This is a genomic window from Streptomyces sp. NPDC002935 (assembly GCF_040611295.1).
Classification (GTDB): Bacteria; Actinomycetota; Actinomycetes; order Streptomycetales; family Streptomycetaceae; genus Streptomyces.
In genome coordinates this window covers 342752-400422 of sequence record NZ_JBEXNW010000004.1, presented here as the reverse complement: position 1 = coordinate 400422, position 57671 = coordinate 342752, and the positions used below count along the sequence as shown (strand labels likewise).

At 69.5% G+C, this 57671-nt stretch carries 50 protein-coding genes, 1 other RNA gene and 2 pseudogenes (2 of these 53 running past the window's edge); 41 read left to right on the top strand and 12 right to left on the bottom strand.

Translation table 11 applies throughout. The features are described from left to right. From ftsE to ssrA, 5 genes are all read left to right on the top strand, one after another. Positions 1-311, top strand: partial view of a cell division ATP-binding protein FtsE gene (gene ftsE / locus ABZX90_RS07690; RefSeq protein ID WP_351130846.1) — the 3' end only. Its footprint begins 379 nt before the window's first position; only the last 311 of its 690 coding nucleotides appear in the window; its start codon lies beyond the left edge, outside the window; its stop codon occupies positions 309-311. 33 nt (positions 312-344) lie between these two features. Beyond that, on the top strand, positions 345-1265 hold the full coding sequence (gene ftsX / locus ABZX90_RS07685; protein ID WP_351130847.1) for a permease-like cell division protein FtsX: 921 nt from the start codon (positions 345-347) through the stop codon (positions 1263-1265). Between the two features lie 67 nt (positions 1266-1332). Then, complete coding sequence (locus ABZX90_RS07680) at positions 1333-2499, top strand: S41 family peptidase (RefSeq protein ID WP_355202330.1); 1167 nt, start codon at positions 1333-1335, stop codon at positions 2497-2499. 81 nt (positions 2500-2580) lie between these two features. Then, entirely contained in the window at positions 2581-3114 is a 534-nt protein-coding gene (gene smpB / locus ABZX90_RS07675; RefSeq protein WP_355202379.1) for an SsrA-binding protein SmpB, read from the top strand. A 141-nt stretch (positions 3115-3255) separates the two neighbouring features. Further along, positions 3256-3644: a transfer-messenger RNA gene (gene ssrA / locus ABZX90_RS07670) on the top strand. An 85-nt stretch (positions 3645-3729) separates the two neighbouring features. On the opposite strand, the gene ABZX90_RS07665 is transcribed toward ssrA, so the two are convergent. The 7 genes from ABZX90_RS07665 to ABZX90_RS07635 form a co-directional block, all read right to left on the bottom strand. Then, entirely contained in the window at positions 3730-6660 is a 2931-nt protein-coding gene (locus tag ABZX90_RS07665; RefSeq protein WP_355202327.1) for a glycoside hydrolase family 3 C-terminal domain-containing protein, read from the bottom strand. Positions 6661-6671: 11 nt separating this feature from the next. Beyond that, on the bottom strand, positions 6672-7685 hold the full coding sequence (locus tag ABZX90_RS07660) for a LacI family DNA-binding transcriptional regulator (protein ID WP_355202324.1): 1014 nt from the start codon (positions 7683-7685) through the stop codon (positions 6672-6674). Further along, the gene (gene yicI, locus ABZX90_RS07655; RefSeq protein ID WP_355202321.1) at positions 7685-9940 is read right to left on the bottom strand and encodes an alpha-xylosidase; all 2256 of its coding nucleotides are present in this window, start codon (positions 9938-9940) and stop codon (positions 7685-7687) included. The genes ABZX90_RS07660 and yicI overlap by 1 nt, the downstream gene beginning before the upstream one ends. 12 nt (positions 9941-9952) lie before the next feature. Then, complete coding sequence (locus ABZX90_RS07650) at positions 9953-10774, bottom strand: carbohydrate ABC transporter permease (protein WP_351130855.1); 822 nt, start codon at positions 10772-10774, stop codon at positions 9953-9955. Continuing rightward, a complete protein-coding gene (locus tag ABZX90_RS07645) occupies positions 10771-11739 on the bottom strand; it encodes a sugar ABC transporter permease (protein ID WP_355202318.1) in 969 nt (322 codons plus the stop codon). The genes ABZX90_RS07650 and ABZX90_RS07645 overlap by 4 nt, the downstream gene beginning before the upstream one ends. Beyond that, positions 11736-13031: an extracellular solute-binding protein gene (locus ABZX90_RS07640; protein ID WP_355202315.1), complete on the bottom strand. Its 1296-nt coding sequence runs from the start codon at positions 13029-13031 to the stop codon at positions 11736-11738. The genes ABZX90_RS07645 and ABZX90_RS07640 overlap by 4 nt, the downstream gene beginning before the upstream one ends. A 189-nt stretch (positions 13032-13220) precedes the next feature. Next, positions 13221-14474 carry an MFS transporter gene (locus tag ABZX90_RS07635; RefSeq protein ID WP_355202312.1) on the bottom strand — a complete coding sequence of 418 codons (1254 nt, stop codon included), beginning with the start codon at positions 14472-14474 and terminating at the stop codon, positions 13221-13223. An 83-nt stretch (positions 14475-14557) separates the two neighbouring features. Here ABZX90_RS07635 and ABZX90_RS07630 point away from each other — a divergent pair, with 83 nt between their 5' ends. The 16 genes from ABZX90_RS07630 (at position 14558) to ABZX90_RS07555 (ending at position 30564) form a co-directional block, all read left to right on the top strand. Continuing rightward, complete coding sequence (locus ABZX90_RS07630) at positions 14558-15550, top strand: LysR family transcriptional regulator (RefSeq protein WP_351130862.1); 993 nt, start codon at positions 14558-14560, stop codon at positions 15548-15550. A gap of 406 nt (positions 15551-15956) precedes the next feature. Further along, on the top strand, positions 15957-16970 hold the full coding sequence (locus ABZX90_RS07625; protein ID WP_355202308.1) for a hypothetical protein: 1014 nt from the start codon (positions 15957-15959) through the stop codon (positions 16968-16970). 101 nt (positions 16971-17071) lie between these two features. Further along, positions 17072-19201, top strand: coding sequence for a glycosyltransferase (locus ABZX90_RS07620; RefSeq protein WP_355202376.1), 2130 nt, complete (start codon positions 17072-17074; stop codon positions 19199-19201). Positions 19202-19326: 125 nt separating this feature from the next. Beyond that, positions 19327-20556, top strand: coding sequence for an acyltransferase (locus ABZX90_RS07615; protein WP_355202373.1), 1230 nt, complete (start codon positions 19327-19329; stop codon positions 20554-20556). A gap of 288 nt (positions 20557-20844) precedes the next feature. Next, on the top strand, positions 20845-21501 hold the full coding sequence (locus ABZX90_RS07610; RefSeq protein ID WP_355202305.1) for a hypothetical protein: 657 nt from the start codon (positions 20845-20847) through the stop codon (positions 21499-21501). After that, positions 21489-22535 (top strand): hypothetical protein, encoded by a 1047-nt coding sequence (locus tag ABZX90_RS07605; RefSeq protein ID WP_355202302.1) that lies wholly within the window; start codon positions 21489-21491, stop codon positions 22533-22535. Before ABZX90_RS07610 ends, ABZX90_RS07605 begins: the two co-directional genes overlap by 13 nt. A gap of 43 nt (positions 22536-22578) precedes the next feature. Continuing rightward, positions 22579-22920, top strand: a complete 342-nt coding sequence (locus tag ABZX90_RS07600; protein WP_355202299.1) for a hypothetical protein — start codon at positions 22579-22581, stop codon at positions 22918-22920. Next, on the top strand, positions 22917-24257 hold the full coding sequence (locus tag ABZX90_RS07595; protein WP_355202296.1) for a hypothetical protein: 1341 nt from the start codon (positions 22917-22919) through the stop codon (positions 24255-24257). Before ABZX90_RS07600 ends, ABZX90_RS07595 begins: the two co-directional genes overlap by 4 nt. 24 nt (positions 24258-24281) lie before the next feature. Then, the gene (locus ABZX90_RS07590; RefSeq protein ID WP_355202293.1) at positions 24282-24971 is read left to right on the top strand and encodes a hypothetical protein; all 690 of its coding nucleotides are present in this window, start codon (positions 24282-24284) and stop codon (positions 24969-24971) included. A 20-nt stretch (positions 24972-24991) separates the two neighbouring features. Then, positions 24992-25681 (top strand): hypothetical protein, encoded by a 690-nt coding sequence (locus tag ABZX90_RS07585; RefSeq protein ID WP_355202290.1) that lies wholly within the window; start codon positions 24992-24994, stop codon positions 25679-25681. Between the two features lie 242 nt (positions 25682-25923). Further along, positions 25924-26580 carry a hypothetical protein gene (locus ABZX90_RS07580; protein WP_355202287.1) on the top strand — a complete coding sequence of 219 codons (657 nt, stop codon included), beginning with the start codon at positions 25924-25926 and terminating at the stop codon, positions 26578-26580. Continuing rightward, positions 26568-27608: a hypothetical protein gene (locus ABZX90_RS07575; protein WP_355202284.1), complete on the top strand. Its 1041-nt coding sequence runs from the start codon at positions 26568-26570 to the stop codon at positions 27606-27608. Before ABZX90_RS07580 ends, ABZX90_RS07575 begins: the two co-directional genes overlap by 13 nt. Positions 27609-27655: 47 nt before the next feature. Further along, positions 27656-28273, top strand: a complete 618-nt coding sequence (locus tag ABZX90_RS07570; protein WP_355202281.1) for a hypothetical protein — start codon at positions 27656-27658, stop codon at positions 28271-28273. After that, a complete protein-coding gene (locus ABZX90_RS07565) occupies positions 28266-28568 on the top strand; it encodes a hypothetical protein (protein WP_351122805.1) in 303 nt (100 codons plus the stop codon). Before ABZX90_RS07570 ends, ABZX90_RS07565 begins: the two co-directional genes overlap by 8 nt. Positions 28569-28594: 26 nt before the next feature. Beyond that, positions 28595-29956: a hypothetical protein gene (locus ABZX90_RS07560; protein ID WP_351122802.1), complete on the top strand. Its 1362-nt coding sequence runs from the start codon at positions 28595-28597 to the stop codon at positions 29954-29956. A 5-nt stretch (positions 29957-29961) separates the two neighbouring features. After that, complete coding sequence (locus tag ABZX90_RS07555; RefSeq protein ID WP_355202276.1) at positions 29962-30564, top strand: hypothetical protein; 603 nt, start codon at positions 29962-29964, stop codon at positions 30562-30564. Here the strand turns inward: ABZX90_RS07555 and ABZX90_RS07550 are convergent. Further along, complete coding sequence (locus tag ABZX90_RS07550; RefSeq protein WP_355202273.1) at positions 30547-30990, bottom strand: hypothetical protein; 444 nt, start codon at positions 30988-30990, stop codon at positions 30547-30549. The genes ABZX90_RS07555 and ABZX90_RS07550 overlap by 18 nt on opposite strands. A gap of 337 nt (positions 30991-31327) precedes the next feature. On the opposite strand from ABZX90_RS07550, the gene ABZX90_RS07545 reads away from it, so the two are divergent. After that, entirely contained in the window at positions 31328-32476 is a 1149-nt protein-coding gene (locus ABZX90_RS07545; protein WP_355202270.1) for a hypothetical protein, read from the top strand. Between the two features lie 63 nt (positions 32477-32539). Here the strand turns inward: ABZX90_RS07545 and ABZX90_RS07540 are convergent, their stop codons facing one another. Then, positions 32540-33667: a sigma-70 family RNA polymerase sigma factor gene (locus ABZX90_RS07540; RefSeq protein ID WP_355202267.1), complete on the bottom strand. Its 1128-nt coding sequence runs from the start codon at positions 33665-33667 to the stop codon at positions 32540-32542. 238 nt (positions 33668-33905) lie between these two features. Between ABZX90_RS07540 and ABZX90_RS07535 the strand changes: the two genes are divergently transcribed. The 3 genes from ABZX90_RS07535 (at position 33906) to ABZX90_RS07525 (ending at position 37149) form a co-directional block, all read left to right on the top strand. Beyond that, positions 33906-34301, top strand: coding sequence for an SgcJ/EcaC family oxidoreductase (locus ABZX90_RS07535; protein ID WP_355202264.1), 396 nt, complete (start codon positions 33906-33908; stop codon positions 34299-34301). Positions 34302-34491: 190 nt separating this feature from the next. Next, entirely contained in the window at positions 34492-35874 is a 1383-nt protein-coding gene (locus ABZX90_RS07530; protein ID WP_351122786.1) for a nitrate/nitrite transporter, read from the top strand. Between the two features lie 123 nt (positions 35875-35997). Further along, positions 35998-37149 carry a uroporphyrinogen-III synthase gene (locus tag ABZX90_RS07525; RefSeq protein WP_351122835.1) on the top strand — a complete coding sequence of 384 codons (1152 nt, stop codon included), beginning with the start codon at positions 35998-36000 and terminating at the stop codon, positions 37147-37149. Here the strand turns inward: ABZX90_RS07525 and ABZX90_RS07520 are convergent. After that, entirely contained in the window at positions 37098-37652 is a 555-nt protein-coding gene (locus tag ABZX90_RS07520) for an anthrone oxygenase family protein (protein ID WP_351122784.1), read from the bottom strand. The genes ABZX90_RS07525 and ABZX90_RS07520 overlap by 52 nt on opposite strands. 242 nt (positions 37653-37894) lie before the next feature. On the opposite strand from ABZX90_RS07520, the gene ABZX90_RS07515 reads away from it, so the two are divergent. From ABZX90_RS07515 to ABZX90_RS07490, 6 genes are all read left to right on the top strand, one after another. Then, positions 37895-38482 carry an ABATE domain-containing protein gene (locus ABZX90_RS07515; protein ID WP_355202260.1) on the top strand — a complete coding sequence of 196 codons (588 nt, stop codon included), beginning with the start codon at positions 37895-37897 and terminating at the stop codon, positions 38480-38482. 225 nt (positions 38483-38707) lie between these two features. Then, complete coding sequence (locus ABZX90_RS07510) at positions 38708-39238, top strand: sigma-70 family RNA polymerase sigma factor (protein ID WP_037619265.1); 531 nt, start codon at positions 38708-38710, stop codon at positions 39236-39238. 38 nt (positions 39239-39276) lie between these two features. After that, a complete protein-coding gene (locus ABZX90_RS07505; protein ID WP_351122778.1) occupies positions 39277-40059 on the top strand; it encodes a zf-HC2 domain-containing protein in 783 nt (260 codons plus the stop codon). Between the two features lie 83 nt (positions 40060-40142). After that, positions 40143-42533 carry a UvrD-helicase domain-containing protein gene (locus ABZX90_RS07500; protein WP_351122776.1) on the top strand — a complete coding sequence of 797 codons (2391 nt, stop codon included), beginning with the start codon at positions 40143-40145 and terminating at the stop codon, positions 42531-42533. A 445-nt stretch (positions 42534-42978) separates the two neighbouring features. Continuing rightward, positions 42979-44412, top strand: a complete 1434-nt coding sequence (locus ABZX90_RS07495) for an NAD-dependent malic enzyme (RefSeq protein WP_351122773.1) — start codon at positions 42979-42981, stop codon at positions 44410-44412. A 373-nt stretch (positions 44413-44785) separates the two neighbouring features. Further along, a complete protein-coding gene (locus ABZX90_RS07490; protein WP_007382399.1) occupies positions 44786-45067 on the top strand; it encodes an HU family DNA-binding protein in 282 nt (93 codons plus the stop codon). A 114-nt stretch (positions 45068-45181) separates the two neighbouring features. Here ABZX90_RS07490 and murA read toward each other — a convergent pair whose 3' ends face one another. Next, positions 45182-46528: a UDP-N-acetylglucosamine 1-carboxyvinyltransferase gene (murA, locus tag ABZX90_RS07485; RefSeq protein ID WP_351122770.1), complete on the bottom strand. Its 1347-nt coding sequence runs from the start codon at positions 46526-46528 to the stop codon at positions 45182-45184. Between the two features lie 281 nt (positions 46529-46809). Here murA and ABZX90_RS07480 point away from each other — a divergent pair, with 281 nt between their 5' ends. The 10 genes and pseudogenes from ABZX90_RS07480 (at position 46810) to ABZX90_RS07435 (ending at position 57117) form a co-directional block, all read left to right on the top strand. Next, positions 46810-47382, top strand: a complete 573-nt coding sequence (locus tag ABZX90_RS07480) for a YqgE/AlgH family protein (protein WP_351122768.1) — start codon at positions 46810-46812, stop codon at positions 47380-47382. An 86-nt stretch (positions 47383-47468) separates the two neighbouring features. After that, positions 47469-47765, top strand: coding sequence for a DUF3039 domain-containing protein (locus ABZX90_RS07475; RefSeq protein WP_103554931.1), 297 nt, complete (start codon positions 47469-47471; stop codon positions 47763-47765). A 305-nt stretch (positions 47766-48070) separates the two neighbouring features. Then, positions 48071-48384, top strand: a pseudogene (locus ABZX90_RS07470) (ABC transporter substrate-binding protein); the annotation flags it as partial. Between the two features lie 31 nt (positions 48385-48415). Continuing rightward, positions 48416-48904 (top strand): annotated as a pseudogene (locus ABZX90_RS07465) (ABC transporter permease subunit); the annotation flags it as partial. 13 nt (positions 48905-48917) lie between these two features. Further along, positions 48918-50570 carry a beta-N-acetylhexosaminidase gene (locus tag ABZX90_RS07460; RefSeq protein WP_355202368.1) on the top strand — a complete coding sequence of 551 codons (1653 nt, stop codon included), beginning with the start codon at positions 48918-48920 and terminating at the stop codon, positions 50568-50570. A gap of 281 nt (positions 50571-50851) precedes the next feature. Next, a complete protein-coding gene (locus tag ABZX90_RS07455; protein WP_351122765.1) occupies positions 50852-51745 on the top strand; it encodes an FAD binding domain-containing protein in 894 nt (297 codons plus the stop codon). Continuing rightward, the gene (locus ABZX90_RS07450; RefSeq protein ID WP_355202251.1) at positions 51742-53181 is read left to right on the top strand and encodes a 2Fe-2S iron-sulfur cluster-binding protein; all 1440 of its coding nucleotides are present in this window, start codon (positions 51742-51744) and stop codon (positions 53179-53181) included. Before ABZX90_RS07455 ends, ABZX90_RS07450 begins: the two co-directional genes overlap by 4 nt. Continuing rightward, entirely contained in the window at positions 53178-55481 is a 2304-nt protein-coding gene (locus ABZX90_RS07445) for a molybdopterin cofactor-binding domain-containing protein (RefSeq protein WP_351122760.1), read from the top strand. Before ABZX90_RS07450 ends, ABZX90_RS07445 begins: the two co-directional genes overlap by 4 nt. Beyond that, complete coding sequence (locus ABZX90_RS07440; protein WP_351122757.1) at positions 55481-55666, top strand: hypothetical protein; 186 nt, start codon at positions 55481-55483, stop codon at positions 55664-55666. The genes ABZX90_RS07445 and ABZX90_RS07440 overlap by 1 nt, the downstream gene beginning before the upstream one ends. Before the next feature lie 284 nt (positions 55667-55950). After that, entirely contained in the window at positions 55951-57117 is a 1167-nt protein-coding gene (locus ABZX90_RS07435; RefSeq protein ID WP_355202246.1) for an SUKH-4 family immunity protein, read from the top strand. A gap of 115 nt (positions 57118-57232) precedes the next feature. Here ABZX90_RS07435 and ABZX90_RS07430 read toward each other — a convergent pair whose 3' ends face one another. Then, on the bottom strand, positions 57233-57671 hold the end of the coding sequence (locus ABZX90_RS07430) for a pentapeptide repeat-containing protein (RefSeq protein WP_355202243.1). Its footprint extends 701 nt past the window's final position; 439 of the gene's 1140 nt are visible here — the last part of the coding sequence; its start codon lies beyond the right edge, outside the window; its stop codon occupies positions 57233-57235.

Sequence of the window (57671 nt, the reverse complement as noted above, 5' to 3'; positions counted from 1 at the left end):
GCCTGGGCGGCAAGGAGGACCGGATGCCCGGCGAGCTGTCCGGTGGTGAGCAGCAGCGTGTGGCCATCGCGAGAGCCTTCGTGAACCGGCCCAAGCTCCTCATCGCCGACGAGCCGACGGGAAACCTCGACCCGCAGACCTCTGTCGGCATCATGAAACTGCTCGACCGGATCAACCGGACGGGCACGACGGTCCTGATGGCCACGCACGACCAGAACATCGTGGACCAGATGCGCAAGCGCGTCATCGAGCTGGAGCAGGGCCGTCTCGTCCGCGACCAGGCGCGCGGCGTCTACGGCTACCAGCACTGATCATCGTCCACGGAAAGGTCTGAGGAAGACGCCATGCGCGCGCAGTTCGTTCTGTCGGAGATCGGTGTCGGTCTCCGCCGCAACCTGACCATGACCTTCGCGGTCGTCGTCTCGGTCGCCCTCTCACTCGCCCTGTTCGGCGGCTCGCTCCTGATGAGCGACCAGGTGAGCACCATGAAGGGCTACTGGTACGACAAGGTCAACGTCTCGATCTTCCTCTGCAACAAGAGCGATGCCGAGTCCGACCCCAACTGCGCCAAGGGCGCGGTGACCAGCGACCAGAAGAAGCAGATCCTCGCCGACCTGGACAAGATGTCCACGGTGGTGCAGAAGGTCGCCTACGAGTCCTCGGACCAGGCGTACAAGCACTACAAGGAGCAGTTCGGCGACTCCCCGCTGGCCAGTTCCCTCACGCCGGACCAGATGCAGGAGTCGTACCGGATCAAGCTGAAGGACCCGGAGAAGTACCAGGTCATCGCGACCGCCTTCGACGGCCGTGCCGGCGTGCAGTCCGTGCAGGACCAGAAGGGCATCCTGGACAACCTCTTCGGGCTCCTCAACGGCATGAACTGGGCCGCGCGCGCGGTGATGGCGATGATGCTCGTCGTCGCGCTGATGCTGATCGTCAACACGGTGCGCGTCTCGGCGTTCAGCCGGCGGCGCGAGACGGGCATCATGCGCCTCGTCGGCGCCTCCGGCTTCTACATCCAGGCGCCGTTCATCGCGGAGGCCGCGGTCGCCGGACTCATCGGCGGCGGTGTCGCCTGCGGCTTCCTGCTGGTCGCCCGGTATTTCATCATCGACCACGGGCTGGCCCTGTCCGAGAAGCTGAACCTGATCAACTTCATCGGCTGGGACGCCGTGTTGACCAAGCTCCCGCTCATCCTCGCGACGAGCCTGCTGATGCCCGCGCTTGCGGCTTTCTTCGCGTTGCGCAAGTACCTGAAGGTGTGACGCATGCCAAGAGGGCCGTGCCGCCAACCGGCGGTGCGGCCCTTCGCGTTGTCCTAGACTCACCGGCATGTCAGGCCGTGACCTGTTCTGCGAGCCCCGCCGCATCCGCCGCGGGGCGGCCCTGACGTTGGTGTTCGCGAGTGTCCTCGTCGCCGGCGCGGCGACCGGATCGTTCTCGGACCCCGGCCGGAAGACCCCGGCCGGCACGCCCCGTTCGGCGTCGGCACGCCACCACGACGAGGTCACCGACGCCGCCGCCGAGGCGATGGCCGACGGCAAGTCCCCCATGGAGGCCGCCGAGCGCGCCGTCAGCCGCAGCGGCGACCGCTGGGGCGCCGTCTACTCCCAGGGCGAGTACGAGGAGTTCGAGGAAGCCCTCGACGGCCAGTACACCGGCGTCGGCCTGTGGGCACGCCGCGAGCGCGACGGCCGGATCGAGGTCACCCGCGTCCGGTCGGGCTCGCCCGCCGCCGCGGCGGGCATCCGCAAGGGCGACCGCCTGATCACCGTCGACGGCGCGAAGGTGGACGGCCGGCCGGTCACCGAGGTCGTCTCCTTACTGCGCGGGGACGCCGACGACGCGGACGCCGGCACGAAGGTCTCCCTCGGCCTGGAGCGCGGCACGCAGTCGTGGAGCCGGACCCTGCGCCGCGCCAGGCTCTCCACGGACTCCGTGACCGTCAGCAGGCTTCCCGGCGAGGTCACCATGATCAAGGTCGACGCCTTCACCAAGGGCGTGGGCGACGCCGTACGGTCCGCCGTCGGCCGGGCACCGGGCCGGGCCGGGATCGTTCTCGACCTGCGCGGCAACTCGGGCGGTCTGGTCACCGAGGCCGTCACCGCCGCCTCCGCCTTCCTCGACGGCGGCCTCGTCGCCACGTACGACGTGAACGGAGCCCAGCGCGCCCTGCACGCCGACTCCGGCGGCGACACCACCAGACCCCTGGTCGCGCTCGTCGACGGCGGCACGATGAGTGCGGCCGAGCTGCTCACCGGGGCCCTCCAGGACCGCGGGCGCGCGGTCGTCGTGGGTTCCAGGACCTTCGGCAAGGGCTCGGTCCAGATGCCGAGCCGACTGCCCGACGGCTCCGTCGCCGAGCTGACCGTCGGCCACTACCGCACCCCCGCGGGGCGCTCCGTCGACGGCCGGGGCATCACCCCCGACCTCGAGGCGGACAAGAAATCGCTGGAGCGGGCCGAGACCGTGCTGAGCGGGCTCGGGGACCCTTCGTGACCTCCGGACCGCGGGCCCGGTAATCGGCTTTCCCCCAGACCCCCCTGTAGTGCGAAAATGGCCAGCACTATGAGCAAGGGAATGTACGTACCGAAGGAGTCCCAGCCCAAGCAGGGCGGCCAGGGCTCCGGCAAGGCCAAGGACGGCAAGCGCAAGATCGTCGCGCAGAACAAGAAGGCGCGGCACGACTACGCGATCATCGACACCTTCGAGGCCGGGCTCGTCCTGACCGGCACGGAGGTGAAGTCGCTGCGCCAGGGGCGCGCCTCGCTGGCCGACGGCTTCGTCCAGATCGACGGGAACGAGGCGTGGCTGCACAACGCCCACATCCCGGAGTACAGCCAGGGCACCTGGACGAACCACACCGTGCGCCGCAAGCGCAAGCTCCTCCTGCACCGCGAGGAGATCGACAAGCTGGAGGCGAAGACCCAGGAGACGGGTCACACGATCGTGCCGCTCGCCCTGTACTTCAAGGACGGCCGGGCGAAGGCGGAGATCGCGCTCGCCCGAGGCAAGAAGGAGTACGACAAGCGGCAGACCCTGCGGGAGAAGCAGGACCGGCGGGAGTCGGACCGCGCGATCGCGGCCGCCAAGCGGAAGCAGCGCGGCGAGTAGCGCGGCGAGTGGCGTGGCCGGTCCGGCGGGCCCGAGGGAATAGGCTGGCACCGTCGTGCGCTGGTCACGTAGGATGGCAGCGCACCTCACAGCGGGTGCGAGGTTCCTCCTCGGAGGAGCCGAGCTTTGAAAAATCAACATGGGGATGATCGGTTTCGACAGCGGCTGTTGAAGCAGGGGAAGCGTGTCGAGGAAGCGGCAATGATCTCGTTAACCATATGTCGCAAAAAATAATCGCCAATTCCAAGAGCGATTCCCAGTCCTTCGCCCTCGCTGCCTAATAAGCAGTGAGTGAGGGACCCTTAATGGGTGTCAGCCCGGGAGTGTTCCCGACCCGGATCCTGGCATAATCTAGGGGACTAAACCACTGAGCCCGGTCACGGGGTTCGGTGGGAAATCAAACAGTGACTGAGCCCGTCGGCGACTTGTTCGCGTGATCGCCGGGGCTGAGAAAATCGCAGCGAACTGCACACGGAGAAGCCCTGATTTTGCACCGTTGGACGCGGGTTCGATTCCCGCCATCTCCACTCATCCCATGTTCCAATTGAATATCGTGACGAAGGCCCCGCTGCTCAGGCAGCGGGGCCTTCGTGCGTCCCGTGTCACGGGCCAGGGTCAGCGCAGGGTGAACGTCGACAGACGCAGGTCCCCGCTCAGCACCAGGTAGACGTCCTGGCGTCCCTTCGGCGCGTCCGTCAGGGCGGCGGACACCGTCTCGTAGGCGTACGGCGACGAGGTGCCGTCCGGGTGTGCCGTGCCGAGGAGGGTCCCGGTGGGGGAGCCGAGGCGGACCTCGACGGTGCCGGCCCCGCCGGCCACACTTGCGCTGAACTCCGTTGCCCTGTCGACCGGTTCGGTGTCCGCGAACTTCAGCCACGCGCCGTCGGCCGTCGAACCCACCGCCGTGCCGCGTGCCTTCGACTCGTCGACGAGACGGATGCCGGCGTAGTCGTCGAAGTTCTCGGCACGGGTGGTGCGGCCGAGGTCTCTGGGCGGGATCGTCTCGCCCCGCACCTGAACGGCCGTACGGGAGCGGATGTCGGCCGCCGACGCGCCGGCCAGCACGTCGTACGTCCCGCTCTCCACCACCCACCGCGAGCGCGTGACATCCCAGTGGGCCAGGTCCTTCGTGCGCAGCGGCAATCTCACGGTCTTCGTCTCGCCCGGCTTCAGCGCCACCCGCGCGTACGCCTTCAGCTGCTTCAGCGGCTGTTTGTCGCGTGACACCCGCTGGTGCGTGTAGAGCTGGACGACCTCGTCGCCGGCCCGCCTGCCGGTATTGGTCACCGCGACCTCGTAACCGCCGTCGACGCGTTTCGGCGCGCCGTAGCGGAACGAGGTGTACGACAGGCCGTGGCCGAAGGGATAGAGCGGGCGGCCCGTGAAGTACTGGTAGGTGCGCGCCGACTTGATGATGTCGTAGTCGAGGATCGACGGCAGGTCCGACTCCGAGCGGTACCAGGTCTGGGTGAGGCGGCCGGACGGGTTCGCGTCGCCGTAGAGCAGATCGGCGAGGGCGTTGCCGGTCTCCTGGCCCGCGTGCGTGGTCCACAGGAGCGCGGGGACCTCGTCCTGGAGGGAGCCGAGGGTGGTCGGATAGCTGTTCTCGACGACCACGACCGTCTTCGGGTTGGCCGCGTGCACCGCCCTGACCAGGGCTTCCTGGGAAGGGGCCAGGCCCATGTCGGTGCGGTCGTGGTCCTCACGGCCGTTGATCGAGGGCATCGAGCCGACCACCACCACCGCCGTGTCCCTGCCCTTCACCGCGGCCACGGCATCGTCGACGCCGCTACGGACGACCTCCTTGGCGTAGTGCGCCGCCTGCTCCTTGGTGACCAGACCGAGAGTGCCGTCGTCACCGGCCGGCCCGAGGTAGACGGGATTCGACCACCAGGACTCGCCGGTCTCGTAGCCGGCGTACCGGAGCAGGTACGTCCCGTCGTCCTGTCGCTCCAGCTTGAACTGCTGCTGCACGAACCAGCCGTTGGGCTGGACCTGGTCGTTGACGAAGCCCGACCAGTTGTAGCCCACGTACTTCCCGTTCGCGGCCGAGCGCAGCGTCACGATGCCGGAGCCCCAGTCGAAGACGTCGAACTGGGAGGCCGTGCCGCTCTCCGCGCTCTCCCTCAGGGCGGCTCCCGCCTCGGAGGCCCCCGCCGTGACGTACCTCCCCGTCGCCGTGTCCCGCAGCGCGACGCGGTCGGCGCCCTCGCTGCTCGTCACCGGGGTGCCGAGTTTCGCCTCGATGCCCGCCCTGGGCGTGACCGCGTAGGGCAGGGTGCCCGAGTACCAGTCGGTGTAGAGGGTGTCGGCCAGCGGGCCGACGACGGCGACGTCCTTGGCCGAGGACGCCTTCAGGGGGAGCGCGTTGTCGTTCTTCAGCAGCACCGCCGCTTCGGTGGCCGCCTCACGGGCCAGCTTCCGGTGGGCCGGGCTGTCGATGACCGACGCGTCGATCGCTCCGTACTTCCCGCCGTTCGGGTCGAACTCGCCGAGCCGGACGCGGACGGCGAGGATGTGGGAGACGGCGGTGTCCACGTCCGACTCCTTCAACAGGCCCGTGGACAGCGCCGACTTGACGGCCGTGGTGGTCGGCTCCGGGTCCGCGCTGTTGTCCGTGAAGCTGTCGATGCCCGCCTTCAGCGCGGCCGCGTCGCCCTCGGCGAGCGTGGGGTAGTAGTTCTGGGTGGCGGGCAGCAGATTGCCGGGGGCGAAGGCGTCGGTGACGTTGAGGAGATCCCGGTCCGTCCAGCCGCGGACGACATCGTCCAGATCCGGACTGACCGTGTTGGGACGGCCGTTGACCAGGTTGTACGAGGACATGACGCCGGTCGCCGCGTCCGCCCGGACCGCCGGTGCGAAGGCCGCCTCGTCGTACTCGTGCAGGACGCGCGGCCGCAGGTCGGAGGACGTGGTCGCCCGGTGCGCCTCGTTGTTGTTGGCGAGGTAGTGCTTGAGCGTGGGCGCCGTCTTCAGATGGTCGGGGTCGCCGCCCGTCAGACCCTGGCCGTACGCCGTGGAGATCGAGCCGGTGAGATACGGGTCCTCGGAGTAACCCTCCTCGTTGCGGCCCCAGCGCGGGTCGCGCAGCAGGTTCACCACCGGCGCCCACAGGTTGAGGCCCCAGCCGTCCGGGCGCTCCCGCTGGAAGCCGCGCGCCTCGTCGCCGACCGCCGAACCGACCCGCTCGATCAGCGCCGGGTCCCAGGTCGAGGCGAGCCCGACCGCCTGCGGGAACACGGTGGCCTTCCCCAGCCAGGCGACCCCGTGCAGGGCCTCGGTCCCGGTCCGGAACGCCTGGATGCCGAGGCGGGGGACCGCGGGCTCGTACTGGTGGAGCAGGGAGATCCTCTCGTCGAGGGTGAGCCTGCCCAGCAGGTCGTCGACGCGGTCGGCGACGGGCAGCCGCGGATCGCGGAAGGGATAGGGGTACGGGGACGCGGCGGCGGGGCCCGCGGTGGTGGCCAGGCCCGCGATCAGCGCGAGGGCCACGGTCACCAGGGCCGCCGTTCCGGGTCTGCTTCTCTTCTTGTTGCCTTTCCGCATGACGCGTCTCCTCAGGAAGTCAGCGTGCGGGGTGCGGTGCTGGCGCGCTCGGTCATCCGGGGGGTGAGCAGGGTCGCCTCCGCGGCGGGCGTGCCGTTCAGCTTGCTCATCAGCAACTCGACCGCCCGTGAGCCCACTTCGGCGGACGGGATGGCGATGGAGGTGACCGGGACGCGCAGGCTCTCGGCGAGCTCGTCCGGGCAGATGGCGGTGACGGACAGGTCGGCCGGAACCCGCAGGCCGAGCTGCTCGAAGGCGTCGATCAGCGGCTCCAGGACCGGCTCGTTGTGCACGACGACGCCGGTCAACGCGGGCTGTTCGCGCAGAAGTCGCTCGGCGATCCGGCGGGCGGCGGCGGGCGAGGCCTCGCAGGGGTGGACGGAGGAGGCGAGGCCGCCCCGGTCGGCGGCGGCCGTGAACCCCTGCACCACCCGCTGGGCGAACGCCGTGCCGCGCACATACACCTCCGGCGGCGACCCGACCAGCGCGACGACCCGGTGCCCGAGTCCCGCGAGCCGCTCCACGCACAGCGCACCGGCCGCCTTGAAGTCCAGGTCGATGCAGGTGAGCCCGTCGGCGGCGGCCGGGAACCCGATCAGTACCGACGGGCGGTCCAGTGCGCGCAGCAACGGCAGCCGGGGATCGTGGAGCTGGACGTCCATCACGATCAGCGCGTCCACCAGCGCGGTGTCCGCGACCCGGCGCAGCCCGTCCTCGCCCTCCTCCTGGGTGAGCAGCAGGACGTCGTGGTCGTGCAGCCGGGCCGCCGTCACCACCGACACCGCGAACTGCATCACCACCGGCACATGGATGCCCGCCCGCAGCGGGACGACCAGCGCGAGGACGTTCGACCGGCTGCTGGCCAGCGCCCTGGCCCCCGCGTGCGGACGGTAGCCCAGCCGGCGGATGCTCTCCTCGACGCGTCGCCGGGTCGCCTCGGAGATCGGCCGTTTGCCGCTGAGGGCGTAGGAGACGGTGCTGGGGGAGACCCCGGCGTGCCGCGCCACATCGGTGATCTTGACCATCACTCGGACTCCAGCTCCAGGGAGAGGAAGCCCGTCCCGGCCCGGGCCCGGACCTCGCGCCCGCCCGCGGCCAGCCCCCAGGGGGCCGAGGGATCGGTGCAGGACGCGCGCAGGGTGTCCCCCTCGCGTACGACGATGAAGGTCACCCCGCCGACCGGCACCGTCACCCGGGCGCCCCGTTCCAGGCCGTACGCGCGCAGGGTGACCCCGTCGGCGTGGTCGTAGTCGGGGCGGTCGTCCACCGCGCCCACCGGGATCACCGCGCCCGGCCGCACGAGCAGCGGCACGCTTCTGAAGCCGTGCCGCTCGCGCACCCAGCGCGGTCCGGTCACCGGGGGCCCGCCGAGGTAGGGGGTCCAGGTGCCCTCGGGCACGTAGTACGAGACGTCCCCGTCGTCGCTGAAGACGGGCGCGACCAGCAGATCCGGACCGAGCATGTACTGCCGCTCCAGATGCGCGCACCCCGGATCGTCCGGGAACTCCAGGACCATCGCCCGCATCATCGGCACCCCCTCCGCGTGGGCGGTGCGGGCGGCCTCGTACAGATACGGCATGAGGCCGAGCTTCAGCCGGGTGAACAGCCGCAGGACCTCCACGGCCTCCTCGTCGAACAGCCAGGGCACCCGGTACGAGGACGAGCCGTGCAGCCGGCTGTGCGAGGACAGCAGTCCGAAGGCGATCCACCGCTTGAACAGCGCGGGGCTCGGTGTCCCCTCGAAGCCGCCGATGTCGTGGCTCCAGAACCCGAACCCCGACATGCCGAGGCTGAGCCCGCCGCGCAGCGACTCGGCCATCGACGCGTACGTCGCCTCGCAGTCGCCGCCCCAGTGCACCGGGAACTGCTGGCTCCCCGTGGTCGCCGAGCGGGCGAAGACGACGGCCTCGTGCTCCCCCCGGTGTTTGCGGAGCACATCGAACACGGTCTGGTTGTAGAGGTACGTGTAGTAGTTGTGCATCCGCTCCGGGTCGGCGCCGTCGGCGTACGCCACGTCCACCGGGACCCGCTCGCCGAAGTCGGTCTTGAAGCAGTCGACGCCCTGTTCGAGCAGTGCCTCCAGCTTCGAGGCGTACCACTGCCGGGCGTCCGGGCTGGTGAAGTCGACCAGCGCCATGCCCGGCTGCCACAGATCCCACTGCCAGACACTTCCGTCGGGCCGCCTGAGCAGATGCCCGAGGGCCCGCCCCTCGGCGAACAGCGGTGAGCGCTGTGCGATGTAGGGGTTGATCCAGACGCAGATCCGCAGACCCTTGTCCTTCAGCCGCGTCAGCATGCCCTCCGGATCGGGGAACACCCGCGGATCCCACCGGAAGTCGCACCAGTTGAACTCGCGCATCCAGAAGCAGTCGAAGTGGAAGACGGACAGCGGGAGTTCGCGCTCCCGCATGCCGTCGATGAAGGAGGTGACGGTGTCCTCGTCGTAGGAGGTGGTGAAGGACGTCGACAGCCACAGGCCGAAGGACCACGCGGGCGGCAGGGCCGGACGCCCGGTGAGGGCCGTGTACGTGCGCAGGATGTCCTTCGGGGTCGGGCCGTGGATGACGTAGTACGTCAACTGCTGGGTCTCGGCGCTGAACTGGACCCGCGAGACCGCCTCGGAGCCGACCTCGAAGGAGACCCGCCCCGGGTGGTCGACGAAGACGCCGTAGCCCGCGTCCGTCAGATAGAACGGCACGTTCTTGTAGGCCTGTTCGGTCGCCGTTCCGCCGTCCGCGTTCCACATGTCCACGACCTGGCCGTTCTTGACGAGCGGCCCGAACCGCTCGCCGAGGCCGAAGACCTGCGTGCCGACACCGAGGTTGAGCTGTTCGCGCAGATAGTGGGCGCCGGACGCGTCCCGCATGATGCCCATGGCCTTGGGGCCGCTGCTGGTGAGGACGCGGCCGTGCGCGAGGAAGTCGACGTGCCAGGGGGTGGTGCGAGAGACCCGGACGGACAGGGCGCCCGAGGTGAGGGTGGCGAAGCTGTCGTCGTACTCCGCGAGCGGTGTGAACTCGGCTGCGCGCAGCTCGAACCGGGGCCCCCGTGGTTCCTCGCCCTGGAAGTGGGTGAACGTGACGCCGATGACGTCGGGCATCGGCGCATGGGCGCTGATCGTCACGACCGGTCCCTTCAGCAGGTCGCCGCGGTGCCGGATGGGCTGGGTCGGCGCGTGGATCTCCAGGCCGCCGGGGCCCGAGGTCACGTCGAGGACCTCGACCGGGTGGGCCGCGGTGACACCCTCGCGCAGCAGCCAGTAGCCGTCCGTGAACTTCACTGTCGTCCCCCTCTACTTGACTGCGCCGACGGCGATACCGCGGGTCAGGGTCCGCTGGAAGAGCAGGAAGAAGACGATGGCGGGCAGGACGCCCAGCAGGGCGGCCGCGTTCGTCATCGTGGCGTCCATCAGACGCTGGCCCTGGAGGACACCGAGGGCCACCGACACCGTCTGGTTGTCGTTGGAGATCAGCATGACCAGCGGCAGCAGGAACTCGTTCCACGTCCAGATGAAGAAGAAGACGAGGAGCACGCCGATCGTGGGGCGGCTGACCGGGACGACGATCCGCCACAGCACCTGCCACTGGTTCGCCCCGTCGATCCGTGCGGCCTCGATGATCTCGCGCGGGAACCGCCCGAGGACGGAGGAGAGGAGGTAGGTGCCGAAGGCCGCCTGGATCACCGTGAACACGATGATCACGCTGAGCCTGGTGTCGTAGAGGCCGGCCTGCTTGCTCAGGTAGTAGACCGGGTAGACCAGCGCCTCCTGCGGCAGCGTGTTGGCGAGGACGAAGAAGGCGAGCACCCAGGTGCGGCCCCTGATCCGGCCGATGCCGATCGCGTACGCGTTGAGCACGGACAGGACGGCGGCCCCGACCGCCACCGAGCCGGAGATCAGGACCGAGTTGAGGAGCTTCCGCCCGAAGTCGACGCGCTGCCAGAAGTCCTTGAGGCCGTCGAGGTAGAGGCCGTGCGGGAGGCTGAGCGGGCCGTGCTCGGAGTACTCGGCGGGCGACTTGACCGCGTTGACCGCGACGACGGCGAAGGGCAGCACCATGAACAGCGCGCCGATGACGAGGGCCACGAGAACCGGGTAGCGACGGAGGGCTGTCATACGCGGATCCCTTCCTCGGCGTCCTCGGCGCGCGTCTGGAACCTCAGCCCGATCAGCGCCAGGGCCAGGATGATCACGGTCAGGACGGTGGAGATCGCGGCGCCGTAGCCGACCTGCGTCTTCTCGAAGAAGGTCGTGAAGGAGAAGTACGACGGCACGTCGGTGGCGCCGCCCGGGCCGCCCTTCGTCAGGACGTACACCGCTCCGAACACCTTCAGCGCGGCGATCGTGCACCACAGGAGGACGACGGAGATCTCCGGGCGGATCTGCGGCAGCGTGATGTGCCAGAACCGCCGCCACCAGCCCGCGCCGTCCAGTTCGGCGGCCTCGTGGAGCTGCGGGTCCACGCGTTGCAGCCCCGCCATGAAGACGACGAGCGGGAAGCCGATCTGCACCCACACCATCACGCCCATGACGCTGTACAGCGCGAGGTCGGGGTCGCCCAGCCAGTCCTGCTGCCAGGAACCGAGGCCGACGGCCTTGAGCAGTTCATTGAGCGATCCGTCGTCGGGCGCGAGGATCCAGCTCCACACGATGCCCGCGACGGCGATCGGCAGGACCTGGGGGAGGTAGAAGCAGGCGCGCAGCACGGCCGCCGTCCTCGTCCCGAAGTGCTGGGCGACGAAGTCGAACAGGGCGGCGGCGAGGACGAGTCCGAGGGCGGTCGGTACGAGGGCCATCGCGAGGACCATGAACAGGCTGTGCCGGAAGGACGCCCAGAACTCGGAATCGTCCATCAGGTCGCGGTAGTTGGCCAGACCCGACCAGTGGGGACTGCCGACCCCCTGCCAGTCGGTGAAGCTCACACCGGTGTTCATCAGGAAGGGGGCGACGACGACCACGAGGAACGCGACGAACCCGGGGAGCAGGAAGAGGGCGTAGGAGGTGCGGGGACGGCGCGGGCGGGTCGTGGGGCTGTGGTGCCCGCGGACGACCCGGCCGCCCCGCTCGACGGTGACCGTCATGTCTTCGGTACGCCCTTGTCGTACGCCTTCTGCAACGCGGACAGGTAGGCGTCCGGGGACTCGCTCCCGGTGATCAGCTTCTGGGTCTCCGAGACGAGGACGTCGTAGAAGCCGGCGACGGGCCAGTCGGGGTAGAAGGCCAGACCGTCCTTCCCGGAGAGCGTGTTGAAGTTCGCGATCAGCGTCTTGGCCTGGGGGTCCGTGATGGCCGCGGGGTCGGCGGCCACCGGGACGCCGCCCTGGTTGCCCAGCAGGTTCTGGATCTTCTTCGACAGGGTGATGTCGATGAAGTCGTAGGCGAGGTCCTTGTTCTTCGCGCCCTTGGGGACGACCCAGAGGTTGCCGCCGGAGCCGAGGGTCAGATTGCTCTCGGGCCACAGGAAGGTGCCCCAGTCGAATGTGTTCTCCGTCTTGAAGCGGCCGTACCACCAGCTGCCGGAGAACAGGATCGGGCTCTTGCCCTGGATGAAGGAGACGCCCGCGTCCTCGGCCTTGAGCCCGCTGGACTTCTTGCCGATGTAGCCCTTCTTCACCCAGTCGGCGAACGTGGTCGCGGCGTACGTCCAGGCCGCGTCGTGGAAGTCGGTCCTGCCCTCGTAGAGCTCGAAGCTGTCGACCCAGGACCGGTCGGCCTTGGACAGGGCGAGCTGGTAGAGGTACTGCTGGGCCATGTACTCGGCGCCCGCGTTGGCGAGCGGGGTGATGCCCTTCGCGGCGAACGTGTCCATCGCGGACGTGAGTTCGGCCGATGTCGTGGGCTCGGCGATGCCGTACTTCTTGAAGAGGTCCTTGTTGTAGAAGACCATCGTGTACTCGGCGTAGTCCGGCACCCCGTACCACTTGCCGGAGCCCATGACCCCGTTGGTGTCGTACTGGCTGATGGTCCGCACTCCGCCGCTGATCTTCTTGTCCCAGCCGCGCTCTCTCACCTGGGCGGTGAGATCGGTGAGGAGCCCCTGCTTGGACAGGAGTCCGGCGGTCGCGTTGCCCTTGTTGTACTCCATGAGGTCGGGGGCGTCGTTCGAGTTGAGGACCATGGGCGCCGTCTTCTGGATCTGCTCGAAGCCCTTCTCCTCGAACTTCACCTTCACGCCCGGGTGTTGCGCTTCGAATTCCTTGATGGCCTCCTTCCAGGCCACCCCCATCGCACTGTCCGGCCCTTCGTAGTGCCACAGCTTCAGTGTCCTGCCGTCCGAGGAGCCACTGTCCGAGCCGCCGCAGGACGTCACCAGCAGGGCACCCGTCAAGGCCACCGCCACTGCCGCCGCCACACGCCTTCGTGTCGTCAACATCCACTGCCTCCAGAGGAGTTGGATGGGTATCGGGACCGTCACGCAGCGTTCGTCGAATCGTTTCGATGCGCGACGTCGAAGCGCTTCGACGGGGGAAGGTATGTGGGGGCTGTGGGTGCGTCAATGGGGTGCGCCGGAATTGGGGCAGGGGTTCGACGGGCCGGACGGCGGGGTGTCCGTCCCTGCGGGCTACGGGGTGTGCGCCGGGTGGATCTCAAGGCGGTGTTCCTGACGCCGCACCGCACCCGTCCTCGCGCCCAGCGCCGCGACGACGAACGCGACCGCCGCCGCCGCGACCGGCACCGTGTACCCCGCGGCCGGTGAGACGTGCTCCACCATCCACCCGCCGGCCGCCGAGCCCCCGGCTATCCCGCCCAGCAGCCCGGTCACCGCGAGGGTCATCCCCTCGTTCAGCCGGCCCTCGGGCGTGCGCCGCTGGACCAGCGTCATCCCGGTGACCATGGTCGGGGCGGTCGCCATACCCGCCACGAGCAGCGCCCCCGCGAGAACCGCGAGCGAGCCGGTGAGCCGGACGGCGAGCAGAGGCAGCGTCAGCAGGACCGCCATCACCCCGACACACAGCGCATACCGCCGCACGGGAAGCGAGGAGCCGGAGGAGGAGGCGCTCCCCGCGACGGCTCCGTAGAGCAGACCCGCCCCGCACGACCCCGCCGCCTGGAGGGCGAGAACCGCGCCCGCGGCCGACCTGTGTCCCTGCTGGTCCGCGAACGCGATCGTCACCACCTCCATCGCGCCGAAGACGGCGCCGGTGGCGAGGAAGGAGAGGAGCAGCGGGGGCATTCCGGGCGCGAGCACGGGCGACGCGGACGTCGTACGCGGCTGGGGCGGCGGCTCCGTCGAACGCTGCGCGGTGAAGAGCAGGACGCCCGTCATCAGCAGGGCGGACCCCACCAGCATGCCCGCCTCCGGAGAGAACGCCCCGCACAGCAGCGCCGCGAGCACCGGGCCCAGCATGAAGCACAGCTCGTCCGCCGCCTGCTCGAAGGAGTTCGCGGTGTGCAGCGCCGCCGCGTCGCCCTGGAGGAGGTGGGCCCAGCGGGCCCGGGACATCCCGCCCGTATTGGGGGTCGTGGCGGTGGCGGCGTACGCGGCGAACAGGGTCCAGTCGGGCAGGCCGAGACGTACGCACGCCACCAGCCCGATCCCGCCCAGCAGCGCGAAGGCCGTGGCGGGCACGGCCACCCGGGCCTGCCCGTGCCGGTCGACGAGACGCGCGGTCCCGGGAGCGACCACGGCCGTCGCCGCGAGCCCCGTCGCCGTGACGGCACCGGCGAGCGCGTACGAGCCCCGCGAGCTCGCGATCATGATCACCGCGCTCACGCTGAACATGCCCATGGGCAGCCGCGCGACAAGGTTGCCGAGGGTGAAGGCGCGGGTGCCGGGAAGCGCGAAGAGGCGGCGGTACGGGGAGAGCGGCGACATGGGTGAACCGTGGCCCGGCACCGTGCGAGCGGTCCAACACTTACTCCGTCGCGATTGACGCACCTGGGTTGTAGGTTCGCGTGATGCCTGGTCAACACCCCCTCCCCGGCCATCTGGACCCCCGTCTCCTGCGCGCGTTCCTCGCCGTCGCCGAAGAGCTGCACTTCACCCGCGCCGCTGCCCGGATGTATGTCGCCCAGCAGTCCCTCAGCCGCGACATCCGCCGGCTGGAGCGGGAGCTCGGGGTGGAACTGTTCGTGCGGACGACCCGGCAGGTGACCCCGACGGTGGACGCCGAGCGGCTGCTGCCGTACGCGCGCCGCGTACTGGAGGCGCACGACGCGCTGCTGGACGCCTTCGTGCGGCGCGGCGGCGAGGAGAGGCCGCTGCTCGTCGACGTCAATTCCCCCGGTCTGGTCTCCAGCCGCATCCTCGACCGGGCACGCGAACTCGCCCCCGGCAGCGAACTCATGGCCCGGTACGAAAGCGGGCTCACCGGCGCGGCCGCGGAGCTCCTCGCCGGCCGTCTGGACGCGTCGTTCGGCCGGTTCGCGGGACTCGACCCGGCCGTGCGGGCCCGGCTGGAGCAGCGGATCGTGCGCTACGAGCCGATGGCTGTCGTCCTGCCCGAGGACCATCCCCTCGCCGCGCTGGACGCGGTGCCGCTGGCCGCGCTCGCGGGCGAGACCGTGTACGCGGGGGCGGGAAACCCCCGGACACTGGAGTGGACCGACCTCGCACATCACCTTTTCGAGGGACGCGGGATCGCGCTCGCATCACCCGCGCCGGTGGCTGTCGGAGCGGACGAATTCCAGCGGATCATGGCGAAGAGGCGGAATCCGGTCCTTGCCGTGGTGGAGTTTCCGGCCATGCCCGGGACGGTGCTGAGACCCCTCGTCGACCCTGTTCCCCTGTCACCAGTGTCACTGGTGTGGCGCAAGGGGCTTGTCCATCCGGGAATCGATGCGCTCAAACGAGCTGCCGTCGAACTCGCGAGCGAAGAAGAGTGGCTCCTGAGTACCCAGGAAGGGTGGGTTCCAGCCACTGATGCGCGCATTTTCATGAGCCGTACATGAGACGTAACCACACGAGTCCCACCCATGCGCTACATTCTCTGTCCGGGCGCAGTGTGATATTGGGGGCGCTCGGGTCGGGTGGGGGCCCGACCCGGACGACATAGTGAGTATTTGCCCGGAGTCGTCGCGCACCCGTGAACTGTCCCGTGGGGGGATGCACGTGCGCGTTGAAAACTGGCGGAAAGAAGCCCAACCGGCTCGACGAGATGTCGATCAGGGGGACGGGCGAGTCGATCCGTCACCTGGGCTGGAAGCCAAGGAGTCGATCGCCTGGCCGAAGGCCGGCGGCAGAACGGCTTCGTGGCCGAATATGGGAGTTGGCATCAGTCCTGACCGTGGGGAACGCGCCGAGCGTGCAGTCGGCGGACGTTCCGAGCGAACCCCTGAGCCGGAGACCGAGCTGCTCGTGGGTCGCGCAGCGGAGACCGAGGCGTTCTCCGGCCGTGCGTCCGCGGCGGGATCGCCGTCCGGCCTCGCGCCCGGGGCATGGTTCACCGCCGACCGCCCGCCGTACGACGAGCCGTCCCTCGCCCGGACGTCGAAGGCGCGCCCGTTCTTCAGCGACGACCCCGAGACCGAGCTGCTCTCCGGACCCACGCCCGACCACGAGCGTTCTCTGCACTCTTCCTGGGAGAACCCCGACGACCCGGCGCACACCCATGACCCGCACGAGGTCACGGTGCAGCTCGACGGCGCGGGCCGCCAACTGGAGGACTGGCTGGTCCAGCAGGCCCAGGGCGCCCCGGCGACCCAGGAGGCCTCGGACGGCCCCGTCTTCGTCGACGAGTCCGGCCGCCGCAGCCGCCGCTTCCGCCGGCTCGGCATGCTCGTCGCCGTGGCCTGCGCGGTCTACGCCGTCGTCATCGTCGCCACGCTCCTGTCGGGCAACTCGAACGCGCCCTGGCTCCCGGTACCGGGCCAGGACGACCAGCCCGCCGGCCAGGTCGACACCTCGCCGCTGCCCTCGCAGTCGGTGAACCCGTCCGGCACCGGCGACGCCACCGCGCCCGGCGCCGCGGCGACGGCCAGTGACGGTACGACGCCCTCGCCGGGGTCGACGCCCACACCCGGGACCTCGGGCAAGGCCACCGCCCCCGGTGCCTCCAGCGACCCCGAGCCCAGTGCGTCGGCGACGAAGAAGCCGAAGCCCGGCGTCACCACCAAGGACCCGGACCCGGACCCCAACCCGTCCCTCCCGGTGGTCAACCCGCCCACCGACTCCAGCCCCTCGACCACCCCCGGCACCACGCCCGATCCCACGGAGACCGCGGGCACGGGCGGCTCCGCCGGAGCGGGGACAGGCACCGAGGCAGTGGCCTTCTCCGTCGTGGCACCCGTCGTGCAGATCCGTGTGGAGTCCGCGCAGTCGAGCGTCCCCAGCTCCCCGTACTCCCTCTCGTCCCCGGAGATCCTCCTCTGATGTCCCGCTCCAGACGTCACGGTCCTGCGTCCAGCGCGCCGGGCCATGGCACCGGTACCACCCCGAAGCAGGACGGCAACGCCCGGCGCCGACGCCTGCCCATGCGCTTCCTGCTGCCCACGCTCATCCTGGTCGCGCTGATGGCGATGCTCATGCTGCGCGGCTATGTGCACAGCGAGATCCTCGCCGACCACCGCATCCAGCCCGAGGCGGCCACCGACAAGGTGCCGGAGAAGATCCTCGACGGCGGCCCGGTCATCGACACCCGCAGCGGCCGCACGACCAGCCTGAGCGTCCCGGACCACCGTCTCGTCCTCACCTTCGACGACGGCCCGGACCCCACCTGGACCCCCAAGGTGCTGGACGTCCTCAAGGCGCACCACGCCCACGCGGTCTTCTTCGTCACCGGCACCATGGCCTCGCGCTACCCGGAGCTCGTCCAGCGCATGGTGAACGAGGGCCACGAGGTCGGCCTGCACACCTTCAACCACCCCGACCTGTCGTACCAGTCCAAGAAGCGCATCGACTGGGAGCTGTCGCAGAACCAGCTGGCTCTGGAGGGCGCGGCGGGCATCCGTACGTCCCTCTTCCGCCCCCCGTACTCCTCCTTCGCCGACGCCATGGACGACAAGTCCTGGCCGGTGACCCAGTACATCGGCACCCGCGGCTACATCACCGTCGTCAACAACACCGACAGTGAGGACTGGCAGAAGCCGGGCGTCGACGAGATCATCCGCAATGCCACGCCCAAGGGCGGCAAGGGCGCCATCGTCCTGATGCACGACTCCGGCGGCGACCGCCACCAGACCGTGCAGGCGCTGGACAGGTTCGTGCCCGAACTCCAGCAGCAGGGCTACGACTTCAAGAACCTCACCGAGGCGCTCAACGCTCCGAGCGCGCACACCCCGGTGACGGGCCTCGACCTGTGGAAGGGCAAGGCCTGGATCTTCCTGGTCCAGGCCTCGGAGAAGATCACCGACGTCCTGGTCGTCGGCATCGCGATCATCGGCGTGCTGGTCTTCACCCGCTTCGGCCTGATGCTCCTGCTCTCCGCCGCACACGCCCGCCGGGTTCGCCGCAAGGGTTTCCGCTGGGGCCCGACACCGATCACCGAAAAGGTGTCGGTGCTGGTCCCGGCGTACAACGAGGCCAAATGCATCGAGAACACGGTGCACTCCCTCATGGCGAGCGAACACCCCATCGAGATCATCGTCATCGACGACGGATCGAGCGACGGCACCGCCCGCATCGTCGAGGACCTGCGCCTGCCGAACGTACGCGTCGTGCGCCAGCTCAACGCCGGCAAGCCCGCGGCCCTCAACCGGGGTCTGGCGAACGCCGGCCACGACATCATCGTGATGATGGACGGCGACACCGTCTTCGAACCCGCGACCGTCCGCGAACTCATTCAGCCCTTCGCCGACCCGCAGGTCGGGGCGGTCGCGGGCAACGCCAAGGTCGGCAACCGCGACTCCCTCATCGGCGCCTGGCAGCACATCGAGTACGTGATGGGCTTCAACCTGGACCGTCGTATGTACGACATCCTGCGCTGCATGCCGACGATCCCGGGCGCGGTGGGAGCCTTCCGCCGCTCCGCCCTGGAGCGCGTCGGTGGCATGAGCGACGACACGCTCGCCGAGGACACCGACATCACGATGGCCCTCCACCGGGACGGCTGGCGCGTCGTCTACGCGGAGAAGGCACGGGCCTGGACAGAGGCCCCGGAGTCCGTCCAGCAGCTCTGGTCCCAGCGCTACCGCTGGTCGTACGGCACCATGCAGGCGATCTGGAAGCACCGCCGGGCGCTGGTCGAGCGAGGCCCGTCGGGCCGCTTCGGCCGGGTCGGCCTCCCTCTGGTCTCCCTCTTCATGGTCCTGGCCCCGCTGCTCGCGCCCCTGATCGACGTCTTCCTCCTGTACGGCGTCGTCTTCGGCCCGACCGAGAAGACGATCATCGCCTGGCTCGGCGTCCTCGCCGTCCAGGCGGTGTGCGCGGCGTACGCGTTCCGCCTGGACAAAGAGCGCATGACCCATCTGATCTCCCTCCCCCTCCAGCAGATCCTGTACCGGCAGTTGATGTACGTCGTCCTGCTCCAGTCCTGGATCACCGCCCTCACCGGCGGCCGGCTGCGCTGGCAGAAGCTGCGCCGCACGGGCGTGGTGGGAGCGCCGGGATCGGTCCCGCAGCCGCGGGCGTCGCACAGCGGGAACGAACGGAGGCCGGTCGGATGACCACGCACGAGTACCCGGTGGGGGCGACTCCGCCGCTGGGCACCCCGAGGGCGGCGGTCCCGCATCCGTATCCGGGCGCATCGTCGGAATCGTGGCTGCCCTCGCAACCGGAATCGTCGCCGGGGATGCAGCCGGAGTCGGGACCGGGTCCGGAGCCGGAGCAGAAGCCGGCTCCGCGCCGCCCCGGCCGTGACCGCTACCTCGACCTGCTCCGTTCCATAGCCCTGGTCCGCGTGGTCGTGTACCACCTGTTCGGCTGGGCGTGGCTGACGGTCCTCTTCCCCTCCATGGGCGTGATGTTCGCGCTGGCGGGCTCGCTGATGGCCCGCTCGCTGAGCCGTCCGCCGTGGGGCGTGATCAGGGGACGCGTGAGACGTCTGCTGCCCCCGCTCTGGGCCTTCAGCGCGGTGGCGCTGGCCATGATGTTCGCGGGCGGCTGGAACCCGTTGCACGACCCCGACCACGGCGGCACCTGGGGCGTGGTCGACCTGCTCAACTACATCGTCCCGGTCGGCGCCCCTCCGTTCCCCTGGAAGATCGGCTCCAAGTCGGGCCTGCTGGAGGACACCTGGGCGGTCCAGAGCGCGGGCGTGCTCTGGTACCTGCGCGCGTACCTGTGGTTCGTGGTCGCGTCCCCGCTCCTGCTGTGGGCGTTCCGCCGCGTTCCGTGGGCGACCCTGCTGGCGCCCCTCGCCCTGACAGCCGTGGTCGGCACCGGGATCGTCACCATCCCCGGCGAACTGGGCAACGCCATCACCGACTTCGCCGTCTTCGGCGGCTGCTGGGTCCTGGGCTTCGCCCACCACGAGGGCATGCTGGCGAAGATCCCGCGCTACATCGCGATCTCGTGCTCGACCCTCATGATGGCCTTCGCCCTGTGGTGGGCCTCGGGTCATCTGGGCCCCGACGGCTGGGACTTGAACGACATCCCGCTGGCCGACGCGATGTGGTCCTTCGGGTTCGTGGTGATCCTGCTGCAGTACAGCCCGTCGTGGCAGGCACTGCCGGGCCGCCTCGCCAAGTGGGACAAGCTGGTGACGCTGTCCAACAACCGCGCGGTCACGATCTACCTGTGGCACAACATGCTCATCATGGCCACGGTCCCGATCCTCGACCAGTTGTACAACCTCCCCTTCATGCAGGACGACCGCGCGGTGGCGGCCCTCGACACGACGTACATGCTCTGGATGTTCGTCCTGGTGTGGCCGTTGATCGGCCTGACCATCCTGGCCTTCGGCTGGATCGAGGACATCGCGGCCAAACGAAGCCCACGCCTCTGGCCGAACGGCGCCCAGAAGCGAAAGTCCACCGGCTCCACCGGCCGCTCGACGCGGGGGCGTCGGGCACGGGGCTGAGCCACCGGCTTTGCCGGGGGTGGGACAGGGATGGAGGCAGGGGCGGGAACCGGGGGCGCACAGCCACCGTCTTGACCACCGTAGAGGCTTTGCGGTGGCCAACTCGGTTACCGGTCCCACCTCGCAATATCACTCAATCGAGGGTTCTGGACAGCCAGTTGGTCACGTTATAGACCTCTTTGCCCAACTCCTGTTCCTCGCTTGGCGTCATTCGCTCTGGTGTCGTCGCATGGGCCCCCGATAGCGTGTTGTTGCCCTTCCGCACCCCACGCCGCACTGGAGTCTGCCGTGAACCGCCGTCCCCGCCTGCTTGCCACAGCCGTCGTCGGAGCGACAGCCGCGCTGCTTTTGACCGCGTGCGGCGGCGGTGACGACGAGCCGAAGGGCAACGACAAGATCGCCGGCGCGGACACCGGGGGAGAGACGTCGGCTTCGCCTGGTGCGAGCGCGACAACCTCCGGGGGCCGCCCCGCGATCAAGTTCCCCTCCGATGCGCGGAACGTGTTCGAGGGCCAGAAGACCGGAGACGCCAAGAAGGACGCGGTACTCGCGGACAGTGCCCAGCGCATCAACTCCATTGATGACGCGATCTTCCAGGGAAGCGTGAACACCCAGGCCTTGGGCTTCTACAGCGCAGAAGGCGCATTGGACAGCGCAAGGGTGTTCGTCAAGGGCTACTTGGATGACGATCGTTCATGGACGGGGACCACGCGCTACTTCGACCGCCAGGTCACTTTTCGTCCCGATGGCAGTGCGGCTGCCGTCTATTGCTCGGACGAAAGCAAGTCCTTCCTGAAGAACCGGAAGACGAACAAGCCCGAGAAGACGCCGACCTCAGCGGACAGCTACGTGCTGTACAACACCAAGCTTGTCAAGAATGCGGACGGCGTGTGGCAGACCACCAACGTCATCTCGAAGCGAGGGGCTGACCAGTGCCAGCCGTGAAGCGTTCATCAGGTTCAGTGACCTTTACCGCGCTCCTCTGCCTTTTGGCGCTTGGTCCCCAAGTCGCCTATGCGGGTGGCCGTGGCGACGAAGGCAACGAGAACACCACACCCACGCCGCACGGAAATGCCACGGACGACGGCACGTTGTCCGCCACTGCCGGTGCTGTGGTCTTCGACCGTTCGAAGAACGGGTCGGGTGAGTCTGCCGGCCCGGTGACCTCATCATCAGGTACATGGACCCCGCCTGCCTGCTACTACGCCCCGAAGTACACCCCGGCCGGGCTGGAGAAGTACAAGGAGTCGATTTGGGGGGTCGACTCGACGGGGTATGAGTGGGACGCGGCGCAGCGTGACAAGTACGTGAACGGGAAGCCGTACAAGGACTTCAACAAGGACAAGGCCGGCAAGGGCTATTGGTGGGACTCGTACGTCGCTGAAGGCCGCGAGGGCGATCCGGCAGCCGGTGACTGTACGGAAGACATCTTCTGGGTGGACAAGGGTGATGCTCCGCCGGCGGATGTTCCGGAGGCGATAACTCCGGAGATGTTGGCGCAGTTGGCGTATGCGGAGATACGTGTGCCGTCGACGAAGGTGGACTTGGCTCCGGCGGGTACGACGAAGGTGAATCTGCCGACGTGGGCGTGGCTGGACACGGCGAAGTTCAAGCCGGTGTCGGTGACGGCGTCGGTGCCGCTGCTGGGCGTGACCGCGACGACGACGGCGGAGCCGCTGTCGTTGGAGATCGAGCCGGGAACCGGCGATGCCACGACGTATCCCGCGTCGGGGGTCTGCGAGATAGCGGGCGATCGCATCGGTGAGGCGTACGCGAAGGGCAGGGCCAAGGAGACTCCGCCCTGCGGGGTGAAGTACCTCCGTTCTTCGGGTGATGGTTCGTACAAGCTGAGGGCGACCATCACCTGGAAGATCCACTGGACGGGCACCGGCGTCCCTGACGAGCGAGGGCTGCCGGACGGCACCTTCGGAGCCGAGCAGGACGTCATCGTGCAAGAAATCCAGTCCGTCAACCGCTGAGTCCGGCTTCCGGACTCACCGAGATCCGGAAGAGGCAGAGGGCGTGGCGGAGCGGTTGGCCGTCGACGGCGATGAGCTGTCGCACTTCATGAAGATGCTCAGGACGTCGACCGACTCGTTGAAGGGCCTGCGCAAGGCGTTGGAGGACGCCACGGTCACGGGTCTGGGCACCGACGATCTCGACTGTGCCTGCGAGGACTTCCAGGACAACTGGAAGTACGGCGCCGACCAGATCGGTGAGCAGACCGAGGACCTGGCCAAGATCATCGGGAAGAGCAGGGACAGCTACCGCGAGGTGGACAAGGCCCTGGAACAAGCCCTGATGAAGGCTGGCGCCGGCGCCGGCGCCAGCGCCGGCAGCGGCAGGGGCGGCGGTACGAGGTGACGTACCCGCCCGGGGACACAGGAGCGGCGCTCGATCCGCGGTCCCGTGCCGACCGCGCGAAGCCGCAGGGCCTCAAGTCGGCCCCGCGCATCCCCAACCCCGACTACCCGCATCTCGGGTTCAATCCGGTGCCGGGCAGTACGGAGACCGTGAGCGGCCTCCGCAAGAAACTCATGGGGTGCGCGAAGGTTCTCGAAGAGACGCATGACCTCGTCACCAAGCTCATGGACGGCAGTTACTGGAAGGGAGACGCTGCCGTCGCCTTTCGCGAGCAGCTGGACGGCGGTCCGCTCCCCCTGAACCTGAAGAACGCCGCGAACTCCATCCGCAAGGCGGCCGGGCAACTCGACCGCTGGGAAGGCGAACTCGACGACTTCCAGCGGCGGGCGAAGCGACTCGAAGCGGATGCGAAGGACGCGCAGGAAGCCGTGGACCGGGCGAAGGGCCACGCCACCCAGGCGGGTGGCAGCCCTGACCTGGAGAAGAAGGGCGCCAGGCACGACGAGGCGCAGAAGGCACTGACCAAAGCGAACACGGCGGTGGACGACGCCGAGGACGCCCTGAGGAAGATCCGCGGGAAGGCCCGCGAACTCGCGGACGAACATGAGCACCAGGCCCAGCGTCGAGCACGCAAGATCCGCGACGCCACGAAGAAACTGGCCCCGCACGAGCCGGGCTGGTTCGACTCGGCACTCGACTGGCTCACCGAGAATCTGCCGGACATCTTGAGCACGGTGGGTGCCGTGATCGGCCTGGTTGCCTTGTTCGTTGTGTCGGGTGGGACATTGGCTGCCGTATTGCTGCTGGCTGCGGCGGCTTTGAGCGCGACGGCGTTGACCCTTCGTATCGCTGAACACCCCACGGTGTGGGCGTCGCTGAGAGACGGCTTCGCCAAGGGCGAGCTCGATACTGACTTCTGGAGCAATCTCGTGACCGTCGGGGGTGACGCCCTTGGCATGGTTCCTGGCATCGGTGCGGTGGGTAAGGGCGCCGCGGCCGGCCTTCGGGCCACCGGCGAGGCGGGGGAAGCGGTCTCGCTCGGTCAACGAGCCATCCGATTCGGAAGCAGCACTGTTGAGCATGCGAAATCCATTTCGGACCTGGACAATGCGCTGCTCGGTTTTACGATCCGGGGCGCCAGAGCAGCGCCCATCACCAGGGCGGTTGAGGTCACGTCGGCCTCGGTGGGCGTGGGCACCGCAGGCTTCGGCCTGGTCATGACCGCCGTAGATACCGATGACGATGGGATCAAGGACGGCTCCGTAGCGAGTATCGACGGCGCAAGGCTTGGCCTTGACGTCGGAGGGATCGTCGATATCGCCCGCCATGTCTTCTGAGCCCCGAACAGAGAGATCCGCTGAATGAACCCGACCGCCTACCCCACCGCTTGGGACCACCCGCCGACCAGGAGGGCCTGGACTCACCACATGATTTTGATCATCATCCGCCTGGTGGGCTGGATCGCTGTTTGGATCGGCTCGTTGGGCGTTCTGGTGGTCTTTCTGTCTCCGGGATTCACTCCGCTCTTCGTCCCTTTGCTGGGCTATGCAACTTTCCGAGCCGTCCTCCAACTCGCCTACATCCGCCCCTCCATCCAGATCCAGCGCGTCCTCTGGAACTACCCCTGGCAACTCCTCACCGGCGTTCCCCGGGGCCGGAACAAGCACCCCCGGGTTCAAGAGGATGAGATGTGGCTGGAGTTGCCCAATCCGGAGGAGCCGGAGGAACGGATCCCTCTGCTGTTCCTTTCCGGGATGCGTACCTTCTGGTGGATGCGACGCTTCGGCACCGCTCGCACGAAACCGGAACTGAAGGCGCAGATCGAACCGCTCTGGTTCGCCGGTGATCCCCGTTTCATCGCCGTCATCGCGGCAACCAGCCGCAACGGCAAGGCACCCAAGAGGCTGCACCTGCTCTATCAGCGCACGGCCACGGGCCGGCGGGGCATCGAGCCGACCGACTGGAACGCAAGCCCGGCTGCCCTCGAACGCGCCCGCCGTTCCGGCGCTCACGTTCCCGACGCGGTGCACCCGCACCCGCGTACGTACTGACTCGTACCCGGCAGGATCCGATGACCACGGCTCCCCACTTCACCATCGCAGACTCGGCCGAAGACCCCGACGCCGATGTCTGGTTCGCGGAACCCGCAGGCTTCACCGCTGTGCCTCTAGAGGCGTTGCTCCCCTCACCGGACTCTTCAGCCGCAGGGAATCTGCGCACCGCGCTCGCGCCACTTCTGCAGGCGGCTCCCGACGGGGTGGCCCGACAGCAGTTCATCGCTCAGTTCACACAGGGGCAGCACCTGTTGGGTGCCCTGAGGGAAGCCGGAACGGTGCATTGCTCGATCGGATTGCACCGGGACGACGTCGATGAGGGGGTCGCAAGCAGCGGGAGCCGGCCGCTGTTGTCGTTCTTCACCGTCTCCTGGCGGGCGACGGCGGTGTCGCCGCGAGCTGTGACGGCTGCTCGTGCGGTGAGCGGCCTCGACGCGCAGGCACGCATCAAATACGTCGAACTGCCCTGTGGGCCTGTCACGTTCAGCGAAAGCGTTCATACCCCCAGAGCCGACAGCGGCATCCCTCAACTGCCCTTGGCCCAGTTCCACGCCCACCTGCCGCACCCGGACTGCAAGCGACTCGCTGTGTTCACGTTGAGCACGACGGCTGTCGGACACCGGGAGCAGTACCGCGCGATCCTCCGCCACATCGTTGGCCTCGCCACTTTCGAGAATCCACTGGCCCCGGCCGCCACGACGCCGTGATGGCGGACCCCACCAGGACGACAGGCCCTGCGGACTGAGGGCTTTGCGGCCGCCAACTCTGTGATCGGTCTCGGCGTCAAATATCACTCGATCGAGGGTTCTGGACAGCCAGTTGGCCAGCCTATGGGCCTCTTTGTCCAACTCCTGTTCCTCGCTTGGCGTCATTCGCTCTGGTGTCGTCGCATGGGCCCCCGATAGCGTGTTGTTGCCCTTCCGCACCCCACGCCGCACTGGAGTCTGCCGTGAACCGCCGTCCCCGCCTGCTTGCCACAGCCGTCGTCGGAGCGACAGCCGCGCTGCTTTTGACCGCGTGCGGCGGCGGTGACGACGAGCCGAAGGGCAACGACAAGATCGCCGGCGCGGACACCGGGGGAGAGACGTCGGCTTCGCCTAGCGCGAGCGCGACGGAATCCGCGGGGCGACCGAAGATCGAGCTGCCGTCGGATCTGACGCTGACCTTCGAAGGTTCGAAGACCGGCGACTCCATCAAGGACGCCGTTCTCGCTGACAACGCGGAGCGCATGCGAGCCGTCGACGCGGCGATCACCGGGACGGATCTCAAGGGTGAGGCGCTCGGGTACTACAACACCGGCAAAGCCCTCGAAGCTGCCCTGACGTGGGTCCAACAGTTCAAGGATGCGGGTGCCACCCTCACCGGTGAGGCGCGGTACTACGACCGCACGGTGACCCTCAAGGGCAAGGCGTCAGCTTCACTGACGTTCTGCGCGGACGAGGGCAAGGGGTACAGCAAGGACAAGAAGACCGGCAAGATCAACAAAACGCCGGTCACCAAGAACAGCTATGTCTTCTACAACACGCGCTTGGACAAGAGCTCTGAAGGTGTCTGGCAGACATCGCAGATCATCTCCACAAGGGGGGCGGCTCAGTGCCAGCCGTAGCGAGGAACACCGTTCGCGTCACTCTGCTCGCGGGCGTTCTGGTGCTCGGAAGTGGGCCAGTTGCTTGGGCGGACTTTGTCCCGGGTGGTAAGGGCACGGGTTCCGAGACGCAGGTACATGGTGGCCAGGAGGACCAGAAGGTCTCCGCGACGGCGGGTGTTGTCGTGTTCGATCGTTCGAAGAACGGGTCGGGTGGGTCTGCGGGTCCGGTGACGTCTGCGTCGGGTACGTGGACTCCGCCTGCCTGTTACTACGCTCCGAAGTACACGCCGGATCAGTTGCAGAAGTATTTGGAGCCGATCTGGAATGCCGAGTCGACGGGATCTGAGTGGGACTTGTCGCAGCGCAACAAGTACGTCAACGGCGGCGAGTACAAGGACTTCAACAAGGCCAAGGCCGGTAAGGGCTATTGGTGGGACTCGTATGTCACCGAGGGTCGTGAGGGCGACCCGGGTGCGCTGAAGTGCAACAAGGCGATCTTCTGGGTGGACAAGGGTGATGCTCCGCCGGCGGATGTTCCGGAGGCGATAACTCCGGAGATGTTGGCGCAGTTGGCGTATGCGGAGATACGTGTGCCGTCGACGAAGGTGGACTTGGCTCCGGCGGGTACGACGAAGGTGAATCTGCCGACGTGGGCGTGGCTGGACACGGCGAAGTTCAAGCCGGTGTCGGTGACGGCGTCGGTGCCGCTGCTGGGCGTGACCGCGACGACGACGGCGGAGCCGCTGTCGTTGAAGATCGAGCCGGGAACCGGCGATGCCACGACGTATCCCGCGTCGGGGGTCTGCGAGATAGCGGGCGATCGCATCGGTGAGGCGTACGCGAAGGGCAAGGCCAAGGAGACTCCGCCCTGCGGGGTGAAGTACCTCCGCTCTTCGGGTGATGGCTCGTACAAGCTGAGGGCGACCATCACCTGGAAGATCCACTGGACGGGCACCGGCGTCCCTGACGAGCGAGGGCTGCCGGACGGCACCTTCGGAGCCGAGCAGGACGTCATCGTGCAAGAAATCCAATCCATCAACCGCTGAGAGACAGGTGCACCCCAGTGACCGACAGAAGGGGAGTGGGCGGGAAAGTGACATCACCCCAGCCTGTCGGCGGCAGCGGCGTGTTCGGCTTGATCACGCCCGAGGACTGGTATCGCATCCCGCTTCAGTCGCAGGAGCGTCGAGAGGCGTCCGTCAGCGCCCTGATTCGGCGGCAGTTCGCTGGTGTTGACGACCAGCCTGTTCTGCGCCGTCAAGCCGAGGAGCAGCTGATGGGTGCCGCACTTGCGGGAGTCGATCAAGGCGGCGTGGTGCTTTACCTGTCGTTCTTGGAGGCTGCCGGCATCCCGTTGTCCGCCTCACTCCTCGTCTCCCGCCTTCATCAGCGGTTCGACAGCCTCGATGCCGTCGCAGCTCTCGCCGGAAAGGGTGAAGTGGCGCCTGTGAGGCTGCCGGCGGCAGGACAGGCCGCTCGGCGGCGTCGCACTGAACGAACGCGTGAATCACGGAAATTGGGATCGGAGTTCGACGACACCATCGTTGAGTACTTCGTGCCGACGCCCGGGGGCGACGAGTCCTTGATGCTCACGTTCAGCACTCCGATGGAGCCGATCGCGGACGCGATGGTAGAGCTCTTCGACGCGATCGCAGGAACTCTGCGCTGGCAGGCGCGGAACGAAGACGTGAAGGGGACCCCGGATGAGTGAGCGACTCAGAGTGTCCACCACCGATCTGCACGCAGTCGGAACCGGACTGCGCTCGGTGGCAACGGAGTTCGAGGGACTCGACAAACTCATGGAGTCCTACGACCTGCGCACCGTCGGACACAAGCTGCTGCACGAGAGACTGCAGGACTTTTCCGATGACTGGGACGACAACCGCAATAAGATGATCAAGGAAATCGAGGGACTGGGGACCATCGCCAAGAAGGCGTCCGAGGCATACGTCGAGCTCGACACCGCGCTCTACAGCGCTCTGGTCGGCAAGGGGCAGAAGAAGTGAGTCGTCCGGCCGACTACCGTTGGGAAGTGCTGGACGAGAGCGGTGACCCCGTTCCCGGTGATGTGCACGACCTGAAGTCGCTGGCACTCCGCTTCGCCGCTACGGCCAAGACGATCTCCGACACCGCGGCCGCGCTGCGTCGAGTCGGAGATCAGAAAAGTTGGGATTCGAAGGCGGGGCGGGAATTCGCCGAGAAGGCCGGCGACACTGCGAAGACCGTGAGCAGGGCACACGGCCGCTACGAAGAGGCCGGCGCCGCGCTCAAGGAGTACTACACCGACCTCGAGACGATCCAGAAAGAGGCGGACGGGCTCCTCGGACAAGCCGAAACGCAAGCGGCGGACTTGGCATCGGCGAAGTCCCGAGCCGGCAACCCACCCAAAGACACGGACAAGGACGGCCAGGACAAGCTCGACAAGAAGGCAACTGACCTGCAAGACGGTCTGGACGGGCTGCGCGGCAAGCTGGCCACCCTGAAGTCCCGCCACAAAGGCGCGGGTGACACGGCGGCGAAGCGTATCCATGACGTGGCAGAGGGCGATGGCCTCAACGACAGCTGGTTGGACGACCTGCGCGATTCACTGACCTTGATCAGCAAGATCGCCGGGGCCGTGGCAGCCGTGTGCGGAGTGGTGTCGCTTCTGGTCGGCTGGATCCCCATCATTGGACAGGCGATTGCCGGTGTCCTTGGCACCATCGCGCTCGTCATGACCGCTCTGTCGCTCATCTGCCATGTGCTGCTCCTGATCAACGGCGATGGATCGTGGCAGGACGTGGCCTTGGACGTCCTGGGGCTGGCGACGTTCGGTATCGGGCGGGTCTTTTCAGCGGGATCGAAGCTCGCCGCCACAGTCGGACGCAGCAAGGTCTGGACCGCGGCGACGCAGTACGTGCGTGGTTGGAATCCCGGGCTCACCTCGGTGGCGCGTCGAGCTCTCGTCGAGGAGATGGTGGGTGCGCGTGCCGGGGCCGTTGCTCGCTCTGCGCGACCGGATGTCAGCCTCGGAGCGGCGTTCAAAGGGCTCCCGCGTTCCTTTGCGGACGACCTAGGAACCATCCGGAGCAATTGGCGCGATGTCCTTAAGGTGAGTGACAACGTCTCAGCCGTCCGCAATGCCTGGAACGTCGGCGGAGTGCGCGGCCTGGCCAGCATGTACGTTGGGCCAGGCATGGTGGACGAGCTCAGTCGCATGAGCAATGTCAGCGCGGCAGACCTGCACTTCATCGGAACGCCGGATGCATTCAAGCAGGCGATGCACTACAACTCGTGGGCTCTCGCGGCCACTGGAACCGGAGCGAGTTCCGACTCGTACAGCTTCAAGGGGTTGTTCGGGGGCGATCCGCAGATCGATGTCACTGGCTCTGACGCCGCTCTCGCGGGAAGGTGACTGCCGTGGTAGCTCGTGCGGAGGCTTCGGGCCGAGGCTGGGGTGAGTGCAGGATCGAGCTGCCCGCCCCCGAGAGCTGGCTGGTCTTCGACCTCGACACGGTCGATCCGCAGGTCTGGGCTCGTTCCGTCGCGGAACAGCACGTCGGCGCGGATGCTCCAGCCGATCGGCGCGACGCGTTTGCTGAGGATGTCCTGTGGTACTGGGCTGCTGCGATTCGCCAGCGGGCACTATGCGCAGCGCTGCTGGTCCCCCCGGGCAGCTCCGTGTTGGCGAGCTATACCGTGAGAGAACTGCATGTCTCTCCGGAGCTGCTGTGCCTGGAAGCCTTCCGGCGGGAGGCTGAGCTGGCTGAAGGGCCCTTCTTCGGGAAGCCCGCGATCTCGGAAGTCGATCTGCCGATGGGATCCGCCATACGGGTCCATCGTCTGGAGCCGAGCGCCCCCGAATCCGCGGACGGTGAGGTACTGGAAGGTGTCGCCCACTACATCGTGCCTCGTCTGCACCCGGTGGCGTTGGAATCCCGTCTGCTCTGGACCTCTCTCGGGCTGGGCGACGAACTGGCGACAGTGGCCGATGCCTTGGCCGAATCAATCAGGCTTGTTTGAGTCCGACCCGTTGCGTGAGCCAAGCCGTGCCCCTACATCGGTCAGCCCGAACCTCTCCCATGGGATCAGGGCCAGGGGCATCCAGCTGAAGCCGATGACGAAGACACTCAGGAGGACGGTCAGGCCTTCGGGGAGGACCCAGCCGAGTTGGGCCACGACTACGGACACGGCCAGCAGATACACATCAAACACAAGAACGGCCAGCACTTTTCGGAGGGCCTCCGCCGTTCGAAGTCGCGGTTTCTCCTCCGTCCCCCGCACGAGACCCAAAAGGATCAGAGGGAGGAACAGCCCGGTCAGCCCCCCCATGCCAATGCCGCCGATGACGAGAGCGCTGCGTCCGTCTTCCGGCACCGCGGGCGAGAGGAAGGAATCGTCCGCCAGGCCGGTGGTCAGGGAAACGCCCGCGAAGGCTCCGAGGATCATGGTCGCCAGGACGAGAATGAGTCCTGCAGCGAATGCGGCGTTTTGGACCTTCGAGTGCCGAGGGCTCCGCGCCTCGGGCCGTCCGGGCCCTGATCCGACGGACATGGAGTCTCCCGTTCCTTTGCGAAGTCGGATTGACGATAGTGGGCGCCACGGAGGAGGTCCATCACGGTGGCTGCCTCTGGGGAGAGGCCGGCTTCGTTTCGCCGCCCTGTCAAAATAGGGTCAAGGCCCGGTAAATCGGATTGCTTCGTGGTTCTGCTGGGATGAGAGCGCGTGAAAGGCTGGGCCGGTTGCTGGTGTGAACGGGTGGGAACGGTGGGGAGTTGGGGGCGGCGTGAGCAAGCGGCAGATCCGGCAGATGTTTCGGTTGGTGGCCTCGGGGGAGGCGGTACAGCTCACGAGTCCCATGGCCTCGGTGAAGAAGCTGGCCCGACTCGCCTTCCTCGCCCAGCAGTTCGGCTACGAGTACGCGGACGTACGCCAGGGCAGCGGGCGCAACAACGCGCTCACGATGCTCATCGTGCCCGATCCCGGCCCGCAGGCTCAGGCGCGTGCCGCGCAGAACTGGGCGCAGTATCCGCAGGCCGCGGACGGAGTGTCGTTGCCCCCTGTCGTCCCTGACGCGCTGGAACTCCTCAAGGCCCGCATCAACTTCGACCTCACCGGCAAGAACGCCGAGAAGCGGATGGTGTACGCGGCGTTCGGCCTCACCGCCGGGTGTGTCGTCCTCGGGGTCCGGGCGGGCGGGGACTCCGTCGCCTACACCGTGGCCGGAGTCCTGTGGGCCGTGGTGATGGTCGTCCTCGGGATCGGCCTCGTCGTCACGCGCAAGCGCAACGCCAAGTTCGCGGCACTGCTGCGGGCTGCCGGGTTCGCGCCCGTGACGGAGGAGGGCGGGCGGGTGCGGTATCTGCCGCCGACGGCCGGGTACGGGGGACACGCGGCCGGCCCGTACGGCGGCCCCTACACCCCGTACGCCTCGCATGCCCCGTATGCCGGCCAGGTCCAAGCCCCGGCCCAAGCGACGGCGCACGCCCCAGGTCAGGCCCAGGCCCAAGCTCCGGGTTACGCCCCAGGCCAGGCCCAAGCTCCGGTTTACGCCCCAGGCCAGGCCCAAGCTCCGGTTTACGCCCCAGGCCAGGCCCAAACTCCGGTTTACGCCCCAGGCCAGGCCCAGGGTTACGCACCCGCCCCCGCCCCCGCACCCGTACCGGGACCCGCTCCCGCCCACGCCCCGGCCCCCGCCCCCGCCCCCGCCCACAGTCAAGCCCAAGGCCCCGCTCACCCCCAACCGCAGGCCTACCCCCCTGCTCCGGGCTCCTACGGGTCCCAAGCCGCCGGCCCGTACAGCCAGCAGCCTCCTGCTGCCGCCGCAGGCCGGCCCGGCAATCCCTATGCCTCCCAGCAGGGCGGCCCGTACCCCGCGCAACCCGGTGCCGGCCCCTACACCCAGCAGCCCCCGTACCCCCAGCAGCCTTCGTAACCCCACGCGAGGCGGCCTCAGTCGCCTCAGTGGCCCTCAGCCCCCTGCTGGGTGACTCGGCGCCTACCCCTCCCACACCTCCGGCAGCCCGAACGCCGTGAAGGCTGTGGGGAGTTGGAAGACCACCGTGTGGCTCACCGCGCCACGGTCCGCTGTGAACACCTGCAGGGTGTGGAGGAGGTGCGCCTCGTCGCCCGGTCCGCGGACGTATGCCGCCAGTGCGGGCTGGCCGTTCGCCGACGTAGGACGCAGGCGCCAGTCCGTGCCGCGCATCGCGAAGACGCGGGCGATGAAGGCGACGTAGGCGTCGGGGCCGACGTACCAGTTGAGGACCGGGGGCATCTCCAGGATGACGTCCTGGGTGAGCAGGGCGCGCAGGGCGTCGAGGTCGGCGTCCTCGAAGGCGCGCAGATAGCGGTCGATCACCGCGCGCTGCTCGTGGTCCGGTGGTTCCGTCACCTCCTCCTCCGTCAGGCCGGCCTCGCCCAGTCGTGCGCGGGCCCGCTGGAGCGCGCTGTTCACGGATGCGGTCGAGGTGCCTAGGGCCTCGGCCACCTCCGCCGCCGGCCAGGCCAGTACGTCCCGCAGGATGAGGACCGCCCGCTGACGCGGGGGAAGGAGCTGCATCGCGGCGATCAGCGCGAGGCGCAGGCTTCCCCGGGCGACGACCACTCCGGCGGGATCCCCGGCCGCGGCCCCGGCACCGAAGGCGAGCCGGGCTCCGCCTCCGTCAGGGAACGGTTCCAGCCACGGCACCTCCGCACCCAGTGTCATCGGTGCCCCCGGATCCTCCAGCGCGCCGACCAGGCCCGACGGCAGGGGCCTGCGGGCGCGGCCGCGCAGAGCGGTCAGACAGGTGTTGGTGGCGATGCGGTACAGCCAGGTGCGCAGGGACGCGCGCTCCGCGTCGTAGCGGTCGTACGCCCGCCAGGCCCTGAGCATCGTCTCCTGCACCAGGTCCTCGGCCTCGTGCACCGAACCGAGCATCCGGTAGCAGTGCGTCAGCAGCTCGCCGCGGTAGGGGGCCGTCCGTTCCTCGAAGTCGTCGCGGCTGTCGAAGTCGTCGCGGTTGTCGGAGTCGTCGTGCCGGTCGAAACCGTCGCGGCCGCCGCGGCCGTCGAAGTCCTCGCGGTCGTCGCGGTCGTCGCGGTCGTCGGAACCGTCGCGGTCCTCGTCGATGCGCTTCTCCATGTCTGCTCCTCGGTGCCTCGGTGCCTCGGTGCCTCGGTGACTCGGCGGCTCGGCGGCTCGGCGGCTCGGTTCCTCGACGGTTCGGCTTCTCGGGGCCTCGCGGCTCGGCTCTTCGGGTTCGTCGCTCGCCGGTACGTACCTCCGGGGGCGCCGGAATTCATCGCTCCCGGCACCGATGAGTTCCGGCGTCAGCGGAAGTACGTACCGGCAACGAACCCATCCGAGGAGAAGGATCATCATGAACGCCACGGACACCAGCCAGGACATCCGCTCCGTCATCGACCGTCTCTACTCCGCCTGGGCGGACCACGACGCCGACGCGTTCGCCGATCTCTACACCGAGGACGCGACGGTCGTGATGCCGGGCGTCTTCCACGACGGCCGGGAGGAGATCCGCGCCTACATGGCGGCCGCGTTCGACGGACCGCTGAAGGGCTCCCGGCCGCTCGACGAGCCCCGGCGGATCCGCTTCCCGCGCCCCGGTACCGCCGTCGTCGTCAGCGAGGCCGGGATTCTCCTGGCCGGTGAGAGCGGGCTGCCCGCCGACCGGCTGCGCCGTGCGACCTGGGTACTCGTCCGCGATCCCGCCGACGGGAGCTGGGCCATCACCTCGTACCACAACGCCGCCGCCTGACGCACGAGCCGCCCGGTGCCGCCCCCGACGCGGCCTCCACCCGTCCCGCCCCGTCCTCACCGCCGGGTCCGGGACCGGGTGAGAGCAACGTTCCCTTCCGGTCACTCACAGCCTCAGGGCCGGAAACGCGTCCTCCCTACCTTCGGGAAACAGCAGCCCAGTAAGCCCGGAGAACCAACGGAGGCGTGAGATGACTGCCCCTGCCACGAGTACGGCCCCTGCGCGGGGCGGTCGCTGGATCGAGGAGTGGGATCCAGAGGACGAGGTCTTCTGGGCGGAGAAGGGGGAGAAGGTCGCCCGGCGGAACCTGTTCTTCTCCGTGTTGTCCGAGCACATCGGGTTCTCCATATGGACCCTGTGGTCGGTGATGGTCCTGTTCATGGGGCCTGAGTACGGACTCACCCCGGCCGACAAGTTCCTGCTCACCTCGATGGTGACGCTGGTCGGCGCGGTGGTGCGGGTGCCCTACACCTTCGCGGTCGCGCTCTTCGGTGGCCGGAACTGGACCATCGTGTCCGCGAGTCTGCTGCTCGTGCCGACCGTCGCCGCGTTCGTGGTGATGGAGCCGGGCACCTCGTTCAACACCTTCCTCGTGGTGGGCCTGCTGGCCGGCATCGGCGGCGGCAACTTCGCCTCCAGCATGACCAACATCAACGCGTTCTTCCCGCTGCGGAAGAAGGGCTGGGCGCTCGGCCTCAACGCGGGCGGCGGCAACATCGGCGTCCCCGTCATCCAGTTGGTGGCGCTCGCCATCATCGGCGCGAGCGGCGGGCCGCGGGTGCTCCTCGGGATCTACATCCCGCTCATCGTGGTGGCCGCCGTCCTCTCCGCCCTCTTCATGGACAACATCGCCTCCGTGAAGAACGACACCGGCGCGGCCCTGGACGCCGCGAAGGACGCGCACACCTGGATCATGGCGTTCCTGTACATCGGGACCTTCGGGTCGTTCATCGGCTACGCCTTCGCCTTCGGGCAGGTGCTTCAGGTCCAGTTCGGTCGTACGCCGCTCCAGGCCGCCTACCTCACCTTCATCGGCCCGTTGCTCGGTTCCCTGATCCGGCCCGTCGGCGGATGGCTCGCCGACCGCTACGGCGGCGCCAGGATCACGCTGTGGAACTTCGTGGCCATGGCCGCGGCGACCGGGATCCTCGTGGTCGCCAGCAGCGAGAAGTCGCTGCCGGTCTTCGTCTGCGTCTTCGTGGTGCTCTTCGTGCTCAGCGGGCTCGGCAACGGGTCGACGTACAAGATGATCCCCGGCATCTTCCAGCGGAAGGCCGAGGCGAAGGGGCTCGAAGGGGAGCAGGCCGCCCGCTACGGACGCCGGCTCTCCGGTGCCTCCATGGGACTCATCGGTGCCGTGGGCGCGCTCGGCGGCGTCGGCATCAACCTGGCCTTCCGGCAGTCGTTCCTCAGCTCCGGCTCCGGCACCGGCGCCTTCGTCACCTTCCTCGCCTTCTACGCGGTCGCCTTCGTGGTCACCTGGGCCGTATACCTTCGCCGCCCGGCCGCCACCGGAGCACGGGCCACCTCCGCCACCGAGGCGAAGTCCCAGCTCAGCTACGCGGAGGTGTGACGTAACACGCCCGACATCACGTTGATCCGAGCCTGTCACGGTGCGTTGACAGGCTCGGCTCAGCCACGGACGTACGACAGCACAGACCCCGTACGACGACTCGACGAGCGCGAGACGAGAGCCATGTACGACGAACAGCAGCGACCCGACCACGGGCCTCTCTCCGGGTTCACCGTGGGAGTGACCGCCGCGCGCCGGGCCGACGAGCTCGGCGTGCTGCTCCAGCGGCGCGGGGCCACCGTCGTGCACGCGCCGGCCCTGCGGATCGTGCCCCTCGCCGACGACGGCGAACTGCTCACCGCGACCAAGGAGTTGGTCGACCACGCGCCGGACGTGGTGGTGGCCACCACCGCCATCGGATTCCGCGGGTGGGTCGAGGCCGCCGACGGCTGGGGCCTCGGCGAGGAACTGATCGAACGGCTGCGCGGGGTGGAACTGCTGGCCCGCGGGCCCAAGGTCAAGGGCGCCATACGGGCCCAGGGCCTGACCGAGGACTGGTCGCCGTCCTCCGAATCGATGGCCGAGGTGCTCGACCGGCTGCTCGAAGAGGGCGTCGACGGCCGCCGTATCGCCGTACAGCTGCACGGTGAACCGCTGCCCGGGTTCGTGGAGTCGCTGCGGGCGGCCGGCGGCGAGGTCGTCCCCGTGCCCGTGTACCGGTGGATGCCGCCGGAGGACATCGGGCCCGTCGACCGGCTGCTCGACGCGGCCCTCACCCGCGGCCTGGACGCGCTCACCTTCACCAGCGCGCCCGCCGCCGCCTCCCTGCTGTCCAGGGCCGAGGACCGGGGCCTGCTCCCGGAACTCCTCGCCGCGCTGCACCACGACGTCCTGCCCGCCTGCGTCGGCCCGGTCACCGCGCTGCCGTTGCAGGCCCACGGCATCGACACCGTCCAGCCCGAGCGCTTCCGGCTCGGCCCCCTCGTACAGCTGCTCTGCAAGGAACTGCCCGGCCGGGCACGGTCGTTGCCCATCGCCGGGCACCAGGTGGAGATCCGGGGGCACGCGGTCCTGGTGGACGGGGCACTGCGGCCCGTACCGCCCGCCGGGATGTCGCTGCTGCGGGCCCTCGCGCGGCGGCCCGGATGGGTCGTGGCGCGCGCCGAGTTGCTGCGCGCGCTGCCCGGCGCCGGCCGCGACGAGCACGCCGTGGAGACCGCGATGGCCCGGCTGCGTACGGCACTTGGCGCGGCCAAGCTGATCCAGACCGTCGTCAAGCGGGGCTACCGGCTCGCGCTCGACCCCGCCGCGGACTCCAAGTACGCCGACGTCTGAGGCCGCCGGTACAGGAACAGGGCACGGGCGAGGCAGGCCAGCGCGAACGTCGACAGCAGGGCCCGTACGACGTTCCAGGCCACCCAGGTGTCCTCGAACCGGTCCCGTACGGCGGCCGGGTCGGCGATCTGTGAAGGGTCGCCGGCGTCCGCGAGGTCGTTGTTGAGCGGGATGTTCACGGCCATGGTGACGACCAGGACGAGCGTGTAGGCGGCGAGGGCGGCGAACACCCACCGCCGGTTCGGCGCGCCGCGCGACTGCCGGGCGGCGACCGCCGTCAGTACCAGCGCGCCCAGGAAGCTCAGGAAGAACACCGGGTTCTGGATCACGTCGTTGATGTTCTGCATGACCTCGATGAAGACGCGGTCGTCGCTGCGGGCCAGCGACGGCATGATCGCGCAGGCGAAGATGTAGAAGACCCCGGCGATCAGCCCCATCGCGACCGTGGCCGCACCCAGTACGCCTGCGGCGGTGCCGTGCCGCTCCGTGTTGTTGTCCGTCATGTCCCTCAGTCAACCGACCGGCGGGCGCGGGTGACATGGCCGAGGCGCGCGGCCGCATACGCGGACGTCCACCACACGGTCGCCGCGACGTCGGGCACCGTCCGGGACCCCGGGTCCGCACGCGTCCGGTACGCGTCCGGTGCGCGTCCGGTAAGGGGGCGGTACTGAGTCTTCCGGCGGGGCGCCGGGGCATGCACTGTAGGGGGTACGACGGCGGGTGACCCCAAGGCGGTGACAGGCGCATGGCATCGGGCATGGCCACAGCCTCGTACGAGCTGCGGTTCGACTCCGGGCGGATCTGCCTGGACCTGACGGCGACCACCCATCCCGAGGAACGCCTCGACTCGGCCGCCCGGTTGGGTGCCTGGGTCGTCGCGTCCGGGCTGGTGCCGGTGGGAACGCCGCTGGCCACCGTGGACGCGGCATGGCTGCTCGGCTTCCAGGAACTGCGCGGACATATCGCCCAGTTGGTGCGCGGTGAACTGGACGCGCGGCCCGCCGACAGCGCGCTCGCCCGTGTCAACGCCCTCGCCCTCGCCGCACCGCCCGCACCCTGGGCCGTCCGCGCCGACGACGGCTCGCTGCGCCGCGGGCTGCACACCCCACCCGGCTGTGCCGAACTGCTCTCCGTGGTGGCCCGGGACGCCCTCGATCTGCTCACCGACCCGCCGGCGAGGGCTAGTCTGCGACAGTGCGAGGGCGACAACTGTCCGATCGTCTACCTCGACACATCGCGGGGCCGCCGCCGACGCTGGTGTTCCAGCGAGGTGTGCGGCAACCGGGAGCGAGTGGCCCGGCACCGACGCCGGGCGGCTCTGGCACGCGCCTGATCACATCCGTACGTGATCTTCCAGTAACCAGAGGTGATCGATACGCATTCTTTTCGGTGTCTACACATCTTCAACAGAAAAAACTCTGAACACTTTGAACACCCGCGTACCTACACACGTACCCGGTGATGAGCGACCGACTGGGGGAACCCCCGGACACCGGAGGTAGGCGTGCGCAAGGATTCAGCCGTGGCTGATGAACACAGGCCAAGGGCCCGACATCGCATGTCTCAGCAGTCTTCGTCGACCGAACCCGACGAGGAGCTGATGCGTGCGCTGTACCGGGAACACGCGGGGCCCTTGCTGGCCTATGTGCTGCGCCTGGTCGCAGGAGACCGGCAGCGCGCCGAGGACGTCGTGCAGGAAACACTCATCCGTGCCTGGAAGAACGCCGGCCAGCTCAATCGAGCGACCGGTTCGGTACGCCCCTGGCTGGTGACGGTCGCCCGACGCATCGTCATCGACGGCCACCGCAGTCGGCAGGCCCGGCCGCAGGAGGTCGACCCGTCGCCGCTGGAGGTCATCCCCGCGGAGGACGAGATCGACAAGGCGTTGTGGCTGATGACACTGTCGGACGCGCTGGACGACCTGACCCCTGCTCACAGGGAAGTACTGGTCGAAACATACTTCAAAGGGCGTACCGTCAATGAGGCGGCCGAAACGCTCGGCATTCCCAGCGGCACTGTGCGCTCACGGGTCTTCTACGCCCTGCGTTCGATGAAGCTGGCGCTGGAGGAGCGGGGGGTGACGGCATGAACACGTACGGGGGTTACGGAACAGGTGGGCCGGGAGCCATGCAAGGTCCACGAGGACAGCAAGGGTCCGGGGACATCCACGAGACCGTCGGCGCCTACGCCCTCGGCATCCTGGACGACACCGAGGCGACAGCCTTCGAGGAACACCTCGCGACCTGCGAGTGGTGCGCCCAGCAGCTCGACGAGCTCGCCGGGATGGAGCCGATGCTCGCCGCGCTCGCGGACCTGCCCGCCTCGCAGGGCAGCCCGGCCATCGGGGAGTCCCTCTCGGCCCGCCCGAGCCCACGGCTCGCGGAGCGGCTGGTCGACGAGGTCTCGGCTCGGCGCGTCCAGAAGCGCCGGCGCGGAATGTACCTGGTGGCGGCCGCGGCCGCGCTGATCATCGGTGGTCCGCTGACCGTCATGGCCGTCAACGGCGGCGGCGACGGTGGCACGAACATCCCGGAGGCGCACGCCACGAGCCCCGCCAAGGCCGCCTTCCAGGTCATGACGGACAAGGCCGAGGCCACGGACCCGAGCACGAAGGTCAACGCCGTCGTCGCCGTCGAGCCGAAGGACTGGGGCACCCACGCCGTCCTCCAGCTCAAGAACGTCAAGGGCCCGCTCAAGTGCTCCCTGATCGCCGTCGGCAAGAACGGCGAGCGTGAGACGGTCACCTCCTGGGCGGTCCCGGACCGGGGTTACGGCCTCGCCAACGCCAACAACGAGGAGGCCAAGCAGCCCCTCTACGTGCACGGCGGCGCGGCCTTCACACCGAACCAGATCGACCACTTCGAGGTCATGACCTTCGAGGGGAAGCGGCTGGTCGAGGTGAACGCGTGAGCGGACTCCGGGCGCGCACGTAGCCTCACGGGCCTCCCTTCGCGTACGGTTGACGGCTGCCCAGCACGTCAGAAGGGGGCCCGGTGGCCGCTCAGGCTCAGCAGGAAACCGCGCTCGGCTCGGTCCACGTTTCCGTACCGGACGAATCCGTCAAGGACGACTCCGTACGGGACCGTGAGATCAGCGTCGAACAGGAACATCTGGACCGGGTCTACCGGCGCCTCGAGGAGAAGATCCACGAGGCCGAGTTCCTGATGCACGACGCCGCCCAGCGCGGTCACGTCGGTACACCGGGGGCGCTCGCAGAGCGGGATGCCCAGGTGTTCCGCGCAGGAATCCACCTCAACCGTCTCAACAACGAGTTCGAGGACTTTCTCTTCGGCCGTATCGACCTGCTCCGCGGGAAGGACGGCACGAAGGGCCCCGACGGGGCCTACACGGCGGTGGAGGCCGCCGAGGGCTCCATCCGCGAGGACAACACGGCCGACATCGCGGAGACGCTCCACATCGGCCGTATCGGCGTCCTGGACGCCGACTACGCGCCGCTGGTCATCGACTGGCGGGCGCCGGCCGCGGCCCCGTTCTACCGCTCCACCCCGGTCGACCCCGGCCGGGTCGTACGGCGCCGGGTCATCCGCTCCAAGGGCCGCAAGGTCCTCGGCGTCGAGGACGACCTGATGCGCCCGGAGGTCAAGGCCTCCCTCGACGGCCGCGAGCTCCCCGTCATCGGTGACGGTGCGCTCATGGCCGCGCTCGGGCAGGCCCGCAGCCACACCATGCGCGACATCGTGGCGTCGATCCAGGCCGAGCAGGACATGGTGATCCGTGCCCCCGCCGCGTCCGTGACCTACGTCGAGGGCGGCCCCGGCACCGGCAAGACGGCGGTGGCCCTGCACCGGGCCGCCTACCTCCTCTACCAGGACCGCCGCCGGTACGCGGGCGGCATCCTGATCGTCTCCCCGACCCCGCTGCTCGTCGCCTACACCGAGGGCGTGCTGCCCTCGCTCGGCGAGGAGGGCCAGGTCGCGATCCGGGCGATCGGCTCGCTCGTCGACGGCGTGGGCGCCACGCTGTACGACTCCCCGGCGGTGGCCCGCGCCAAGGGCTCGTACCGGATGCTGAAGGTGCTCCGGAAGGCGGCGCGCGGGGCGCTGGAGTCGCCGGCCCGCGCGGCCGGCGGTACTTCCGGGCAGCTCGCCCTCGGGGAGCCGGAGACGGCCCCCGCCGGTCCCCCCACCCGGCTGCGGGTCGTCGCCTTCGGGCGCCGGCTGGAGCTGGAGTCGGCCGAACTGGACCGCATCAAGAACAACGCGCTCGGCGGGACCGCGCCGGTCAACCTGCTGCGGCCGCGCGCCCGCAAGCTGCTCCTCGACGCGCTGTGGGCGAAGTCGGGCGCGGGGACCCGGCACGCGGACCCGGAGCTGGCCGCCGAGCTGCGGTCCTCGTTCGACGAGGACGTCGCCCTGGAGGACAGCTTCCTGGCGTTCCTGGAGGCCTGGTGGCCGGAGCTGACCCCCCGCGGGGTGCTGAACGCCATGGCCGACGAACGGCGGCTGGGGCGCTGGGCGCGCCGGATCCTCAACCCCGGCGAGGTCCGCCGGGTGGCGCGCTCGCTCAAGCGGGACGGGCACTCCGTGCACGACGTGGCGATGCTCGACGAGCTGGAGGCGATCGTCGGGACACCCGCCCGGCCCAGGAAGCGGCGCGAGCTGGACCCGCTGGACCACCTCACCGGTCTTGAGGAGCTCATGCCCCAGCGCGAGGAGACCCAGCGCGAGCGTGCCGAGCGGCTGGCACAGGAGCGGACCGAGTACGCGCACGTCATCGTCGACGAGGCGCAGGACCTCACGCCCATGCAGTGGCGGATGGTCGGCCGGCGCGGCCGGCACGCCACCTGGACGGTCGTGGGCGACCCGGCCCAGTCCTCCTGGTCCGACCCCGACGAGGCGGCCGAGGCCCGTGACGAGGCCCTGGGCACCCGGCCCCGGCGCCGGTTCACCCTCACGGTCAACTACCGCAACCCGGCCGAGATCGCCGAGCTGGCAGCCAAGGTCCTGGCCCTCGCCATGCCGGGCTCGACGTCGCCGTCCGCCGTACGGTCCACGGGCGTCGAACCCCGGTTCGCCGTCGTGCGGGACTCCCTCGCGCAGACCGTGCGCGCCGAGGCCGCACATCTCCTGGACCGGGTCGACGGCACCGTGGGTGTCGTCGTCGCCATGAACCGGCGCGAAGAGGCCGCCCGCTGGCTCGCCGGGCTCGGGGACCGCGTGGTGGCCCTGGGAAGCCTGGAGGCCAAGGGGCTGGAGTACGACGCGACGGTGGTCGTGTCGCCCGCGGAGATCGCGGACGAGTCGCCCGCCGGACTGCGTGTCCTGTACGTGGCCCTGACCCGGGCCACGCAGCAGCTCACCGTCGTCTCCAGCGACCGCGACGACCCCGACCCGAACGGCGTCCCCGATCTCCTGCGGGACTGACGCGGTCACCGTCCCCCGCTCCCCGGGCGGGGGACGGTGACCGCCCAGCCGCCCCGTCCCGGCCGAAAAGAACTCCCGGGACGGGAATTGCCTTACGGGAATCCTTTGTTACCTTTGACGTGGCACCGACCCGATCCAAGCCCCCGGGCCCAACCTTCGTCGCTACGAGCGACCACTTGCCGCGAGGCGAGCATGGCGGGTCGGTGTCATTGAACGTCGTCCTTCACCGAAGGACCTGAAGAGGCCCACGTCACCCGTGACGTGGGTCTCTTTCGTTGTCCTGTCGGTTCTCGTATGGTGGAACCCGTTTTCCGAAAATGCCGAGAACGCGGCCCTCCGGCGAACAAAACGTTCGCAATCCAGGGCGACTACCCCGTACTCAGGGGTAGGTGCGACGATCGGACGGCACAAAGCAGTGACACGGTGAAAGCAGAGGAAGTCGGCCATGGCAACGGCGCCCAGCGTCTCCTACTCGATGACGGTCCGGCTGGAGGTGCCCGCGAGCGGAACCGCGGTCTCCCAGCTCACCACGGCCGTCGAGTCCCACGGAGGCTCGGTGACCGGCCTCGACGTGACCGCGTCCGGCCACGAGAAGCTCCGGATCGACGTCACCATCGCGGCGACCTCCACCGCGCACGCCGACGAGATCGTCGAGCAGCTGCGGCACATCGAGGGCGTGACCCTCGGCAAGGTGTCGGACCGTACGTTCCTCATGCACCTCGGCGGCAAGATCGAGATGCAGTCCAAGCACCCGATCCGCAACCGTGACGACCTCTCCATGATCTACACCCCGGGTGTGGCCCGGGTGTGCATGGCGATCGCCGAGAACCCCGAGGACGCCCGCCGCCTCACCATCAAGCGCAACTCCGTTGCGGTCGTGACGGACGGCTCCGCCGTGCTGGGCCTCGGCAACATCGGCCCGATGGCCGCGCTGCCCGTCATGGAGGGCAAGGCGGCCCTCTTCAAGCGCTTCGCCGGCATCGACGCCTGGCCGCTGTGCCTGGACACCCAGGACACCGACGCGATCGTCGAGATCGTGAAGGCGATCGCCCCCGGCTTCGCCGGCATCAACCTGGAGGACATCTCCGCGCCGCGCTGCTTCGAGATCGAGGCCCGGCTGCGCGAGGCCCTCGACATCCCCGTCTTCCACGACGACCAGCACGGCACGGCCATCGTCGTCCTCGCCGCCCTGACCAACGCACTTCGCGTCGCGGGCAAGGCGATCGGCGACATCAAGGTCGTCATGTCCGGCGCCGGCGCGGCCGGTACGGCCATCCTCAAGCTGCTCATCGCCGCGGGTGTGAAGCACGCCGTCGTCGCCGACATCCACGGCGTCGTGCACGCGGACCGCGCCGACCTCGTCGACGCCGCGGCGGACTCGCCGCTGCGCTGGATCGCCGACAACACCAACCTCGAAGGTCTCACGGGCACGTTGAAGGAGGCGGTGCGCGGCGCCGACGTGTTCATCGGTGTCTCCGCCCCGAACGTGATCGACGGCGACGACGTGGCCTCGATGGCCGAGAACGCCATCGTGTTCGCGCTCGCGAACCCCGACCCCGAGGTCGACCCGGCAATCGCCCGCCAGACGGCGGCAGTTGTGGCCACCGGCCGCTCCGACTTCCCCAACCAGATCAACAACGTCCTGGTGTTCCCGGGCGTCTTCCGCGGCCTCCTGGACGCCCAGTCGCGTACCGTCAACACGGAGATGATGCTCGCCGCCGCGACCGCGCTCGCGAGCGTGGTGACCGAGGACGAGCTCAACGCGAACTACATCATCCCCAGCGTCTTCAACGACAAGGTCGCGGGCGCGGTCGCCGGAGCGGTGCGCGACGCGGCGAAGGCGGCGGGGGCGACGGCAGCGGCCAACACGACCGCGTAGCACGGGTCGAGCCGGGGGCGTACGACCGCGTGATTGCGGCCGTCGTCACGCCTGTGACGGGCGCCACGCCCGCCTGGAACCCGGCGCGTCGCGGAACGCGGGGCCAGTGGCCGCCTCTAGGGTGGCGGCCAGGCTCAGGCCTCGCAGGCCTTTCCGTGTGACCCCCAAGGGTGTTCGTTTGACTCCCAGGGGTGCCGGATTGGCTTTCCCGCCGCAGGTGGGGGCAGGATGCGTCTTCGGGCGCGACGGTCTGGCTACGGACCCGGGTCCGGGGGCCGACCGAGGACCCTGGCAGCATCGGCTTCACTGTGCCCGATATGCGGCTCCGCCGCGTGGCACGCCTCAACAGCAAGAAGAACACGGGAGTAACAACATGAACCGCAGTGAGCTGGTGGCCGCGCTGGCCGACCGCGCCGAGGTGACCCGCAAGGACGCCGACGCCGTTCTGGCCGCTTTCGCCGAGACCGTCGGCGAGATCGTCGCCAAGGGCGACGAGAAGGTCACCATCCCCGGCTTCCTGACCTTCGAGCGCACCCACCGTGCCGCTCGCACCGCGCGCAACCCGCAGACCGGCGACCCGATCCAGATCCCGGCCGGCTACAGCGTGAAGGTCTCCGCGGGCAGCAAGCTCAAGGAAGCCGCCAAGGGCAAGTAGGCTCAGCCGGTACGTTCCTGCGGACGCGGGACACGTGCGAGGCGCAGCAACGCCGATGGGGCGGCCCCTTTCAGGGGGGCCGCCCCATCGTCGTACGTACGTCTGCCGCGCCGTCTAGCCGAGCGCCTTGCCCGGCAGTTCGACCTTCGCTCCCAGCTCCACGAGCTTCTCCATGAAGTTCTCGTAGCCGCGGTTGATGAGCTCGATGCCGTGGACGCGGGACGTGCCCTGCGCCGCCAGCGCCGCGATGAGGTACGAGAAGCCGCCGCGCAGGTCGGGGATGACCAGGTCGGCGCCCTGGAGCTTCGTCGGGCCCGAAACGACCGCGGAGTGCAGGAAGTTGCGCTGGCCGAAGCGGCAGTTGGAGCCGCCGAGGCACTCGCGGTAGAGCTGGATGTGCGCGCCCATCTGGTTCAGCGCGGACGTGAAGCCCAGCCGGGACTCGTACACCGTCTCGTGGATGATGGACAGGCCGGTGGCCTGCGTCAGGGCGACGACCAGCGGCTGCTGCCAGTCCGTCTGGAAGCCGGGGTGGACGTCCGTCTCCAGGGCGATGGACTTCAGCTGGCCGCCCGGGTGCCAGAAGCGGATGCCCTCGTCGTCGATCTCGAAGGCACCGCCCACCTTGCGGTAGGTGTTCAGGAACGTCATCATCGAGCGCTGCTGGGCGCCGCGGACGTAGATGTTTCCTTCGGTCGCCAGCGCCGCGGAAGCCCAGGAGGCGGCCTCCAGGCGGTCCGGGAGGGCCGCGTGGGTGTAACCGCCGAGCGAGTCGACACCGGTGATGCGGATCGTCCGGTCGGTGTCCATCGCGATGATGGCACCCATCTTCTGCAGGACGCAGATCAGGTCCTCGATCTCCGGCTCCACGGCCGCGTTCGAGAGCTCCGTGACACCCTCCGCGAGCACCGCGGTCAGCAGCACCTGCTCGGTCGCGCCCACGGACGGGTACGGCAGCTGGATCTTGGTGCCGCGCAGCCGCTGCGGGGCCTCCAGGTACTGGCCGTCCTCCCGCTTCTCGATCTTCGCGCCGAACTGCCGCAGCACCTCGAAGTGGAAGTCGATCGGCCGGCCGCCGATGTCGCAGCCGCCGAGGCCCGGGATGAAGGCGTGGCCGAGGCGGTGCAGCAGCGGGCCGCAGAAGAGGATCGGGATGCGCGACGAGCCCGCGTGGGCATCGATGTCGGCGACGTTCGCGCTCTCGACGTGCGAGGGATCGAGGATCAGCTCACCGGGCTCCTCACCCGGGCGGACGGTCACACCGTGCAACTGCAGCAGCCCGCGCACGACGCGTACGTCGCGGATGTCGGGGACATTGCGCAGCCGGCTCGGCCCGCTGCCCAGCAGGGCGGCGACCATGGCTTTCGGTACGAGATTCTTCGCACCGCGGACACGGATCTCGCCCTCGAGCGGGGTTCCGCCGTGGACAAGCAGTACATCGTCAGGGCCGTTGACGGTCATGTATCTCGCGTTCCGATGAGTTGGGCAGGTGTGGGTCGTCGGCAGGCCGGTCGTACGGGAGCCGAACAGCAAGGGTAATGGCCGCCCACCCCGGCGCAGTAAGCCCGAGGAGGACTCAGCTGCGTCATAGCTTGGCCACAACACGAACCGTTCCGAATCGGGCACACGGGGTCACCGGTCCCGGCGTGCGCGGGTAACGCTTCGTTGCGCCCTGAGCTGCATTCACTCCCGTACGCGCATTGGCTCCCCACTTGAAGGGAATGTGCGGGATCATGTCTGGCATGACCGAGGTGTCCTCGCTCACAGGGCGGCTGCTCGTGGCCACGCCCGCCCTGGCGGACCCGAACTTCGATCGCGCGGTGGTGCTGCTCCTCGACCACGACGAGGAGGGCTCCCTCGGTGTCGTCCTCAATCGCCCGACCCCGGTGGACGTCGGCGACATCCTGCATGCCTGGGCGGGACTGGCCGGAGAACCGGGTGTCGTCTTCCAGGGCGGCCCAGTCTCGCTGGACTCGGCGCTGGGGGTGGCGGTCATCCCGGGAGGTGCCGCGGGGGAGCGTGCGCCACTCGGCTGGCGGCGTGTGCACGGAGCGATCGGTCTGGTGGACCTGGAGGCCCCGCCCGAGCTGCTCGCCGCGGCCCTCGGCTCCCTGCGCATCTTCGCCGGATACGCCGGCTGGGGCCCGGGCCAGCTGGAGAACGAACTTGTCGAGGGCGCCTGGTACGTCGTCGAGTCCGAACCGGGAGACGTCTCCTCCCCGTCGCCGGAGCGTCTGTGGCGCGAGGTCCTGCGCCGCCAGCGCAGCGAGCTGGCGATGGTGGCGACCTACCCCGACGACGCCTCCCTGAACTGACCGGCGCACCGGCCCCCGACCGGCCCGTGACCGGCACGCGACCCTTCCCTCAACTGATGGGCGTGAGCCCCAGTACCCTTGGCTTCATGAGCACTCTTGAGCCTGAGACCCAGCCCCAGCGAGGCACGGGGACGGGGACCCTCGTAGAGCCGACGCCGCAGGTGTCGCACGGCGACGGGGACCACGAGCGCTTCGCCCACTACGTCCAGAAGGACAAGATCATGGCGAGCGCGCTGGACGGCACGCCCGTCGTGGCGCTGTGCGGCAAGGTGTGGGTACCGGGCCGCGACCCGAAGAAGTACCCCGTGTGTCCCATGTGCAAGGAGATCTTCGAGTCCATGGGCGCCGGCGGCGACCAGGGCAAGGGCGGCGACAAGAAGTAACGCCGGGTTTCCCCCGGCGCGGTACGCCGCGCAGATCGTCCATGGCCGCGACGCCCCTGGTGAGGGGCGCCGCGGCCTTGTCGTGCGTGGGTTCTCTGTTCGGCGGGAGGAGCGGGCCGGGACGGTCCTCGCCGGCGGGGAGGCCGTCGAGGGCTGAGCGTTGCACGGAGTGCGTCGCGTGGTCACGGAGGGGTTGAGACCTCTTGTGGGCATGTTCCTGTACTGCCTAGCCTCCGGAGTGTTGTGCAGAGCAAAACTGCCGTTGCGTATGTCGCAACGCAACGCACCCTCACGGAGGATGCTCGATGAAGCTCCCTGCCCCCGGACTCCCAGCGGCCCGGCCCGCGGCCGCCCTGGCGGCCCTCGTCGCCGCCGCGGCCCGCGCTCCCCGGCCCTCCGGCGACTCCGCCTTCGGCAAGGACGAGAAGAACGGCACGCCCTGCGCGTCAAGGCAGCCTTCAACGACCCGAAGAGTGCCCCGGGCGTGATCGAGTACGGCGGCACGGACTCGGCCGGTCATGTGAAGGCCGGCGGACTCGTCGACGTCACAAGGGAGTTCGCCGCCCGGAGCGAGTCCGGGGACACCCATCCGACGGCCCGGCAGTCGGTGACGGCGGAATCCCCGGCCCTTGGACCGGGGAGGAAGTCAATTTCTCAACAGCCTTCTCGTGGCGTGCTCGGTGACGGTCGGCGCGGCGCTCACGGCGTTTCCGGCGGCGACCGCGGTGACACGATTCCGATTCCGTTTTCGCTTCCGGACGACCCTGTCGATCATGTTCCCGGTGGCCCGGACGATGCCCGTCGAGGCCCCGACGATCCCCTTCTCCTTCCTCATGCCGGACTTCGGCCGGCTGAACACGCCGGGCTCGCCGATCCTGCCGCTCGTCGCCTTCTCGCCGCCCTTCGCGATCTGGATGCCGCGGGGTTACGGCAAGGCGGTTCCGGAAGCGCTGGAGGGGGCCGGGTACATCGACGGGGCGAGCCGCGCGCGATTTCTCCGGCAGATGCTTTTCCCACTCGTGATCCCCGCCTCGACGGAGTCGCCGATTCCGGTGCTGCTCTTCCTCGTGCTCGTAGTACTCGTGGTGCTCGTACAGCGACGACTCGTCTCCGGCCTCGGCGGAGCGGTAAAGGACTGATGGACTGATGGACATGACGGATACGGGTCTGATTCCGGCGCCCCTCGTCGTCGAGGGCGCCACGCGCGGGCGGTTCGCGCTGGACGCGGACACCACCCTGTGGGCCGCGCCCGGTACGGACGGCACCGAACGCTGGCTGCGCTCGACGCTCGGCGCGGCACTCGGACTACCGCTGCGACCTGCGCCGCAGGACGCTCCGGGCGCCGTACGGCTGCTCCTGGACGACATCCTGGAGCCGGAGGCGTACCGGCTCGGCGTAGGCGACGGCGGCGTCGAGATCCGGGGCGGTGACGCCGCCGGGGTCTTCTGGGGCGCGCAGACGCTGCGTCAACTCCTCGGCCCCGACGCTTTTCGCCGCGCCCCGGTCAACCCCCGGACGGCGTACGAAATCGCGCACCAGGCCATCGAGGACGCACCCCGATTCCGCTGGCGGGGCCTGATGCTCGACGTCTCCAGGCACTTCATGCCCAAGGAAGGCGTGCTGCGCTACCTCGACCTGCTGGCCGCGCACAAACTCAACGTCTTCCACTTCCATCTCACCGACGACCAGGGATGGCGTGTCCAGATCAAGCGCTACCCGAGGCTGACGGAGGTCGGTTCCTGGCGCGCACGCACCAAATTCGGCCACCGGGCCTCGCCGCTGTGGGACGAGAAGCCGCACGGAGGCTTCTACACGCAGGACGACATCCGCGAGATCGTCGCGTACGCGGCCGAGCGGCATATCGCCGTCGTCCCCGAAATCGACATCCCCGGCCACTCGCAGGCCGCCATCGCCGCGTATCCGGAACTGGGCAACACCGACGTCATCGACACGACCTCCCTGACCGTCTGGGACAACTGGGGCGTCTCCAAAAACGTACTCGCCCCCACTGACAACACCCTGCGCTTCTACGAGGGGGTCTTCGAGGAACTCCTCGACCTGTTCCCGGCGGACCCCGCGCGTTTCCCGGAGTTCTCGGGCTTCTTCCACATCGGGGGCGACGAGTGCGCCAAGGACCAGTGGAAGCGGTCGGCCACGGCGCAGGCGCGCATCAAGGAACTCGGGCTCGCCGACGAGGACGCGTTGCAGTCCTGGTTCATCCGGCACTTCGACAACTGGCTCTCCGAGCGCGGGCGTCGGCTGATCGGCTGGGACGAGATCCTGGAGGGCGGTCTCGCGCCGGGCGCCGCGGTGTCGTCGTGGCGCGGCTACCAGGGCGGCGTCACGGCCGCGCGCGCGGGCCACGACGTCGTCATGTGCCCCGAGCAGCACGTGTACTTGGACTACCGCCAGGCCGCGGGCGAGGACGAGCCGGTGCCCATCGCCTACGTACGCACCCTGGAGGACGTCTACCGCTTCGAGCCGGTTCCGCCGCAGCTCACCGAGGCGGAGGCGCGGCACGTGCTGGGCACACAGGCCAACGTGTGGACCGAGGTGATGGAGGACCACACGCGCGTGGACTACCAGGCGTTCCCGAGGCTCGCCGCCTTCGCCGAGGTCGCCTGGAGCCGACTGCCGGCTCCCGCGGAACGGGACTTCGCCGGCTTCGAGCTGCGGATGAGCGCCCACTACGCGCGCCTCGACGCCCTCGGGGTGGCCTACCGGGCACCCTCGGGACCGCGGCCGTGGCAGCGGCGGCCCGGCGTGCTCGGACGCCCGATCGAGGGGGCGCCCCCGAACGTGTGAGACCGCTCACGGCCGGGGTGTCCGGGGCCGGGCGCCCCGGTGCCGAGGCCCCCCAAGGAAAAAAGGCCCCCAAGGGTCACCGAAGAGTGACAATTCGAGCTCACCGGTGATGCCGTGCGAAAACGGACCATCTCCCTGGTGAGAGGGGCGAAAGCCTCCTAGCGGACCCCCGCGTCGAGGGCCGGGGAAGATGTGCCAGAGTTGCCACGTCCGCCCTGTCAGCACGTACCGTACGGCAGCACAGGTGGGACCAGGTGGGGCAGCGGGAAGGGGCAACCGGTTTGACCACGCACGCACCGCGAACGGCGCAGGCCGTGACGCTGCCCGTCTCGCTGGACGAGGCGGTGGCGGCGCTGTCCGCCATGCCCGCGGCCGTTCCGGTGGCCGGCGGCACCGATCTGATGGCCGCGGTCAACTCCGGACAGCTCAGGCCGGCCGCGCTCGTCGGCCTCGGCCGGATCAGCGAGATCCGCGGCTGGCAGTACCAGGACGGCCACGCGCTGCTCGGCGCGGGCCTCACGCACGCCCGCATGGGCCGCCCCGACTTCGCCGCCCTCATCCCGGCGCTCGCCGCCGCCGCGCGGGCGGCCGGACCGCCGCAGATCCGCAACGCCGGCACCCTCGGCGGCAACATCGCCTCGGCCGCCCCCACGGGGGACGCGCTGCCCGTACTGGCCGCTCTGGAAGCCACGTTGATCATCGCGGGGCCGGGCGGAGCCCGCCGCGAGATCCCGGTGTCGCACCTGCTCGCGGGCGTCGACATGCTCCGCGGCGGAGAACTCATCGGCTACGTGCGCGTGCCGCTGCTGCACGCCCCGCAGGTCTTCCTGAAGGCCACCGGGCGCACCGGGCCCGGGCGCGCGATCGCCTCCGTGGCGCTCGTCCTCGACCCCGCCCGGCGCGGCGTGAGGTGTGCCGTCGGCGCCATAGCGCCGATGCCGCTGCGGCCCCTGGACGCCGAGGCGTGGGTGGCCCAGCTGATCGACTGGGACAACAACCGCGCGATCGTCCCGGAGGCGCTGGCCGCGTTCGGGGAGTACGTGGCCGCGGCCTGCATCCCCGACCCCGTCCCCGCCGAGGACGGATCCGTGACACCGCTTCCGCCCGCCGTACTGCACCTGCGGCGCACCGTCGCCGCGCTGGCCCGACGAGCACTGGGGAGGGCACTTTCGTGACCGACGACCAGCACGAGGACGGCGCTCCGCGCGGCGGCGGCCGCTGGGACCCGCTGCCCCAGGGCGACTACGACGACGGCGCGACCGCCTTCGTCAAACTCCCCGAAGGGGGCATCGAGGCCCTCCTCGCCGCCCGGGAGCCGCTCGCGGCGCCCGGACACGGCTATGTGCCCCCGCAGATCGCCGTGACACCCGCCCCGCCCGAGGCGGCGGACCCGTCGGCCACCGGAACGTGGGCCGCTCAGGGCGGCGCCGCCCCGTGGCCGGATCCGAACTCCGCGCAGCCGGGCTCCGACACCCACGGCGACCGGTTCTCGTACCACCCCGGGTCCACCGGGCAGTGGGAGTTCAACGACGCCCGCGACGGCGCCGCCGGAAACGGCCCCGGACACGATGTGACCGGGCAGTGGTCGATTCCGGTGGCCGGAGGCGACCTTCCGGACGAATCGGGCGAGTTCACCACATCGGCACTCGTCGAGCAGTGGGGCGGCATGCCGCCCGCCACGCTTCCCGGCGGCGCGTCCGCGCCCTGGGCCAGCGAGATCGGGCAGCCGTGGACCGCCGACGTGCGCGAGGCGGCCGCTGAGGCCCTCGCGGAGCCCGCGACGCAGCCGCAGGCGGAATCACCCGCGCAGGCCGCCCAGCGGCCCGCGCAGCCCGTCCGCGAGGCCCCTGAGCCCGTCGCCGACCCCGAGCCGGTGACCGCAGAGGCACACGAGGTACCCGAGCCGGATTCGGCGCACGAGGCGGGCGACGACGCCGACCACTCCGCCCCGGCCGCGCACAACGAACATCCCCTCGCCTCCTACGTCCTGCGCGTCAACGGCGCCGACCGGCCGGTCACCGACGCCTGGATCGGCGAGTCGCTGCTCTACGTCCTGCGCGAGCGGCTCGGCCTCGCGGGCGCCAAGGACGGCTGCTCGCAGGGCGAGTGCGGAGCCTGCAACGTCCAGGTGGACGGCCGGCTCGTGGCGTCCTGCCTGGTGCCCGGCGTCACCGCCGCCGGCAGCGAGGTACGCACCGTCGAGGGCCTGGCCGCCTCGGGCCAGCCCTCCGACGTACAGCGCGCGCTGGCCAAGTGCGGCGCCGTGCAGTGCGGTTTCTGCGTCCCGGGCATGGCCATGACCCTGCACGACCTGCTGGAGGGCAACCCCGCGCCCACCGAGCTGGAGACCCGCCAGGCACTCTGCGGCAACCTGTGCCGCTGCTCCGGCTACCGCGGCGTCCTCGACGCCGTGCGCGAGGTCGTCGCCGAACGCGAGGCGCACTCCGCCGCCGCGGCCGAAGCCGTCCCCGAGACGGAAGAGGCCCGCATCCCGCACCAGGCCGGCCCCGGCGCGGGCGGTGTCCACCCGTCCGCGTACGAAGACAATGACGCGTACGGCCCCCAGGCGACGCACGAACAGCCCTACGGCCAGGACGGAGGCCAGGCGTGACCAACCAAGCCGCGACCGCGACACCGGCGGCGCACGAGACAGGCCCCGAGCCCCTGCCGCACGGGCTCGGCGTCTCGCTGCCCACCGCCGAGGCCCGCGCCAAGACCGAGGGCACCTTCCCCTACGCCGCCGACCTGTGGGCCGAGGGCCTGCTGTGGGCCGCCGTCCTCCGCTCGCCCCACCCGCACGCCCGCATCGTCTCCATCGACACCAGCCACGCGCGCGACATGCCCGGCGTCCGCGCCGTCATCACCCACGAGGACGTGCCCGGCACCCCGCTGCACGGCCGCGGCAGGGCCGACCGCCCGGTTTTCGCCTCCGAGGCCGTACGCCACCACGGGGAGCCCATCGCGGCCGTCGCCGCCGACCACCCGGACACCGCGCGGATGGCCGCCGCCGCCGTCATCGTCGAGTACGAGGTGCTCGAACCGGTCACCGACCCGGAGCAGGCCTTCGAGGCCGAACCCCTGCACCCCGACGGCAACCTGATCCGCCACATCCCGCTGCGCCACGGCGACCCGGACGCCGTCGGTGAGATCGTCGTCGAGGGCCTGTACCGCATCGGCCGCCAGGACCCCGCGCCCATCGGCGCCGAGGCCGGACTCGCCGTGCCCCGCCCCGACGGCGGCGTCGAGCTCTACATCGCCTCCACCGACCCGCACTCCGACCGCGACGCCGCCGCCGCCTGCTACGGCCTGGAACCCGCGCGCGTGAAGGTCGTCGTCACCGGCGTCCCCGGAGCCACCGCCGACCGCGAGGACCAGGGATTCCAGCTCGTCCTCGGCCTGCTCGCGCTGAAGACCGGCTGCCCGGTGAAACTCACCGCTACGCGCGAGGAGTCCTTCCTCGGCCACGCCCACCGGCACCCGACGCTGCTGCGCTACCGGCACCACGCCGACGCCGACGGCACGCTGGTCAAGGTCGAGGCACAGATCCTGCTCGACGCGGGCGCCTACGCCGACACCTCCGGCGAGTCCCTGGCCGCCGCCGTCTCCTTCGCCTGCGGCCCGTACGTCGTCCCGAACGCCTTCATCGAGGGCTGGGCCGTGCGCACCAACAACCCGCCCTCCGGTCATGTGCGGGGCGAGGGTGCCCTCCAGGTCTGCGCCGCGTACGAGGCCCAGATGGACAAACTCGCCAAGAAACTCGGCGTCGACCCCGCGGAACTGCGCCTGCGCAACGTCATGGCCACGGGAGACGTCCTGCCGACCGGCCAGACGGTCACCTGCCCGGCGCCCGTCGCCGAGCTGCTCCAGGCCGTACGCGACTACCCGCTGCCCGCCCTCCCCAAGGACACGCCCGAGGACGAGTGGCTGCTGCCCGGCGGCCCCGAGGGCGCGGGCGAACCCGGTGCCGTACGCCGCGGTGTCGGCTACGCGCTCGGCATGGTCCACATGCTCGGCTCCGAGGGGGCCGACGAGGTCTCGACGGCCACCGTGAAGGTCCACGACGGCGTCGCCACCGTGCTCTGCGCGGCCGTGGAGACCGGTCAGGGCTTCACCACGCTGGCCCGGCAGATCGTCCAGGAGACGCTCGGCATCGACGAGGTGCACGTGGCACCGGTCGACACCGACCAGCCCCCCGCGGGACCGAGTTGTCGGGGCCGGCACACCTGGGTGTCCGGCGGAGCGGTGGAACGCGCGGCCAAGATGGTCCGTACGCAACTGCTGCAACCGCTGGCGCACAAGTTCGGCATGTCCACCGAGCTGCTCCAGATCACCGACGGCAAGATCACGTCGTACGACGGAGTGCTGTCGACCACGGTCACCGAGGCGATGGACGGCAAGGAACTGTGGGCGACCGCACAGTGCCGCCCCCACCCGACCGAACCGCTGGACGAAGCCGGCCAGGGCGACGCCTTCGTGGGCCTCGCCTTCTGCGCCATCCGCGCGGTCGTGGACGTCGACATCGAACTGGGCTCGGTCCGGGTCGTGGAACTGGCGCTCGCCCAGGACGTCGGCCGGATCCTCAACCCGGCCCAGCTGACGGCCCGCATCGAGGCGGGCGTCACCCAGGGCGTCGGCGCCGCGCTGACCGAGAACCTCCGCACGGCCCGCGGCCTGGTCCGTCACCCCGACCTCACCGGCTACGCCCTGCCGACCGCCCTGGACACGCCCGACATCCGCATCGTCAAGCTGATCGAGGAGCGCGACGTCGTCGCCCCCTTCGGCGCCAAGGCCGCCAGCGCGGTGCCGGTCGTGACCTCCCCGGCGGCCATCGCGTCCGCCGTACGGGCGGCCACCGGCCGGCCGGTAAACCGTCTGCCGATCCGCCCGCAGGCGGCGGTGGTGACGGCGTAGTGAGCGCACGGGAGCCGTCGACCGGCGAACCCTCGCCGCACGGCGGCGATCCGGCGGCGCTCGGCGGCGAGGCCGGAGCGCCGCGCTACGAACCCGCCCCCGCTATGGGGAAACTGCTGCTCTGGGTCCTGCTGTTCGTCCTGGCGGCCGTGGTCGTCGTCGTGGGCGGCGTCTACTTCAGCTGATGCCCCGGTCCGGCTGATCTCTCACCCTGGCTGATCTCTCACCCAGACTGCTCTCTCGCCCGGCTGATGTGCTGCCTCGGCTGACGCACGCCGAGGAGACCCGCGCGCCGGCTGACCTCACCCCATGCCCTGTGCGTCTCTGTTCCGCGGGAGGCCTGTTTCCGTGTGTTTCTGGCGTTGTCAGTGGGGCGGCGTATGGTTTTGGCTCAATGGGGAACTGCCGTGGGACGACCGGCCGTTCCCTCCTGGGGGAAGCACGATGCGTTCACATGCGCGGGGGAGCCATGAGTACGACTGACACCGATGTCGGCGGCGTGATCACACTGACCTACGACGAGCTGGATCCGTACATCACGCACGCGGGCACGCGGGACCGCCTCACCGGCCCCGGACTGCCCTGCGACAGCGCACTGCTCGGATTCGGCGCGCTGCGGGAGCACGGCCTGCGCACCGTGGCCGACCTGGCGGGCGACGCCGACAAGCTGGCCGAGGAACTGCGCGACCAGCTCGTCGTCGGAGCGCTGCGCAGCCTGGACCGGGACCTGGAGTCGATCGTGCTGGACGGGACGACGGGCGAGGTCTCCTCGACGTACGTCCAGCGGAACCCCGCCCATCTGGACCTGTCGCCCCTGGCGCCCTCCCTGGAGGCCCTGCTGCGCTTCGCGGCGGCCACCGAGGAACTGACCCTGTCCCGGGGCCGGCAGGGCCCGTTCGGCCCGAAGGCGGTCGCGGAGGTGTCGGACCGGCTGAGCGCCGTCTTCGAGGGCGCCGTGGGCGAGGACGTGCCGCCGTACTGGCGGATGGCCGCGCTGATCCGCCCGCTCGCCCGGATAGCGGGACCCGGCGAAGGGCTCGTCCTCGGCCTGCCCAAGCGGCTGCTGGACGAGGAGTTCGGCGCGGGCGAGATCATGCGCTTCGAGGACGTCGACTTCCCGCCCGCGCTGACGCACGAGCCGACCCGCCGCTTCCTGCGGGAGACCGGCCTGCCCGAGGACGGCTTCCTCTTCCAGCTGGACACGGAGGTGCCGCTGCCGGCCCTCACCGAGTACTACGCGGACGAGCGCCCCGACGCGTTCTGCGCCGACCTGCTCCCGGCCGCCGCCGACCGTCTGATACGCCTCGGCCACCTCCTGGAGGACACGAGCCTGGTCGTGGACGGCACCACGGGCGCGGTGCTGGCCTGGAGCGAGCCGGACCTGACCCTGCGCCCGCTCAACGCGGACATCTCCACGCTCGCGTTCACCCTCTGGCTCCACCACCGCGAGAAGACCGTCGACGCCGCCCACGGCCTCAGCGACTCCTACGAACAGCTCGCCGCCACCCTGACCGAGACCCTCGCCACGGTCGACCCCGCCGCCTGCGACCCGACCCCGTCCCTCCCGGGCGACGACGGCCGCCGCTACTGGCCGGAGATCTTCGAGGACCAGGCGGGCGGCACGCTGTACGCGTAGCGCCCCGGCCCCCAGCGGAACCCCCAGGGCTCGTGCGTTCTCGGGGAGTCAGTCAGACACCCTGGACTGTCCTCGGTGGGCCCTGGAGGACCTGACGTCGGTGAGTACCGGAGGATCACTGCGAGCCGCCACGGCGGTGAGGAGGCAATCCGCGTGCGCCCTCAAGGATCGCGCCCGACAGCTTTGCCCCGGTCAGGTCTGCGTTGCTCAGATCTGCGTTGCTCAGGTCTGCACCGGTCAGGTCTGCGCTGCGCAGGTCGGCGCCGGCCAGGTCCGCATCAGTCAAGTCCGCGTGGACAAGGATCACGCCGCGCAGGTCCGCGGTGCTCAGGTTCGCGCCGATCAGGAACGCGCGGGTCAAGTTGGCGCCCGAGTCGGCCTCACCGGTTTCGTCGGTTTCCTCGGCCCTGCTCAGGTGCGCGTTGTGAAGGATCGCTCCGCCGAGGTCCGCGCCGGTCATGTCGGCCGCGCCCAGGTGCGCGTCGGTCAAATTGGCACCCCCGAGAAATGCGTGCCGCAGGTCCGCGTTCGGCAGCTTCACGCCGGACATGTTC

Excerpts from the sequence above, each read along its gene's own strand:
- ftsX (WP_351130847.1), top strand. The coding sequence starts at position 345 with ATGCGCGCGCAGTTCGTTCTGTCGGAGATCGGTGTCGGTCTCCGCCGC.
- ABZX90_RS07680 (WP_355202330.1), top strand. The coding sequence starts at position 1,333 with ATGTCAGGCCGTGACCTGTTCTGCGAGCCCCGCCGCATCCGCCGCGGG.
- smpB (WP_355202379.1), top strand. The coding sequence starts at position 2,581 with ATGTACGTACCGAAGGAGTCCCAGCCCAAGCAGGGCGGCCAGGGCTCC.
- ABZX90_RS07665 (WP_355202327.1), bottom strand. The coding sequence starts at position 6,660 with ATGCGGAAAGGCAACAAGAAGAGAAGCAGACCCGGAACGGCGGCCCTG.
- ABZX90_RS07660 (WP_355202324.1), bottom strand. The coding sequence starts at position 7,685 with ATGGTCAAGATCACCGATGTGGCGCGGCACGCCGGGGTCTCCCCCAGC.
- ABZX90_RS07650 (WP_351130855.1), bottom strand. The coding sequence starts at position 10,774 with ATGACAGCCCTCCGTCGCTACCCGGTTCTCGTGGCCCTCGTCATCGGC.
- ABZX90_RS07645 (WP_355202318.1), bottom strand. The coding sequence starts at position 11,739 with ATGACGGTCACCGTCGAGCGGGGCGGCCGGGTCGTCCGCGGGCACCAC.
- ABZX90_RS07640 (WP_355202315.1), bottom strand. The coding sequence starts at position 13,031 with ATGTTGACGACACGAAGGCGTGTGGCGGCGGCAGTGGCGGTGGCCTTG.
- ABZX90_RS07635 (WP_355202312.1), bottom strand. The coding sequence starts at position 14,474 with ATGTCGCCGCTCTCCCCGTACCGCCGCCTCTTCGCGCTTCCCGGCACC.
- ABZX90_RS07630 (WP_351130862.1), top strand. The coding sequence starts at position 14,558 with ATGCCTGGTCAACACCCCCTCCCCGGCCATCTGGACCCCCGTCTCCTG.
- ABZX90_RS07620 (WP_355202376.1), top strand. The coding sequence starts at position 17,072 with ATGCGCTTCCTGCTGCCCACGCTCATCCTGGTCGCGCTGATGGCGATG.
- ABZX90_RS07615 (WP_355202373.1), top strand. The coding sequence starts at position 19,327 with ATGCAGCCGGAGTCGGGACCGGGTCCGGAGCCGGAGCAGAAGCCGGCT.
- ABZX90_RS07590 (WP_355202293.1), top strand. The coding sequence starts at position 24,282 with ATGAACCCGACCGCCTACCCCACCGCTTGGGACCACCCGCCGACCAGG.
- ABZX90_RS07585 (WP_355202290.1), top strand. The coding sequence starts at position 24,992 with ATGACCACGGCTCCCCACTTCACCATCGCAGACTCGGCCGAAGACCCC.
- ABZX90_RS07565 (WP_351122805.1), top strand. The coding sequence starts at position 28,266 with ATGAGTGAGCGACTCAGAGTGTCCACCACCGATCTGCACGCAGTCGGA.
- ABZX90_RS07550 (WP_355202273.1), bottom strand. The coding sequence starts at position 30,990 with ATGATCCTCGGAGCCTTCGCGGGCGTTTCCCTGACCACCGGCCTGGCG.
- ABZX90_RS07540 (WP_355202267.1), bottom strand. The coding sequence starts at position 33,667 with ATGGAGAAGCGCATCGACGAGGACCGCGACGGTTCCGACGACCGCGAC.
- ABZX90_RS07535 (WP_355202264.1), top strand. The coding sequence starts at position 33,906 with ATGAACGCCACGGACACCAGCCAGGACATCCGCTCCGTCATCGACCGT.
- ABZX90_RS07530 (WP_351122786.1), top strand. The coding sequence starts at position 34,492 with ATGACTGCCCCTGCCACGAGTACGGCCCCTGCGCGGGGCGGTCGCTGG.
- ABZX90_RS07525 (WP_351122835.1), top strand. The coding sequence starts at position 35,998 with ATGTACGACGAACAGCAGCGACCCGACCACGGGCCTCTCTCCGGGTTC.
- ABZX90_RS07520 (WP_351122784.1), bottom strand. The coding sequence starts at position 37,652 with ATGACGGACAACAACACGGAGCGGCACGGCACCGCCGCAGGCGTACTG.
- ABZX90_RS07515 (WP_355202260.1), top strand. The coding sequence starts at position 37,895 with ATGGCATCGGGCATGGCCACAGCCTCGTACGAGCTGCGGTTCGACTCC.
- ABZX90_RS07510 (WP_037619265.1), top strand. The coding sequence starts at position 38,708 with ATGTCTCAGCAGTCTTCGTCGACCGAACCCGACGAGGAGCTGATGCGT.
- ABZX90_RS07505 (WP_351122778.1), top strand. The coding sequence starts at position 39,277 with ATGCAAGGTCCACGAGGACAGCAAGGGTCCGGGGACATCCACGAGACC.
- ABZX90_RS07495 (WP_351122773.1), top strand. The coding sequence starts at position 42,979 with ATGGCAACGGCGCCCAGCGTCTCCTACTCGATGACGGTCCGGCTGGAG.
- ABZX90_RS07490 (WP_007382399.1), top strand. The coding sequence starts at position 44,786 with ATGAACCGCAGTGAGCTGGTGGCCGCGCTGGCCGACCGCGCCGAGGTG.
- murA (WP_351122770.1), bottom strand. The coding sequence starts at position 46,528 with ATGACCGTCAACGGCCCTGACGATGTACTGCTTGTCCACGGCGGAACC.
- ABZX90_RS07480 (WP_351122768.1), top strand. The coding sequence starts at position 46,810 with ATGACCGAGGTGTCCTCGCTCACAGGGCGGCTGCTCGTGGCCACGCCC.
- ABZX90_RS07475 (WP_103554931.1), top strand. The coding sequence starts at position 47,469 with ATGAGCACTCTTGAGCCTGAGACCCAGCCCCAGCGAGGCACGGGGACG.
- ABZX90_RS07460 (WP_355202368.1), top strand. The coding sequence starts at position 48,918 with ATGACGGATACGGGTCTGATTCCGGCGCCCCTCGTCGTCGAGGGCGCC.
- ABZX90_RS07435 (WP_355202246.1), top strand. The coding sequence starts at position 55,951 with ATGAGTACGACTGACACCGATGTCGGCGGCGTGATCACACTGACCTAC.